The sequence below is a fragment of the Nitratireductor sp. StC3 genome (assembly GCF_003015025.1).
Lineage (GTDB): Bacteria > Pseudomonadota > Alphaproteobacteria > Rhizobiales > Rhizobiaceae > Mangrovimarina > Mangrovimarina alexandrii.
Genome location: NZ_PYBP01000012.1, coordinates 56600 through 114270, shown reverse-complemented (window position 1 = coordinate 114270; position 57671 = coordinate 56600). Strand labels below are relative to the sequence as shown.

Below are 57671 nucleotides of genomic sequence, written 5' to 3'. Positions count from 1 at the left end.
TGAGGGGATGATCGAAGGCCAGCGGCGCGGCGTTCTGCAATGTTTTCGCCTCATCAAGGCACTGCTCAAGCTTGGATATGGCGACAGGCCGCTGGGATGGACGGTGGTCACGACGCAATCCCTGCCGGTCGAGCGCGGCGAGGACCTGAACCCCACCCACGCCGGTGTGCACGGTCTGATAGGCTCGATGGCGAAGGAATATCCGACCTGGCGGGTTCGTCTTCTCGATATGCCCCGCGGCGAAGGCTGGCCTGTCGCCGATGTGTTCCGCTTGCCTGCGGACAGGCACGGCAACCCGTTGGGATACCGGCACGGCGAGTGGTATCGCCGCGTCCTCCTACCCACCCGGCTCGACGGTTCCGGCCCGAGCCCGTATCGGCGCGGTGGCGTCTATGTCGTGCTAGGGGGCGCCGGCGGCATCGGCGAGGTCTGGACCGAGTACATGATCCGCGCCTATCGGGCGCAGGTGGTGTGGATCGGCCGGCGCGCCAAGAATGCCGAAATCCAATCGAAGATCGATCGCCTTTCCGCGCTCGGTCCGGCACCGGACTATCATGTTGCCGACGCGTCGGACGAAGCGGCCCTCGCGCGGGTACGCGATTTGATCAGGCACGCGCACGGCCAGGTCCATGGCGTGGTCCATTCGGCGATCGTCCTCAACGATTCCAGCTTGGCCAGAATGGAGGAAGCGGCCTTCCTGGAGGCACTTTCGGTCAAGGTCGACGGTAGCGTACACCTGGCGCGGGTCTTCGGTCGCGACCCTCTCGACTTCGCCCTGTTCTTCTCGTCGATGCTGAGTTTCAAGGCTCCGCCGGGACAAAGCAACTACGCCGCCGGCTGCGCCTTCAAGGATGCGTTCGCGCATCGTCTGGCTCAAGATCTGCCATGCGCCGTCAAGGTGATGAACTGGGGGTATTGGGGGTCCGTAGGCATCGTCGCCTCACAGGCGTATCGCGAGCGCATGGCGCGGCTCGGGCAAGGCTCGCTGGAGCCCGAGGAAAGCATGGCCGGGCTGGAACTGCTTTTGCGTGCAGGGCAGGATCAGGTCGTGTTGCTGAAGCCGACACGGCCGTTCGCCGACGAAGATGGAGTCGCCTCGGACGAGGTGAGCGTCCATCCGGCACCGTATCCGTCGACGCTTGCGGGGCTGCAAGCCTCGGTCGCGACACGGGCGCAAGAGATGCGGCCAGAAAGGGCGGCGGGTTTTGAAGAGATCGAGCGGTTGCTGCGCCGGCTGCTCTGGGCCCAACTGTGCACGCTCGGATTTCCGGCCTCGCCCACGGACTTTGCCGGGATCAAGGCTGCCTTGGGACTTCGCGATCTTTACGACCGATGGCTGGCGGAGAGCCTGACCGCTCTCACCGACGCCAACTACCTTGCGTACGACGGGACGGTCTATTGGCGGCTGGCATGTCCCGAGGCAGACGAGGCGGCGGCCTGGCGGGAGTGGGAGGCGCGTCGGAGCCTCTGGCTGTCGGAACCGGCCCTGGCGGCCAATGTCACACTCCTCGACAAGACCATGCGCGCCCTGCCCGATATTCTGAGCGGAGCGACGCGGGCGACGGACATCCTCTTTCCGAACGCCTCGATGGCGCTGGTCGAGGGATTTTACAAGGACAATCCCGTCGCCGACTACTTCAACGAGATCGTCGCGACCACGGTCGTCGGCTTCATCGAGCAGCGGGCCGCGCAGGACCCGACGGCGCGCATCCGCATTCTGGAAGTCGGCGCCGGCACCGGCGGCACCAGCGCGCGTATCCTGGAGCGGCTGAAGGGGTATCGGGACCGTATCGACGACTATTGCTATACCGACCTTTCACGGGCCTTCCTCGTGCATGGCGAACGCGTTTTCGGGGCGGAGAACCCGTATTTTCGGACCCGGATCTTCGATGTCGAAAAGCCGATCGCCGATCAGGGCTTCGATGGCGGTCAGTACGATCTCGTCGTCGGGACCAACGTTCTGCACGCCACCCGCAACATCCGACGGACCTTGCGCAATGCCAAGGCCCTCCTGCGCGGCAACGGCCTGTTGTTGCTCAACGAGATCGTCGAGACATCGCTGTTCCTGCATCTCACCTTCGGCCTTCTCGAGGGTTGGTGGCTGTCGGAAGACAAGAGCGTAAGGCTGAAGGGCTCGCCCTGCCTGTCCGCGGATGCCTGGCGGCGCGTTCTCAAGGGCGAGGGCTTCAAGGCGGTGCTCTTTCCCGCATCGCAGGCGGTCGGGCTGGGGCAGCAAGTGGTGGTCGCTGAGAGCGATGGGCTTGTGCGCCAGCAGCGGCACGAGCCTGCCGGTGGCGCAGAGGTGGCGCCGGTCCCGCCGCCCTCGGCGTTCCGCCCGCCGCAGGAGAGACCGAACGAAAGCCATGTCCGCGAGATAGTGGTCGATAAGGTCGCGCAATCGCTGGGCATGGCGCGCGAGCGGATCGAGAGCGACCGGCCGTTTTCGGAATACGGGTTCGATTCGATCGTCTCCGTCGGATTGGTCAACGAGCTCAACCAGGCGCTCCATATCGATCTGCCGACGATCGCGATCTTCGATTTCAACACGGTCGATCGTTTGTGCGAGAAGATTTGCACCGACTTCGCCGACACACTCCGGCCCGCGACCGCGGCCGCCGAAGATCGGAGGCGCGCCGATCCTGAGGCAGCGATGCAGGACGCGGCAATCGGAATGCCGGCCGCTGCCCCGTCCGGAGCGGGCGGCGATATGCAGGCGGACCATGTCCGCGACGTGGTGCTCGACAAGGTCGCGCAATCGCTGGGCATGGCGCGCGAGCGCATCGAGAGCGACCGGCCGTTTTCGGAATACGGGTTCGATTCGATCGTTTCGGTGGGGCTGGTGAACGACATCAACCAGGCGCTGGGTATCGATCTGCCGACGATCGCGGTCTTCGATTTCAACACGGTCGACAGACTTTGCGCGAAAATCTGCGCGGATTTCGGTCAATCGATCGCGGTATCCGCCGGCGACGCCGCACCAGCGGCCAAGCCGGCGGCTCAAAATGTCCAGTCGTCCCCCAGCACCGTCGTCGAGTTGAAGAACATCCTCGCGCGTGGTCGCAAATCCAAACACGCCGACGCGCCGCGACCGGCGCTCTCCGTGGCGGTGAGCCTGCCGAAATTCCATCACGTCCTTCTGACGAATCCTGGTCGGATCGACGATATCCGCCTGGTCGAGGGCACCCTGCCGGACCTCGAGCCGGATCAGGTCCGGGTTGCCGTCCACGCATTTTCTTTGAATTTCGGAGACTTGCTGTGCGTCTCAGGCATGTACCCCACCATGCCCAGCTATCCCTTTACGCCCGGTTTCGAGGCGAGCGGTGTCGTCGCGTCGGTCGGCAGTGCGGTCACGGCGGTCGCGGCGGGCGACCCGGTGATCGCCGTGATGGGAGAACGGCTCGGCGGGCAGGGAAGCGTCGTCACCTGCCGCGAGACGCAACTGCTCCGCAAGCCGGACACGGTCAGCTTCGAGGAGGCCAGCGCGTTCCCGATCGTCACATCGACGATGGTCGGCGCTTTCAGCAAGGCGGAACTGCGCAAGGGGGAACGGATCCTGATCCAGTCCGCCGCCGGCGGGACCGGCCTCGTCGCCGTACAGATGGCGAAGCATCGAGACGCGGAGATATTCGCCACTGTCGGCTCCGACCGGAAGATCGCGTATCTGAAGGAACTCGGCGTCCATCACGTGTTCAACTATCGCGCCAACGATTTCGAGGACGAGATCGGGCGGCGCACCGCCGGCAGGGGGGTCGACGTGGTGATCAACACATTGCCGGCAGATGCCCTGAAAAAAGGCATCAGATGCCTGTCGCCCGGCGGGCGCTACGTCGAACTCGCCATGACGGCGCTGCGGTCGGCGAAGTCGGTGGACCTTTCCATCATGAACAACAATCAGAGCTTTCACAGTCTCGATTTGAGGCGCTTGCTGCTTGATAATCCGGCGGCTGCGATGGCCTATATGAAAGACGGTCTCGACCTGCTTGCGAACCGAACCGTGTCGCCAATGATCGGAAAAATCTTCGAGCTCGAGGAAATCGTCGCGGCCTACCGGCATCTGGCCTCGTGCGAAAGCGTCGGCAAGATCGTTGTCCGTGTCCCGGATTCTTATCGGCACGGCGAGCTCGGGCCGCACGGCGTTGCGATGTTCGACGCGGGCACCCGGTCCGCGTAACGGCGTTGACAAGCAGGCGTCGAGGCGAGGCCATCCTCCGGCCGCAGTGACGACGAGGGAGGCTTTCCGGGCGGCGGAGGAACCGGTTCGCCGTCCGGAAAACCTTCAAACCAATAAGCCGGAACCGATCCGCGCTTCGGTGAAATGCCGGCCGGCTCGAGGGCGGCCGGCACGGCGGTCAAGCGGTCAGTGCCCGCCGGTCCGCAGGCTCCGCCACCGGTCGGTTCTCTGTCGACCTGATATGTGCCGCAAGCTCGGCGACCGTCTGGTGCTTGAGCAGTTCCTTGGGCGACAACGATTTCGACAGACGCTGCTCGATGAGCATGATCAGCCGGACGGCCATGACGGAATCGAGCCCCACGGACGGCAGCGGCGTGCGCGGGTCAAGCTCGTCGAGCTTGAGAAGCTCGCGGACGATCGCAACCAGATCGCCTTCCAGTTCGTCGCCGCCCGAGGGGGCGTTGGCCGGTCGCAAATATGCCGCCAGCTCGGCGACCGTCTGGTGCTTGAGCAATTCCTTGGGCGACAGCGATTTCGACAGACGCTGCTCGATGAGCATGATCAGCCGGACGGCCATGACGGAATCGAGCCCCACGGACGGCAGCGGCGTGCGCGGGTCGAGCTCGTCGAGCTTGAGCAACTCCCGGACGATCGCGACGAGATCGCCTTCCAGGCCTTCATCTTGGCTTCGGCCAGGTGGCGTCGCAGGCTGACGATCCGGAGTTGCGGCAACCGCCTCGCCACCGGATCGGCTCGAAAGCAATCCGCTCACGAGATCGAGATGTTGCAAGATCCGGTTGCGGTCGCCGTGCATGGCCAGGATATCCGTGACGGGCTGGGCCATGACATTGCGCAAGGCGCGCACGCCGGTGTCCGCATCCATGAATTGGTAACCGAGCGACTGGAACCACGCGTCGACGGTTTCGGTGACGTATTTGTCCCATTTCCAGCGCGACCAGCTGACGGCGTAGCTGCGCCCGCGCCGGCGTCCGGCCGCGACCTCGCGATTGCGCCAGTTGGCGAAGGCATTCTGGAATGCGCATGCGTAGGCATAGTCCGCTCCCCCGGCAAAACCCAACGCGGCGAGCGAGGAGAAGGCGACGATAAAATCGAGGTCCAGTTCGGCGGTGGCCAGGTCCAGATTGACGCTGCCCACCACTTTGGACGCGATCACCGCGGAAAAATCCTCCCAGCGCTTGTTGTAGATGTAGGCGTCGTTGTGCGCGGTGACCAAATTGACGATGCCGTTCAAGCGTCCGTGGCGGCCGACGATGTCGGTTACCAACGCTTGCGTCTGCGCGAGGTCCGCTATGTCGCATGGGACATAGACCAGGCGGTCGGAGCGGCCTGCCTTGCGTGCCAGCGCGTCAACGCGATCCTTGACGACGCCGGCGAGCGGTGAACGGCCTGTGATGACGAAGGTCGCATCGACCTCGCGCAGCAGCCTCTCAACCAGCCGACAGCCCAGTTCGCCGGCACCGCCCGGGCAAAGATAGACGCCGTCGTCGCGGAACCACAGGCCGTCTTCCGGCCGTCGCTCGGGTACGGATGCGGGCTGAAGGCCGTAGACCTGGCGCACGCCGTCGAAGCGGACGGTCTGCGGCGACGCCGCAGGCACAGCAACGAGCTCGAGGGCGACGAGGCGCCGCCAGTCCTGTCCATTGAGATCGCCGAAATAGAGCGAATGGAGCTTCAGCCGTTCGTTTTCGAGGAAGGCGGACTTGGCGAGCGCGGGAAGAGCATCGTCCGCGGGATTGGCGCCGAAGTCGCGGCCGGCGACATGGAAGATGTCGATCTGTCGACCGAAGGAGCGTTCCATCAGCTCCTTCGTCAGTTCGAACAGGATATGAACCTCGTCGGCACGCGCTGCAACGTCCGCCGCTGCAGGCAGAAGCACGATCAGGTCCGGGGCGTTGTCCCCGGCGTTCCAGCTTTCGAGCGACGGTTGGGGCACGACCGCGCGCCCGTCGATCAGCGAGGTGATCAGTTTCGCCGTCGACGGAAGCACGCTGCGCAGAACCGGCGCGAACGTGGCGATCTGTTCGTTGTCGCGGCCGATCACCCAGATGGATTTTTCGTCGAGCCGCCGCGAAGGCCCCGCGGCCGCCTCGCGCCAGCCGGGCTGCAGGTAGATCATCCCGGCCGGTTCGTCGCTGTCGTCGTCGGCCGGCCGCGCTTCGAACCAACAGCTTCGCTCCGGCCATGGCGAAACCGGCAGCGGCAGCCGCCGCGCCTCGGGAATGTCCGGCCAGTCGGCGCTGCCGCCGTCCAGCCACTGCCCGACATGTGCCGGCCAGGTTCGGCATGCCGCCGAGCCCTTGATCGCGACGGTTGCGGGCAGCGGCTGGCCGGAGGCGATGGCCTCGAGCCCGCGCAGCAGTTCGGATCGTGACGACGCGCGCACGACGGCGCGGGCAGGGCGGGTTTCGTTTCTTTGCTGCAGGGTGAAGGCGACATCGCAGAGCTCGGCGTCCATGCCGCCCGCGTGCTCGGGCGCGCGAACGATCCGCGCCAATGCTGCGGCATAGGCCTTCAGGCGATCGGGGTCGGACGCCGCGACCGGAACGAAGACCTCTGCGGCAAGCTCCCGGTTTGGCGCGGGCGCGACATGCTGCTGCACGACGACGGAAGCATTCGCGCCGCCGAAGCCGAAGGAATTGACGATGGTGGCGCGGGCTCCGCCGGAGGCGTTTACGGGCCAGGGACCGGTTTCGGCCTGGAGAACGAAACCGTCGTCGAGCACGACGCGCGGATTGAGGCTGCGGAAGTTGGAAAGCCCGGGCAAAGCCCCGTGTTTCAGCGAAAGCAGCACGTTGATGACCCCGGCAATCCCCGCCGCTGGTTCCAGATGGCCGATATTCGTCTTCACCGAACCAACCGCGCAGGCAGACGGTTGCTGGTCGCGTTGTCTCCTCAAGCTGCGGAAAGCCTCCTTCACGCCCTCCATCTCGATCGGGTCGCCGAGTTCCGTGCCGGTTCCATGCATCTCGACATAGGATATGTCGTCCGGCGAGAGTTTTGCGTCGTTGAGTGCGCGCATGACGAGGTCGGCCTGCGCCGGACTGTTCGGAGCGGTGAGGGAAGCCGCCTTGCCGCCATGATTGACCGCCGTGCCTTTGACGACGCCGTAAATGTGGTCGCGGTCGCGCAACGCCGCCTCGAACGGCTTCAGCAGCACAACGCCGACGCCTTCCGCCCGCACGTAGCCATCCGCATCGGCATCGAAGGTGCGACATTGCCCGGTCGGAGACAACACGCCGAGCTGCCGGCCCATCACAAACAGATCCGGCGTCAGGAGGAGGTTGACGCCGCCGGCCAAGGCAAGGTCGCATTCGCCGTTGCGGATGGCCCGAACGGCATTGTGAAGCGCGACGAGGCTGCTCGAGCAGGCTGTATCGACCGCCTCGCTGGGACCATGCACGTCCAGGAGAAACGATACCCGGTTGGCAACCATTGCATGGGCGCTGCCGGTCAACACTTGTGCGCTCAAAATGCCCTTCTGGTCGAGAAGCTTCTGGTAGTCCTGGAACTGGACGCCGGCGAAAACGCCGACCGATCCGCCGGCCTGCCCATTCGGGTCGTAGCCCGCATCCCAGAGCGCCTCCCATGCCGTCTTCAGGAACAGGCGATGCTGCGGGTCCATGAGTTCGGCTTCATAGACCGAGATGCCAAAGAACTCGGGCGCGAAAAGGTCCTCGCCGTCGATGAAGCCGCCCCATCTGACGTCGGTGCGGCCGGGATCGCGCAGCGGATCGCCCGACAGGGCCCGCCAGTCCCAGCGCCGCTTCGGAACTTCGCGGATGCAATTCCTGGCGCCGAGCTGGTTGGCCCAGAACTCCTCCTTCGACGCCGCGCCCGGCAGCCGGCACGCCAGGCCGATAACGGCGATGTCGCGGCTGCGGTCGGTTTGCGGCGCGGCGGGCCCGGCGCTCGCTTGTACCGGCAATTCCAGGCTTTCCGAACGGGGCTCTTGTTCGGCGATATGCGCGCTCAGCGCCTGCAGCGTCGGGTGGGCAAAAAGCGACACGGCATCGATCCGCATGCCGAAGCGATCCGAAAGCCGCGCTGAAAACAGCTTGAGCGCGGCGGAATCGAAGCCGAGATTTCCGAGCGCCTCATCCGGGTCGAGATCGTCGGCCGATATGTCCAGTATCGCGGCCGCCACCGCTTTCACCGCTTCCAGATAGTCGCGACTTTCCCGGCCGGCGCCGTTTCCTTCCACTGCGTTCATTGCTTCGCCTCGTCATCGGTTTTCGAACCTATCGACCCCTGCCGCAGCCCTCGCCCGTCAAGCCACGGGCTGCAATCTCGAGCGGAACCAGATACGCGAGCGCGCGAAAGGATAGCCGGGTGCGGAGACACGCCGTCGCTGGCCGCGAGTGTAAAGGCTGGCGAAATCCACTTTTTCGCCATCCACCCACTGTTGAGCGAAGCGCACCGTCGATTCCGTGAGTTCGTCGCGCGGTGCGACGGCGGGCAGCGGAGCGCGCCCCTTGCGCAGGATGTCGGAATCCTCGTCGCCGGCCTCCAGCCGGGCGAGCAGGTCTTCAAGGCTTGGCCAGTCTTGCGCGACAAGCGCCAGCCGGACCGGGAACGGGGTGCGTCCGACTTGAAACGTGTAGACGAAATCGTCGAAGTGAGGCCTGCGGTCGCCTGTCTCGCCTCGGCTTTCGGCCAGCGATTTCACGAACCGGTGCAGCCTTTGCGCATAGCGGCGCAGGCCGGCCTCGTCCTTGGCCGACAGTGGCAGAACCGGGAGCGCGGACGAGACCTGATTGTCGGCGCCCGCGTTCGTTTGCCGGCGTTCCTCGAGCACCGCATGTCCCAGGGCTCCGCCGAAGCCAAAGGAATTGATTGCCGCGCGGCGGGGGACCGCGCTGCCGTCCGGGCCGCGCGGCGTCTGCCAGTCTTCGGTTTCGCGTACGAAGCGAAAGGGCGTGCCGTCGGTCTCGCACATCGGGTTGACGGTGGTCAGATGGGGATTGCCGGGGATCTTCCCGTGCTGCATCGCCAACAGCACCTTGATCACACCGGCCAGGCCGGAGGCCGTTTCCACGTGGCCGATATTGGCTTTGACCGAGCCGATACGGCAATGCGGCTGCCCGTCTTGCGCCTGGCCGGCGGTCAACGCGCCGTAAGCCTGGCTGATGGCATTGAACTCGATGGCATCGCCCAGGGGCGTGCCCGTGCCGTGCGCCTCGATGTAGCTCACCGAGCGCGGATCGACACCCGCGCGTCGCCAGGCCTTCACCATGAGCTGTTTTTGGGCGACTGCGTTCGGCGCCGTCAGCCAGTTGGCGCGGCCGCCATGGCTGATCGCAGAACCGATCAGCAGCCCGTAGATGTGGTCTCCGTCGGCTTCGGCGTCGTCGAGCCTTTTCAAAAGCAACGATGCCGCTCCCTCGCCGCGGGCATAGCCGTTGCCGGCCGCGTCGAAGCTTTTCGTGCGGCATTCGGGGCTCAGGGCGCCCTCTTCCTTGAGCGACAGCGACAGCGTGGAGTGAAGAATGAGATTCACCGCGCCGACGATCGCAGCCGTGCAATCGCCGTTGCGCAGCGCCTGCGCGGCCAGGTGCAGAGCCGCCAGCGACCCGGAACAGGCGGTGTCGACGGCGAGGCTGGGACCGGTCAGGCCGAGCGCGAAGGACACCCGGTTGGACACGATCGAGGTGGCGACGCCCGTCGCCAGTTTGGCGTGGGCGGCGGTTCCGTCACGGTAGAGAAGTTCCTCGTAGTCGGACTTGCCCGCCGCAAAGAACACGCCCGTTTCGTCGCGGCCCAGATCGGCCGCCCGGTAGCCGGCATCCTCGACGCAATGCCAGGCGGACTCCAGCGCCAGACGCTGGAGAGGGTCCATCAGCCTGGCTTCTTCCTCCTGGATGCCGAAAAATGCGGCGTCGAATGCATCGACGTCGCGGATGAAACCGCCTTCGCGAATGCCGGCCGCCTCCGCCTGCCCGGCCGCATTGGACGGCCAAAATCGGTCGTCGGGAGGCGGGCCGACGCAGTCGCGACAGTCGATCAGGTTTTGCCAGTATTCATCGAGCGTTTCGCAGGCGGATCCCGGAAAGCGTGCGTGGATGCCGACCACGGCGACCGGGTCGAGCCAATGCTGGTCCCTGTTCGGCGTCGGCACGCCATGATGCTGGCTGCCGGTTGCGAAGCCGCCGTCGGGTGCGGACCCCTTCACCCGTGCCGTCCCTTCGGACTTCCGCTCACCAGTGCCATGCGAAACACCTCGTCTCCAGATGGATGGGAACGCGCCAGCGGGCATGGCGCGATGCTGTACGTGCCGGTCGAGTGCCCCACGTCGGTCGGACCGGAAGGGGTCGGGCTCCGCGAGCGGCGACGCGTTGCGGAAACCCGGCGTCACGCGGGACATTTACCTGAATTACACTAATATAACAGGAGTGGTGATGTAAACCCGCCAATCGTCCACCGAGCGCTGGGTTGCGGCATCGTGGCGGGGAGGCGCCGGACGCGTCATCCGGGTCGGACAGCTCTCCACGGCGCCGCGGCGGGCTGAATTGGTTATGGCGAAGCGCTCCAGCAGAGCCTCGCGGTCCGCCGACGCGCGCGACGCCGTTTTCCGGCCGAAGGGCCCTATCGCGGCCCGCAAAACGCCGTGTGCAGCGCTTCCACGATCGCCAGCACCTCGGGGCGCGTGATGCGATAATGGACGGTCGTGCCGTCGCGCCTGGCCTCGACCAGCCCGGCCCCTCTCAGCCGCATCAGCTGTTGCGACATCGGCACCTGGGCGATGTCCAGTTCGGCGCGCAGTTGGGCGACGGATTTCTCCTCTGCGCCCAATGCGCAAAGCACCAGGAGCCGCTGAGGATGCGACAGGCTGCGCATGAGCTCTGCGGCGTCATGCGAGGCGGGGATCATTTCTTTTACATTCATAATCTTGAATTTATAATGTTTGAATGTTATATGCAAGCATGACGACGTCGTTCGTTCGGAGCGTTTGCCTCCGCGGACATGCCGGAGCCCCGGATGCTCGCGCAATGCGAGATTTGAGCCGGATCAAAGCACCGCCGTGTCACGGGTGGCAGACATAGCAAAATTTCGGCGCTTTCGCCTGGAGGAAGAGCTCATGTCGCATATCGTCATTCTCGGTGCCGGCCTGGGCGGCGTCATCATGGCCTATGAGATGAGGGAGAAGTTGGGGCCGTCGGACGAACTGACGGTTGTCAATCTCGGCGCTACCTATTCCTTCGTGCCTTCCAATCCCTGGGTGGCGGTCGGTTGGCGCAAGCCGGAAGAGATAACCGTCGCGTTGGAACCGATCTTCAAGCAGAAGGGGATCGTGCTCAAACCGCAGGGCGCCCGGCGCGTGCTTGCGCCCGAAAACCGGGTCGAGCTCAATGACGGCACTGTCGTCGACTACGACTATCTGATCATTGCCACCGGCCCCGATCTCGCCTTCGACGAGGTGCCGGGGCTGGGTCCCGACCACCATACCCAGTCCGTCTGCCAGACCGATCACGCGGTGGAGGCCAAGAAGGCCTTCGATGCGCTCGTGGCGCGGCCGGGGCCGATCGTGGTCGGCGCCGTGCAGGGCGCCTCCTGCTTCGGCCCGGCATACGAATTCGCGTTCATCCTGGACACCGCGCTTCGCCGGGCCAAAAAACGTGACCAGGTGCCGATCACCTTCGTCACGCCCGAGCCCTATATCGGCCATCTCGGGCTCGACGGGGTGGGCGATACGAAGGGCTTGCTCGAAAGCGCCATGCGCGAGCGCCACATCAAATGGATTACAAACGCCAAGGTGACCAGGGTTGAGTCGGATCGGATGTATGTCGAGGAGGTCGACGAGGCCGGCGCGACGCGGACGAAACACGAACTTCCCTTCGCCTTTTCGATGATGCTTCCCGCGTTTCGCGGCGTGCCCGCCGTTTACGGCATCGAAGGGCTCGTCAATGCGCGCGGCTTCGTCACCGTCGACAAATATCAGCGCAACGAGGCCTATCCCAACGTCTTTGCCATCGGCGTGGGCGTGGCGATCCCGCCGGTCGGCAAGACGCCGCTTCCCGTCGGCGTGCCCAAGACCGGCTTCATGATCGAATCCATGGTCACGGCGACGGCGGAAAACATCGCCGCGCTTGTCAGGGGAGAAAAGCCGAGTGCGGTCGCCTCCTGGAACGCGGTGTGTCTGGCTGATTTCGGCGACGAGGGCATTGCCTTCGTGGCGCAGCCGCAGCTTCCGCCGCGCAACGTCAACTGGTCCTCGCAGGACCGGTGGGTGCATGCGGCCAAGATCGGCTTCGAGAAATACTTCCTGCACAAGGTCCGGCAAGGCAAGGCGGAAACCCTTTACGAGAACCTTGCTCTGCACATGCTGGGCATCGACAAGCTCAAGGAAATCGAACTCGAGCCGGGCGAATGAACGCGCGGCCCAATCCAAGGAGAATGACTATGACCCTCGATCGTATCGTCATGATGTTTGCCGGCTTCATGGTGCTCGCCTCCCTGGCGCTCGGCTTTTATGTCTCGCCCTACTGGTATCTGCTGACCGCCTTCGTCGGCCTCAACCTGATGCAGGCGTCGCTCACTGGTTTCTGTCCGGCCGCCATGGTCTTCAAGAAACTCGGCGTGAAGCCGGGCGTGTCGTTCAAATAGGGCGGCATCCATGTCGCGATCCCGCCCTCCTGTCCTCGCCGTTTTGATGCTTTTCGTCGGCGCCACGACCGCTGCCGCCGACGAGTTCTCGGTCGAGACCCTGTCGATCCCGGAAATGAAGGCCGTGTTCGGCCAGGTAAAGAGCCGCACCGTGGTGCCGGCGCGGTCGCGGACCGGCGGCACGATCCGCGCGATCCATGTCACCGAGGGCAGCGAAGTCGAAGAGGGGCAGGTCGTCGCCATCGTCGTCGACGAAAAGATCACGCTCGAGCTCGACGCCGCCCAGGCAAGGATCAAGGAGGTCGCCTCGCAACTCGACAACGCCAGGACGGAGCTGGAGCGGGCCGAACAGCTCTTCGCCCGCGGCGTCGTCTCCCAGGGGCGTGTCGATTCGGCCAGGACGCAGTTCGACGTGGCGACCAATCAGTTGACGGCCGCCGAGGCGGCGCGGGCGGTCATCGAACAGCAGGCCCGCGAGGGAGAGGTGCTTGCGCCGGCAACCGGCCGCGTGCTCACCGTTCCGGTGACGTCGGGCTCGGTCGTGCTTCCGGGCGAGGCGGTCGCGCGCGTCGCCACCGGCCGCTACTACCTCCGGCTCTCCCTGCCGGAACGGCATGCCGCCACCATCGCGCAGGGCAGCACCGTCCTGCTCGGCCGGCGCGGCTTCGGCGATGCGTCCGAGGCGGAGGCGGAGAGGCAAGGCCGCATTGCCAAGGTCTATCCGGAAATATCGGAAGGCCGTGTCATCGCCGATGTCGAGGTCGAAGGCCTCGGCGACTATTTCGTCAACGAGCGCACGCTGGTGCGTATCCCGGTCGGCCGCCGCAGCGCCGTCGCCGTACCGCCGGCGGCGGTCACCACCCGCCACGGCATCGACTATGTCGCGCTTTCGACCGCCGACGGCGTCGTCGAGGTCGCCGTCATCCTCGGCGAGACCTTTTTGGGCGATGATGGACCGCGCGTGGAAATTCTCACAGGCCTGCGCGACGGCGACAAGGTGCTCCTCCCATGAAGCTCGGTATCGCCGGCTTGCTGACGCGGGCGTTCATCGCCTCGCCGCTCACGCCGCTCTTCCTCATCACCGCGTTTGCGCTCGGCCTCGTCGCCCTCTTCACGCTGCCGCGCGAGGAGGAGCCGCAAATCTCCGTGCCCATGGTCGACATCCATGTGGAAGCCAACGGGCTCAAGGCGGAAGATGCCGTCAAACTTGTCACCGAACCGCTGGAATCGATCGTCAAGAGCATCGACGGCGTCGAGCACGTCTACTCGCAGACCAGGGACGACGGTGCGGTCGTCACCGCCCGCTTTCTGGTCGGCACCAGCGCCGACGCGGCCATCCTGCGCGTTCACGACAGGGTGCGGGCAAACATAGACCGTATTCCCTACGGCATCCCCGAACCGCTGATCGTCGGCCGCGGCATCGATGATGTCGCGATCGTCGTCGTCACGCTGACGCCGACGCCCGAGGCTGCCGAACGCTGGACGACCAATGGGTTGTCGCGCCTTGCACGCGAACTCCAGGTGGAGGTCGCCAAGCTCCCGGACATCGGCCTCACCTATATTGTCGGTGAGCAGCCGGAGGAGGTCCGCGTCGAGGCGGACCCGGAAAAGCTCTCGCTCTACGGCGTCACGCTGCAACAGCTTGCGGGCAAGGTGGAGGGCGCCAACCGCTCGTTCCAGGCCGCCCTCGTGCGCGAGGATGGAAAGCAGCGCACGCTGCTCGCCGGCCAGACACTGCAGACACAAAGCGAAATCGGCAACCTGCTTCTCACCGCCCGCGATGGCCGGCCGGTCTATGTGCGCGACGTGGCCGACATCGTGCTCGCCACGGAGCCGAACGAAACCCGCGTGAGCGAGCTGCGTAAGACGGGAGAGGGGCTTCAGCGCCTGCCTGCCGTCTCGCTCGCCATCGCCAAAAGGCCGGGCACCAACGCGGTGACCATCGCCGAGAGCATCATCCATCGGCTGGAGCAGGTGCGCGGTCAGATCTTCCCCGACGACGTGGATATGACGATCACGCGCGACTATGGTGAGACGGCCAACGAGAAGGCCAACGAGCTTCTTTTCCACCTCGGGCTCGCCACGGTTTCCATCGTGCTCCTCGTCGCCTTCGCGATCGGCTGGCGCGAGGCGCTGGTGGTGGCGGTGGTAATCCCCACGACCATCCTGCTCACCCTCTTTGCCTCCAACGTCATGGGCTACACGCTCAACCGCGTGAGCCTGTTCGCGCTCATCTTTTCCATCGGCATCCTGGTGGACGACGCCATCGTGGTGATCGAGAACATCGCCCGCCACTGGGGCATGAACACCGGTCGCTCGCGCGCGCTCGATGCCATCCTCGCCGTGGCCGAGGTCGGCAACCCGACCATCGTCGCCACGCTTACGGTGGTGGCGGCGCTGTTGCCGATGCTGTTCGTTTCCGGCCTGATGGGCCCCTATATGAGCCCGATCCCGGCCAACGCCTCGGCCGCGATGGTCTTTTCCTTCTTCGTCGCCGTCATGCTGACGCCCTGGCTGATGCTGAAATTCGTGGGTCGGGCCGAAATCTCGGAACATGACGGCCAGGGCGGACGTCTGGGCCGGGCCTATGTCGCGGTGGCCCGGCCCATCCTGAAATCGCGCTTCCGAGCCTGGACCTTCATCATCATCGTGGGCATCGCCACGCTCGCCTCGCTCGGGCTCTTCTACACCAAGGACGTGACGGTGAAGCTGCTGCCCTTCGACAACAAGGCGGAGCTTCAGGTGGTCGTCGACCTGCCGGAGGGCGCCTCGGTGGAGGATACGGACCGCGTGCTCCAGCAGGTGGCGGTGAGGCTGGCCTCCATTCCGGAGGCCGTCTCGTTCCAGACCTATGCCGGTACCGCCGCTCCGTTCAACTTCAACGGGCTGGTGCGCCACTATTATCTGCGCGCCTCGCCGGAACTGGGCGACGTCCAGGTCAATCTGCTGCCCAAGGACAAGCGCGAACGGGAGAGCCACGCCATCGCGCTCGACATGCGCGCGCGTCTGGCGGGGCTCGACATGCCGCAGGGGACGGCGCTGAAGGTGGTCGAGCCGCCGCCCGGACCACCGGTGCTGGGCACGTTGCTGGCCGAGGTCTATGGCCCCGATCCCGAGGTGCGGCGGGCGGTCGCGGCCAAAGTGCGCGAGGCTTTCGAGAGCGTGCCCTTTATCGTCGATGTGGACGATTCCTATGGCGTTCGCCAGGAGCGCGTGCGGATATCGATCGACCAGGACAATCTCGAATATCACCGCGTCGAGCAGGCGGATGTCTATGACACGATCCGCTCGCTTTATGCGGGCTCGACCGTCGGCTATTCGCATCGCGGCGGCGGGCGGTCGCCGATCCCCATCAAGGTGGCGCTCGCCAAGGGCGACAGGATCGTGAACGAGCGGGCGCTCGCCACGCCGGTGCCCGCCAATGCCCTGCCTGGCGAGCGCGGCGTCATCGAGCTCGGCGACGTGGTGACGGTGACACGCGAGCCCGCCTCCTATCCCATCTTCCGCCACAACGGGCGGGCGGCCGAAATGGTGACGGCGGAACTGGCCGGTGCCTTCGAGGCGCCGGTCTATGGCATGATGGCCGTCGGCGAGGCGATCGAACAGGCCGATTGGGGCGACGTGCCGAAGCCGGTGATCGCTCTCAACGGCCAGCCCGACGACGAGGCGCATCCCACACTGTTGTGGGACGGCGAGTGGGAAGTCACCTGGGTCACCTTCCGCGACATGGGCGCGGCCTTCATGGTGGCGATCCTCGGCATCTATATTCTCGTGGTCGCCCAGTTCGGCTCCTTCAAGTTGCCGCTGGTCATCCTGACGCCGATCCCGCTCACCTTTATCGGCATTATGGTGGGGCACTGGCTGTTCGGCGCGCCGTTCTCGGCCACCTCGATGATCGGCTTCATCGCCCTCGCCGGCATCATCGTGCGCAACTCCATCCTGCTGGTCGATTTCATCCGCCATGCCCGCGCGCCCGAGCGGCCCCTGCTCGACGTGCTTCTGGAAGCCGGCGCCATCCGCTTCAAGCCGATCCTGCTGACCGCCATCGCCGCGATGATCGGCGCGGCGGTCATCCTCGCCGATCCGATCTTCCAGGGGCTCGCCATTTCCCTGCTTTTCGGGCTTGCCTCCTCGACCGCGCTCACCCTGCTCGTCATCCCGGCGATCTATGTGGCGCTCAGGGGCGGGCAGAAAGGCGAGTCCGCACGGCAAGACGCAAGCTCAGCCGGAGATCTTCCGCCCACCGGCCAAGAGGCCTCCGAGCCGGCCTGAAACCTATACCGGCATGAGGCGATAGACGCCGTAACCCACCACCAAGGCCAGGAGGGTAAAGCCGGCGAGGGCAAGGGAGAAGCGGGGCGGCGCGACTGCGGCTGCCAGTGCCACGCGGGTAATGGCATTGGCTGCCAGCGCAGCCAACACCGCCTGTCCCGCAACCGTGGCGTCGATCGAACCTCCCACCAGGCGGATCGCGCCGAGTACGGCCACGTCGACGTCAAGCGCGCCGGAAAGCGAGGAGGTGGCAACGAGACCGCTGATGCCGGAAATTTTGGAGAGAGCCGCGCCCGCGGTCGCCACCATTCCGAAGAACAGGGCAAACAGCAACAGCGGCGCCAGGTCGAATGGATTGCGTGCCGGCGCATCGCCCATCTTGCCGCCTTTGCGGAACAGCAGCATGCCGCAGGCGCCGAAGCTCAGCGCCGCCGCCAGCGCCGGTGCGGCGACTGTCGGAAAGACGCTGGGCTCGATCAGCGTGATCACCAGCGCCACGCGCAGGATGGAAACCATCGCCGCGAGCGAGGCGGCACCGGCCAGCGGCATCGGCCTGGCGCCGTCCTTGGCCGCGCTGCGTGCGATTGCGACCGTCATTGCCGTGGAGGAAACGACCGCGCCGGCCAGTGTGCTGACGAGAAGGCCGCGGGCTTCGCCGAACAGGCGTATGGCGATGTAGCCGAGGAAGGAAATAGCCGCGACAAGGACGGTGAAGAGCCAGATTTCCCAAAGGTTCAGACCGCCCCACGGATCGATCGTCCTGTTGGGAAGAAGCGGCAGGACGACCGCCGTCATGACCGCGAGGATGAGCGCGGAGCGCAGTTCGATCCAGGTCAGTCGCCGCAAGAGCCCGTGCAGCACCTCACGGCTGGCAAGCACGCCGGCAAGCGCCGCGCCGCCCGCCGCCGCGGCGCGATAATCGCCCGCAACCGCAAGGGCCCCCAGGGCGAAGACGCCGAGCCCGGCGACGACACTGGTGACGCTGTAGTCCTCGTCGTGAACCGATTCGCGGGCCTTGTACCATGCAAGGATGAAGGCAAAGCCGACGAAGCCGGCGACGAGGACGGCGTTCGAGCCCGACGCCGCGGACAAGGCGGCGAAGACGCCGCCCAAGAGGCCGAAAATCCCGAAAGTGCGGATTCCCGCGGTGCGGCTGTGGTCCGGCGCGTCGCGTTCCCGCCAGCCCCGTTCCAGCCCGACCAGAAGGCCGATGGCAAGGGCCAGTCCAAATTTCGCGATCAGGGGATCCATCGAACCGCTCAGGCGGCCGGCGACAGCCGGTCGTGGACCCAGCGCACGATCTGGGCGGTGGACATGGCGCCGGAGGTGCGGGCCACTTCCCGCCCGCCGCGGAACAGGATCATGGTGGGAATGCCGCGGATGCCGAGTTTCGCCGCCACCGCCTGCTCCGCGTCGGAATTAAGCTTGATCAGCCGCACCCGCGGCTCCAGCTCGGACGCGGCCGCCTCATAGGCGGGCGCCATCATCTTGCACGGTCCGCACCAGGGCGCCCAGACGTCGACCAGCACGGGGATGGTGCCGCGGGTGAGCTGGCGCTCGAAGACATCTGCGCTCACGTCCATCGGACGGGCAGTGAAAAGCCTTGTCCCGCACTTGCCGCATTTCGCTTCAAGCGCCGGTCGCGAACCGGGCACGCGGTTCACCCCGCCGCATTCGCTGCACACGACGAGTTTCTCGCTCATTGCGAGGCTCCTCCTCTGCCTGAGATGAGTGACGCAAACCCATCATAACGGGCGCTGGTCGTCTTGGCGCCGAACTGCGCGGCAACGCCGCCGGGTTCGCGGGCGGCATCGTCGACAACGGCGAATGATACCCCGTCGTGCCCTGACATGGTTTGATCCTGGTCAACGGCAGCGTATCAAAGCGCTACGGCAGGTGTCTCTCCGCTCCGCTCGGGCAGGTCCGTGACGGGATGCCGGGGCTGAACTCGGCGCGAGAGTGCGGTAGACACGCAAATCCGACGCGGCGTGAGCCGTCGTTGGGCCGAAGCGTTCGCGCAGAGGCTTGCGTTCGCCGGTCCGCGCCGCGCGCGGCAGCGGTCGGGAAAACCGGGCGTTCCCGCAGCGTATGTTTGAGGCTATCGATGGCCGCGGCCTTGTCGTGGCGCTCCGTCTCCGGTGTATCCAAAAAACTATGCGTTCAGAAACAGGTCTTTTTCGAACATGAGGATTTTGCACACTGCCGACCTGCATCTCGGGCGCCAGTTCAACGGGATCGCGCTCGATACCGATTGCGCGGCCGTCCTCGACCAGATCGTGTCGGCGGTCATTGCCCGTCAAGCCGATGTGCTTGTTATCGCGGGCGATATCTTCGATCGTGCGTCCCCGCCCGCGTCGGCGGTTCGTCAGCTTAACGGGTTCCTGTCCCGCGTCGCCTCCGAGACCGAGGCGGCCGTTGTCATGATCGCCGGCAACCACGATTCGGGGGATCGGATCGCGGCGATGTCGATCATGACCGACACCCGGCGAGCCCTGATACGCGGGCCGATCAGTTCGGACGAAAGACCGCTCGTGCTGGCGGACGCGCACGGTCCCGTGGCCTTTTCCGCTTTGCCCTTCGCCCATGAATACGCGGCGCGCGCATGTTTTGCCGACGAGAGCCTGCAGTCGCCTCAGGATGTCCTCGCCGCCCAGCTCGCCTGCGCGCGGCGGCATCTTCCCGATGGCGCGCGCTGGGTGGTCGTTGCCCATGCCTTCGTTGCCGGCGCATGGGGGAGCGACAGCGAACGGCCTTTGACGCGGGTCGGCGGGATCGAGACCGTCGATCCCGGAATTTTCGAGGGCGCCCACTACGTGGCGCTCGGGCATCTGCATCGACCGCAGGCGGTCGGCGCGCCCCACATACGCTATTCGGGCGCGCCGCTCGCCTTCGGGTTCGACGAAACCGATTGCGCCAAGTCGATGAGCCTGGTCGAGCTCGATGCGGCGGGCCGGGCGACAGTCGAGGTGATCCCGTTCGAACCGCGGCGTCGTGTGCGCGTTCTGCGGGGAAAACACGCCGAACTCCTCCAGGCGGAACCGTCGGAGGATTTCGTCAAGCTCGTGCTCACCGATGACGTGCCGGTTATCGACGCGATGAAACGCATTCGCCAGGTATTTCCCAACGCCTGCGAACTCGCCTACGAGCACCGGCAGCGCGCACCGGAGCTGAAATCGCTCGCGGGACGCTCTGTCGCGGTTGCGGATCCGGTCGACATCATCGGCGATTTTCTCGAACACGTCCGGGATGACCGGCTGTCGAAGCGCGAACGGGAGGTCGTGGCCTCGGCTCTCGGCCGGCTTGGCGAAAAGGAGCAGCGCGAATGAGACCGGTCCGGCTCACCCTGCAGGCGTTCGGCCCCTATCCGCAGCGGGTCGTCATCGATTTCCGTGATGCGGTCGAGGCCGGACTGTTCGGCATTTACGGCCAGACCGGATCGGGAAAATCGACCATTTTCAGCGCCATGACCTTCGCGCTCTTCGGGGAACCGGCGAACGCCGAGCAGGACGCCCCGTCGCTGCGCTCGGATCATGCCGATCCCGATGTTCAGACCGAGGTCGAATTCGTGTTCGACGTCGGCGATCGGCGCTACGTCGTTGTACGGCGCCCGGACCAGATGCGCCCCAAGGCGCGCGGCGACGGCGAGACGCGCAGCGCGCACGAGGCCTATCTTTTCGATGCGACCGGGATGGCGCCCGACGCGATAACCGACGCGCAACGCGGCAGGATCGTCGCCGAAAAGAAGGTGCGCGAGGTTGATACCGCGATCGCGGAGATGCTCGGCTACGGGGCGCAGCAATTCCGGCAGATCGTCCTTTTGCCGCAGGGACGTTTCGAGAAATTCCTGTCGGCCAAAACGAGGGAGCGCCTGGAGATCCTGCGCGAGCTTTTCGACGTCTCGCGCTACGAGGCGCTGATGGCCGATCTCAAATTCGAGGCCGACGCGGCCGAACGGCATGTTCAGGAGGAACGCGCCTTGTGTGCCCGGCAGTTGTCGGCGGAGGGGTTCGAGAGCGCCGATGCGCTGATTGCCGGCATCGCGGCGGCGGAAACACGCTTAGCCGAGTTCCTGCAAGCCGAAAAGATCGCGCAATCCAGGGCGCAGGCGGCCGAGAAGGCGGTGCGGCAGGCCGAGACCGTCGAGGAGAAGTTCGTGGCGGCCGAAAAGACCCGGCGGCAGCTTGCGGAACTGGAGACGCGCAGGCAGGACATCGAAGCCCGTGCCGAGCAAGTTCGGCAAGCCGAACGCGCGCGTTCGCTGCTCGACGCGGAAGCCCGCGTCAGCGAGGCCGCCTGCGAGGTCGGCGACGCCGAAGCGGCGGTTGAAAAGGCGCGCGCGGCGGCCGAGCAGGCCACACAGAGCGCCGAGGCTGCCGCCACGACGCTGCGGAAAGAGGAAGAACGTGCCACCGAACAAGACGCCCTGCGCCGGAAGAAGGACGAACTGGAACGGTTCGGACAGGTCTTCGAAGCGGCCGCAGGTATCGAGCAGGCGGTCGAGACTGCGCTGGCGGCGCAGCGCGCGGCCGGTGCCGCGTTCGAGGATGCCAATGCGCGGCTGACGGAAGCGCGCGCAATCCGCGCTGCCAAAGGCGAAGCCCTGAAAGCCGCGCGCGAAGCGGAGGCGCGGCGTGCCGACATCGCCGGCCGGCGCGCAACCCTGGCCGCGCGGCACGTCCTCGCCGAGACCTGGGCGAAGGCCAAGCAGGATGTTCATGTGGCACAGGCCGAGCTCGAACGGCAGACGCGCGTTGCGGATGCGGCTTGCGAACGCGCCGGGAACGCGCGTTCGCTTTTGGAGGCGGCCGAGCAAAACCTTGCTGCCGCGCAGGCGCTGCACCTGGCCACCAAGCTGAAGGCCGGGTCGCCCTGTCCGGTGTGCGGGGCGCGCGAGCATCCCAACCCCGCGACAGGCGATCTCGACAATGCGGGTCGCGACACGAGGTTCCGGGAGGCCAGGAATGCCTGGCAGGCGGCCGATCTGGAGTCCCGCCAGACGGCCGAAACGCTGGCCGGACTGCAGGCCAGGCTCGCCGACCGCACGCAGCGGCTGTCCGGTCTGGCCCGGCCCGAGGAGACCGCAGAAGCCCTGGGCGCGACGATCGCGGGTCAGGACAAGGCCCTCGCGGCGCTGGGTCCGCAAATCGATATCGTCGCGGCAGAGGCGGAAATCGAAGGCTTGGATGTGCGGATCGCCAAACTGGAACGGGACCGAGACCAGTCGCGCGATCGCTTCGAGGAATGCCGCAACGAAGCGACACAGGCCACGACCGCGCGTGCTGCCAAGCTGGCGGAAGTGCCGGAGGACCTGAGAAACACCGCGGCACTCGCTGCCGCTCTGACGACGATATCGCGGTTGCTGGAGGAGCGCGTCGCGGCCAAGGCCGCGGCGGATCAGGCGTTGAGAACCGCGCGCGAAACGGCTCTCGGCGCCGCCAAGGACCGCGAGAACGCCGACAAGGCTCTCGCGGCCTGCCGGGAACGCCATCGGAACGCGAAGCAAACGTTCCACACCCGCCTTCGCGGGCTCGGCCTTGGCGAGGAAGCCTTCCAGGCTCTCAAGCCGGCCATCGAGACGCTGGAGTCGGACCGGGAGGCCGTCGAGGTGTTTTGGCGCGCGCACAAGAGCGCCGAGGACGCGGCGAGGACGGCAGCGTCCGCCGTTGCGGGCACGGCCCGACCTGACCTGGAGGCGCTGCGGCAAGCGCATGCCGCCATGCTGGAGGCGCTGGGCCGGGCGACGGAGGAGCGCGTCGGAGCGAAAAACCGTGTCGAGCATCTGACGAGGCTCAAGACCGGGCTGGACGATACGCTGCGCCGGCTCGACGAGGCCGAGGCCGCCTCCGGTCCCCTGCGCGGACTGGCTGCGCTCGTGAACGGGCACAACACGCAGCGATTGACCCTGGAGACCTTCGCGATCGGCGCCATGTTCGATCAGGTGCTGGAAGCGGCCAATCTGCGGCTCGGCCCGATGACCGCCGGCCGCTACCGGATGGAACGCGATCTGGTCGGGACGGGCCGCGGCAGTCGCGGCCTGGGTATCCAGGTGTTCGATATTCACACCGGCAAGTCGCGGGCCACGAACACGTTGTCGGGCGGCGAGACGTTCATCGCGGCGCTTGCGCTTGCGCTGGGGCTTGCCGACGTGGTTGAAGGCGCCAGCGGAAAGGTGCGGCTCGACACGATCTTCATCGACGAGGGGTTCGGAAGCCTGGACACGGAGAACGGGTCGGGCACGCTCGACCAGGTTCTTCATGTCCTGAACGCCCTTGTCCGACAGAACCGCGCCGTGGGACTGATCTCCCATGTGCCGCTCGTTCAAGAAGCGATCCCCAACGGGTTCTATGTCCGCAAAGGCCTTGCGGGTAGCCGCGTGGAAGAACGACAGCCGACCTGAGCGCGCCGCGCCGGCTCGCACGGCGCGCGAAAAATGGTCCGTCGCCCCTTCACCGCCCTGTCGCTCTGCCGACAATCGTGGAACGCTTGATCAGGAGGTGTTGGTATAAACTAATGGTAATGTTTTCCTCCGTTTAATGTAAGTTGACTTATTCCTTGATCAGCCTATCAATTTTGTAAGCGCACCAAGAAGAGGGCGCAGCGGGATCACAACCCGATCTGGGGTCGGCATTCCACGGCGACGATAGCAACCAGATTTCCTGGACGAAGGGCTTGGCGCTTCCGTCGAGGCGGCTGGTCGAAAAGAGTGAGCAGAATGCCCGCAAAGAACATTCTTTTCGTGATGTACGATCAGTTGCGCTTCGACTATCTGGGCTGCGCAGGCCATCCCCACCTGAAAACGCCGAACTTCGATCGCGTCGCCCGAAAAGGTGTCCGGTTCACGCATGCCTATGCCCAGTCGACGATCTGCGGCAGTTCGCGCATGTCCTTTTATACCGGGCGTTATGTGCATTCGCATGGCGCTGCCTGGAACGAATTTCCGCTGCGTGTGGGCGAGATGACGCTGGGGGATCATCTGCGCAAGCAGGGAATGGAATGCTGGCTGATCGGCAAGACCCACATGCGCCCGGACAGCGAGGGGCTTGCGCGGCTGGGGATCGAGGTCGACAGCGTGATCGGCGCCCGTCAGGCCGAATGCGGGTTCGATGTTTTCGTGCGCGAAGACGGCCTCATCGCGCAGGGGCCGGAGGGCTTCTACAGCGACCAGCAGCCCTATAACGACTATCTTCGCGCCAAAGGCTACGAGGGCGAAAACCCTTGGGCCGATTTTGCCAATGCGGGTTTCGAGGATGGCATGACGGCCAGCGGCTGGTTCATGCGCAACGCCGCCAAGCCGGCAAATATCAAAGAAAAGGACAGCGAGACCCCTTGGCTGACGCGAGAAGCGATCGCCTTCATGGAGGGCGCGCGCCAAAAGGGCGGCAAGCCGTGGTGCGCGCATCTTTCCTACATCAAGCCGCACTGGCCCTATATCGTTCCGGCGCCCTATCACGACCTCTACGGCCCCGAACACGTCGTTGATCCGGTGCGCTCGGAGGCGGAGCGCGACAATCCCCATCCGCTTTTCAAGGCCTTCCAGCAGCAAGGATTTTCGCAGGCGTTCTCGCGCGACGAAGTTCGCCAGGCGGTCGTGCCCGCCTATATGGGGCTGATTGCGCAATGCGACACCGAGCTGGGGCGCATACTCGACTATCTCGCCGAAACCGGACAGGACCGCGACACGGTCATCGTCCTGACGTCCGACCATGGCGATTATCTGGGCGACCACTGGCTCGGCGAAAAGGACATGTTCCACGACTGCTCCGTTCGGATTCCGATGATCGTCTACGACCCGTCGCCGGAGGCGGATGCGACGCGCGGGACGAGCTGCGATGCGTTGATCGAGGCGATCGATCTCGTCGCCACCTTCATCGAGATCGCCGGCGGAAAGGTCCCGGCGCATATCGTCGAGGGGCGTTCCTTGCTGCCCTTGCTTCACGGTGAAATCCCCGACGACTGGCGCCGGTTCGCCATCAGCGAATACAACTACGCACAGCAGCCCGTGCGCACGCGTCTGGGGGTAAGCCAGAAAGATGCGCATATGTTCATGGTGGTCGACCATGACTGGAAACTGATCCACGCCGAGGGCGGTTTCCGCCCGATGCTCTTCGATCTCAAAAACGACCCGGGCGAGCTTGTCGATCTGGGCGCCGACCCGGACAAGGCCGACATCGTCGCCATGATGTATGAGCGGCTCGCGCGGTGGGCGCGACGCGACGCGCAGCGCGTCACGATGCCGGACGATCTGGTCGAGGCGCGTTTCGCCGAAGGGCCGCGGAAAAAGGGCATCCTGCTCGGACTCTTCGACGAAGACGAGGCGCCGGAGGAATACCGATCCTTCTACGTCAAGCCGATTTCGGCCAAGGCGGGCTGAGTTGTCCGCCGCATCGCCCGTCGAAACCCGGTTCTAGGCCATCGACACCAACCCCAAAACCAAAAGAAAGGGAACGAAAGATGATCGGGGAGAAACTCAAGACGTCACTTGCGGTCTTCACATTGGCAATGGCCACTTTGAATGTGTCGGCGGCGGCCGCGGAAACGAAGTTGTTGTTCTCGACCTTTTTTCCGATGACCCATCCGCTGGTCGCCGACGTTCTCAAGCCCTGGGCCGATGCGGTGGAGGAGGAGACCAAGGGCGAGGTCGTCATCGAATTTTCCGCTGCAAGTCTCGCGCCGCCTCCCGAGCAGTTGGATATGGTGCAGAACGGGGTCGCCGACATTACGGTGCAATATTCGTCCGTGGTGCCCAACCGGCTCACCTCGCTGATGATGACGGAGTTGCCGAACCCGCACAAGACGACGGACGCGACGTCGGTGGCGCTGTGGCGAACCTACGAGAAGTACTTTTCCGCGGCCGACGAGATGAAGGGCGTGAAGCTGCTGTCGCTGTTCACGCTCGCGCCGCAGGCGTTGTTCAGCCTGAGCGAAACGCCGCCGCAGAGCGTGGAAGAACTCAAGGCGCTGAAACTCGCCACGACGCCCGGCATGGCGGCGACCGCCTGGGGCTCGATCACGCCCGGTGTCGTGGCCGGGCCTGCGTTCAGATATTTCGAAGTCGTGTCCAAGGGCATGGTGGATGCCTATGTGGCCTTCACCCCGATCGAGGTCATCAGCTTCAACCTGTCGCGCTATACGAAATCGATCGCGGGGCTGGGCGAACTGACGACGGCCGGCAGCTTCGCACTGGTGATGAATGAACGCGCCTGGCGCCGCCTGTCCGAGGAAAATCGTGCCGCGCTCGAATCGCTGTCGGGCGAGGCGTTTTCGCGCAGGCTCGCAGCCGTGGAAGCGGCAAACAACCGGGTGATCGAGGACCTGAAGAAGGACGGGGTGGTCTTTTCGACGATTTCCGACGAGTTCTCGGCCGATCTCGGCGAAGCGTTCCAGTTTCTCCAGGAGGACTGGATCCAGAAGGTTTCGGACAAGGGCATCGATGGCGCTGCGGCGATCGAATATTATCGCGATCTCCTGAAGTCCCTGTGACCGGCCGTTGACATCCAGCGGTCTCGATGGAGGGGCAGACCGATCGCGCCCCTCCTGCGGTGGTCGTCGACCTCCGATTGGCCGCCTGAACGCAACGCACTCCGTCAAGCATGTCCCCTCAACGCTAAGGCGACGTCATGTCTCTACCTCTCGATCCTCGATGCGATATCTTCCGGCACTATCGCGGCCGGCGCGCACGGCCCGGGATGCCGGCGGGATGCGCGGTGTCATGAGTTCGCCGATGCCGTTTTCCTTCGCGCGCAAGGCACAGAGCCTGGCGCGTCTGCTCCTGATCGGTTCGGGTGGATGCCTGCTGATCATGATCGCCATTACCGTGATCGATGTGATCGGGCGTTATGTCTTCCACCGGTCCTTGCCGGGAGCGGTGGAGCTGGTCAGTTTTTTGCTCGCCGTCGCCGTGTCGCTGTCGCTTCCCGCAGTGACCCTGCGCCGTGGCCATATCATGCTGACCCTGTTCGAAGGGCCGCCGACCAGCCTGCGCGAACGGATCAGGATGGTCGTCGTTTCGCTGGTGTCGGCCGTGGTGGCGGGCGTGCTGGCGGTGTTGATGTGGCGACACGCGACGGAGGCGGCCGAATTCGAGGATGTGATCGGCTATCTCGAACTCCCGGTCGCGCCGATCGTCTATGTCTTCTCCCTCACGAGCGGTGCCATGGCCGCAATCTTCCTGGCAGCGACGCTGCGCGCCTTGGGCAACGGTGAGGCCGTCGACGCCGAGGCCGAACCTGCCGGGGAGACGCCGGCATGACCGCTTCCCTCATCGGGTTCGCAGCCCTTTTTGTACTCAGTTTCATCGGCGTTCCCCTTGCCGTCGCGCTGTTGCTCGTAGGAACGGTCGGATTTGCCTATTTTCGCGGCTGGGAGGCCTCCAGCGCCGTCGTCGGCACGCAGCTCACCGACGCGATTTCGAGCTACGGCTTTTCGGTCATTCCGTTGTTTGTGCTGATGGGCGCCTTCATCTATCGCGCCGGGCTGGCGGGTGATCTTTTCGCGGCGGCGCGCGCGTGGCTCGGACATTATCGCGGAGGGATCGCCCACGCCACGATCGGCGCCAGCGGTGCGTTCTCGGCCGTCTCGGGCAGCTCGGTCGCCACCGCCGCCACGATCTCGCGCGTGTCGCTGCCCGAACTCAAGCGCTACGGCTATCGCGACAGCTTTGCCTGCGCAGCGGTCGCGGCGGGCGGTACGCTGGGTATCCTGATTCCGCCGAGCGTGCCGCTGGTCCTGTACGGGATCATCACCGAAAACGACATCGCCGCGCTTTTCATGGCGGCTTTGGTCCCTGGCCTCATGCTGGCGCTGCTTTACATGCTCGCCGCCTGGCTGATGGTATATTTCCGTCCCGACATGGGCCGCCCGGCGGAAGCCTTGCCGATGCGCGACAAGGCCCGGAGCCTGAAAAAGACCTGGATGGTCGCCGCACTGTTCCTGCTTGTGCTGGGGGGCATGTATTCCGGCGTCTTCACACCCACCGAAGCCGCAGGCTGCGGCGCGGCGGGCGCGCTGGTGATGATGGCGATCCGCGGTTGCGCAAACCGCACCCAGATTGGAGAGGCGCTGGTCGACACGATGATGACCACCGGCTCGCTGCTTCTGGTCATGGGGGCCGCGCTTGTCTTCAACAATTTCCTCACCATCGCCGGGCTGACGGCGCAACTCGTGCAATGGATCCAGGCGCTGAACGTTCCGCCGGTCGGCGTGATCGTCGGCATCTGCGTGATCTATATCCTGCTCGGCTGCGTTTTCGACAGTCTTGCCGCGATGGTGCTGACGGTTCCGGTGTTCACGCCGCTGGTGGTGGGGCTCGGCTACGATCCCATCTGGTTCGGCGTGATCGTCGCGCTGGTGGTGGAACTCGGCCTGATCACGCCGCCACTGGGCATGAACGTGTTCATCGTCCAACGTCTGGCGCCCGGCCGGGTGACGATCTGGCAGGTCTTCGGGGCGATGACGATTTTCGTGGCGGCGAACTTGGTTGCCGTCGTCTTGCTGATATTGTTCCCGCCGCTGGCGACGTTCTTGCCGGATATCCTGAACTGAACCGGCACGGCGGTCGGCCGTTGCAAAAACGGCCCCGCCGGCCGGTCAATCCCGGCGCGGCTCGACGTTGGCGCCACGCCGCGTCGGCGCGAATTCCTCGCCCACCTGCCTGGTATGGGCACCCAGGGCCGGCACGGGCCCGAAATAGGGCACCTTCCCGTCGACGACGGCGCCCGGCGCCAGAAGACGGACCGGGCCGGTGGGGGTTTCGGCCTCGACGTAGCGGTTCTGCGGATGCCGGACCAGGTCTTCCATCGCGTTGACCAGGCCGCTGGCAATGCCGGCCTGGCGCAGCAGGTCCGAAAGCGCGTGCGCGCCATGACGGGAGAAAACGCCTTCGATGATCTCGTTCAAGGCGGCCCGGTTGGCGACCCGGTTGGAATTGGTGTCGAAACGAGGGTCGATGGCCAGTTCCGGCCACTCCAGCACGGTTTCGCAGAACTTCGCCCATTCGCGCTCGTTCTGGATCGAGAACAGGACTTCCTTCCCGTCGACGCCGGCATAGGCGCCGTAAGGTGCGATCGTGGGATGGTTCAGGCCGTTTCTGTCCGGCGATTTGCCGCCATAGGCATATTGCAGGTAAGGCACGTTCATCCAGTCGGCCAGGGCGTGGAACAGGCTGACGGAGATGTGGCGTCCCTTGCCGGTGCGGTGGCGGGCGATCAGCGCCTGCAGCACCGCCTGGTGCGCCGTCATCCCGCAGGCAATGTCACAGACCGAAACGCCGACCCTGGCCGGGCCCGCCTGGTTGCCGGTAATCGACGAAAGTCCGCTTTCGGCCTGAACCAGGAGGTCGTAGGCCTTGCGCTGCCTGTAGGGGCCTTCTTCGCCGTAACCGGAAATGGAGACGGTGATCAGGCGCGGGTTTTCGGCCCGCAGCCGTTCGGGCGCGAAACCCAGACGGTCGATCGCCCCCGGCGCCAGGTTCTGTATGAAGACGTCCGCTTTTTGCACCACGGCTTCCAGAACGGCCTTGTCCGCCTCGTTGCGCAGGTCGAGGCAAACCGATTCCTTGCCCCTGTTGAGCCAGACGAAATAGGCGCTTTCGCCATGGACGAGATGGTCGTACTCGCGCGCGAAATCACCCTCGGGACGTTCGACCTTGATCACTCTCGCGCCGGCTTCGGCCAAACGGCCCGACAGGTACGGCGCCGCGACGGCTTGCTCGATTGAGACGACCAGAAGGCCCTCCAGATCACCCGACATGGCAAGGCTCCCGTTTTGTTCGATGTGTCGGGCTTTCTGACACGGCGCGGGCCGAACCGGGATATAGGTTTAAACGGGCGCGACCATCGAAAAAACCTATGCCGTCGCGCGAATGAGAACATGGCCGTGGGCACGACCCGGCCGTCAGAGCGGCGGCTATTTGAGGTGTCTCAGGCGAAGTGGAAGCCGGTTCGCCGTTCAAAGGCGCTTTGGAAGATTGAATCACTGCCGGTCCGCGAAACCGTGAAAAAGCAAAAACGGCGTCCAAAGGCTGCGCGCGCTGCGGGCTCAGCCCGTGTCCCCGACAAGTTCGCCTTCCCAGATATCGCGCCGGACCATCTCGCGGGCGACATCGAGCGTAAGCGCCTCGACGGACGCGCATGCGCGGGTTTGTATCCGGGCCGGATTGCGGACCAGATAGACGGGGCGCGCGATGACGGGTCTCACGATCGGCGCCTTCAGCAGGCGGCCGGCTTCGACGAAGTCTTGACAGGCGGCCGGGGCGAAGATCGAGTAGCCGGAGCCGCGCGCGACCAGTTCCTTGATCTGCGTCATCGCGTCCAGCTCCGTCATGATGCACAGCGAGACGCCACTTTCGGCCGCCGCGTCCTCGACGACGCTGCGCAGGCCGTGTGGCTCTCCGGGTAGGACGAGCTCAATTCTCTCGAGATCGCGCAAGCGCACCGGTGTTCCGGGCGCCGTCTTGAGCGGCCAGGCATCCGGCGCGGAAAAGAAATAAAGTCGCTCGTCGAGGACGTGCGTGGCGCTGAAATGGTCGACCCCGTTTAGGTCGTAGAGAAAGCCGATATCGACCGTCTCGTCGTCGATCCATGTCTTGATGAAGCCGCTCATCGCCTCGCTGACCCGGAGCCTGACGTCGGGAAGCTCGACGCGTATCGTTTCAGCCAGCGGCACCGACATCACCATCGACACCGAGGACGGCATGCCGAAACGCACATGGCCGCGTATATGGGTGGACAGTTCGCGCATCTCGAAGACGCAGCGCTCGAGCCTGCTGCAGATTTCCGATGCGTGGCGCAGCAGCACCTCTCCTTCGGGCGTCAAAACGGATCCGCGCGACGAGCGTTCGACCAGCCTGACATCCAACTCCCGCTCCATGTTGAGCAGATGTTGGGACAGCGAGGGTTGCGCGATGCGCAGTCTTTGCGCCGCGGCCGACAGGGACCGGGCCTCGGCGATCGCCATGAAATATCGAAGCTGACGAATGTCCATCATGGCATGTCCGGGCTTGGCCGGGCGCGCGGACCTACCCGCCCGTCTGCCGCGTCGATCGCAACGGAGAACCTTGCGGCGGGTGACGGCCGTTCAGCCACCGGTCGCGTTCCGGCCGGATCGGGGGGCCGGGCCGAGGCCACGGCATACCTCCCGCAATATTTCGAGGACGAGCTGATGGGATTCCGAATAGCGGCGATCGGCAAGCCATATCAGGCCCAGGCGCAATTGAACGTCGGGAACCGGGATGGGCAGGATGGTGACGACTCCCAGCCGCTCGAAATACTGCCCCAGGGAATTGGAAACGAAACCGATCGAGTCCGTATGCTGGATCGCTCCGACGACCACCATCGTGGAAACGGTCTCCACCCGCCGTGCCTCGATAGTCACGTCCTCGGCGGCGAGAAAGGCGTCGATCGGCAAGCGGGTGGTCGCCGAGGACGGGGGTAGGATCAGGGGAAACTGCGCCACGTCCTCCCACGATAGTCTTTTGACGCGTTCCAGGGGATGTCCCCTGCGGACAGCGACGGCGAGCGGATCCTCGATCAGGAGTTCGCTGCGAAATTCGGCCGACATCGGCGCGTTCGGCAGCAGGCCCAGAACGAAATCAGCATCCCCCGCGCGAAGCGACGGCAACAGGCGGTCCATCGTCCCTTCCGTGATGCGGATATTGGTGGAGGAGGCGATGCTTTCCAGCCGGGCGATGAATTGGGGAATGATCACGACGGAGGCGGTGGGCAGGACGCCGAGGGAGATGCGGCTGACGCGGTTCTCGGCGATCTCGCGGAGTTGGGTCTGCGCTTCGCTCAGTTGCCCGAGAATGTCGCGCGCGTGGCGGATCAGGCTCGCTCCCAGCATCGTCGGTTCCATGCCGCGGTTCGTGCGGTGGAACAGTTTGAGGCCGAGGCCGGCTTCCAGGCCCGACAGTGTCTTCGATACCGCAGGCTGGGTCACGTTGAGATAGGCCGCGACGCGCTTGACGTTGCGATAATCGTCCAGGGCCACGAGGATGCGCATGTGGCGGAAGTTCATGTGATCGCGAAAGAATCGCTCGATTGCCAGCATTTAAGGTCCTCCCAGTCCCCGGCCATACTGATATGAGATATTCGTAATGTTATTCCGATTTTAATGTCAATTGACTTATCCCTATCGCTGTCGAAAAATCTCTCATCAATAGTGATGAGGGGGAGACGACATATGACTTTATCGATGGCACTTCGCGCAGGCCTGCTTGCTCCGATGATCGCGGTCGCGGGGCCGGCTCTTGCCGAGGCCGACTGGTATCCGCTTGCGGTGGACGCGACCGATCGCGACGGAAATACCGAGCGCGTCGATTATGTGCCGCTCAGCGCCTCCGAGACCGCAAGCCGCCCCTGGCAGCTTTGCGTGTCGGTTCCGCACATGAAGGATGCCTTCTTCGTCGCCGCCAATTACGGCATGGTGGAAGAGGCCAAGCTGCTGGGCGTCAACGTCCAGACGATGGATGCCGGCGGTTATACGCGGCTCGCCAATCAGATCAGCCAGATTGAGAACTGCGTCGCCGGCGGCGCGGATGCGGTACTGATGGTGGCGATCGCCGCGGAGGGCGTGAACAATCTGCTCGCCACGCTCGAGCAGAGGGGCATTCCCGTCATCGACATCGTGAACGGTGTCGACAGCGACAAGGTCGCGGCGCGGGTGCTGACCAGTCCCTATGCCGAGGGGCTGCGCGCGGGCCAGTATCTGGCCGAAAAACATCCCGCCGGCGGCGAGCCGGCCAAGATCGCCTGGCTGCCCGGTCCGGCTGGCGCGGGTTTCGTCACCGCCTTCGACACCGGTTTCAAGAAGGGAATAGAGGGCAGCGCCGTCGAGATCGTCGAAACCAAGCACGGCGACGTCGGCAAGGAGGTTCAGGCGCGGCTGGTCGAAGACATTCTGCAGACCCATGACGACGTCGACTACATCGTCGGGACGGCTGTCATGGCCGAAGCGGCGGTTCCTCTGTTGAAGGCGCGAGGCATCGCCGACACGGTGAAGCTGGTCTCGGTTTATATGCTGCCCGGCGTGTACGAATATCTCAAGACGGGCGACGTCGAGGCGGCCGGCGTGGCGCCGATCACGCTGACGGGCCGCATCATGCTGGACCAGGCCGTTCGCGTGCTGGAAGGCAAGCAGGAGCATTTCAACATCGGGACGCTCGGCGCTGTCTACACCAAGGAGAGCGTCGACGAGATGAACCGCGATGAGGTGATGGCGCCGCGCGGCTACCGGCCAGTCTTCAATCTGTCCCAGTAACGGCATCCCGGAAGCGAGATTCGGGAGGCGTGGGAATGAGTATCGCGTTGCAGGAGCCGATTGCCCCGGCCGCCTCGGTTCAGGCGGGGCCCGCGGTGATTGGCGTCCGTGAAATCACGAGACGGTACGGGCGCAACGTCGCGCTCGCTCCGGTCACGCTCGATTTCCGGGCCGGCGAAGCGCATGTTCTGTTCGGCGAGAACGGCGCGGGCAAGTCGACGCTGATCTCGCTGCTGGCGGGCGCGAATGCGCCCAGCGGCGGCGAGATCGTCGTCCGCGGCAAGGTCGCCCGGTTCGGTTCCGTCGCCGAGGCCCGCGCCCACGGCGTGCGTGCGGTGTTCCAGGAGTTTTCGCTCATTCCGCACCAGACGGTGGCCGAGAACATCATCCTGGGGGAGGAGCCGACCAACCGTTTCGGCCTGCTGGCCAAGCAGGCCGCCGTCGAGGAAGCGCAGGCCCTGATCGACAGTCTGGGCTTCGACCTGAACCCCAGGTCGCGCGTCGTTTCGCTGACACGTGGCAAGCAGCAGATGGTGGAGATATGCAAGGCGCTGAGACGGCCGCCCGAACTGCTGATCCTCGATGAACCGACGGCATCGTTGTCGGAGCATGATGCGCAGGCGCTGCTCAAGCTGGTCCTGCGCCTGAAGGCCGAAGGCACCGCCATCATCTACGTCACCCACCGCATCCACGAAATACCGATCGTCGGCGATCGGGTCACGGTCCTGCGCGACGGCAGGCACATCGACACGGTTCCGGCGGATACGTGCGAAGACGACCTCATCGGGCTGATGACCGGCCGACAGATGGCGAAGATCTATCCGACGCCACGAGCCGATCTCGGCGCGGTGCGCCTGAGCCTCGATGCCGTTACCACTGTCCCGAGGCGAGGCCAGGTCCAGGTTCAGGATGCGGGGCTTGAGGTGCGAGCCGGCGAGATCGTGGGCGTTGCCGGGCTGGTGGGGTGCGGCAAGGGGGAGCTTGCACAAGCGTGTTTCGGCCTCCATCGCTTGCGCTCGGGGACGATAACCGTCGATGGCCGGCCCGTGAAACAGGGCGATCCTGCGGATGCGATCCGCAACGGGCTCTGGATGACGCCCTCGGACCGGCGCCATGACGGTTTGTCGATGGGACGCAGCGCCCGCGAGAACATATCGCTGTCATCCTACAGTTTCGGGCCTCTGCGCGGCCGCTGGATCAAGACCGACCAGGAGAACCGTCTCCTGACGGAGATCTCCCGGCTGGTCGATTTCGAACCCGCCAAGCTTGATGACCCCGTCGAGAGCCTGTCGGGCGGTAACCAGCAGAAGGTGCTGCTGGCCAAGGCCATGGTGCAAGACATTTCCGTCTACGTCTTCGACGAACCCACTGTCGGCGTGGACATCGGTGCGTGCCTGTCGATCTACAACGCGCTTTCCAAGCTGAGCGAGCGCGGCGCCGCCATCCTGATCGCGTCGTCGAACCTTCCCGAACTGATGGGCTTGGCGCATCGGATCAAGGTCATGAGCAATGGCCGCTTCGTCGCGGAATTCGCGCGGGACGAATACGACGAACACAAGATTCTGGAACAATTCTTTTGAAGGCGGGGTAGACGTGAACACTTTGGATGTACCGAACGACGCCGGCTCCCGTCCGGCAACAAGCGCTGCACTTGCCTGGCTCGTGCAGAACCGGCAATCCGCCACCTTGCCGGTCATGTTTCTGCTCGTTTTCGTGATCTTTTCGCTGCAGGCGCCGAACTTTCTGACCGTCGACAATCTGACAAATGTGGCGCGACAGTCGGTCTATCTGCTGATCGTGTCGCTCGGACAGTTCATCGTCATCGTCAATGGCGGGCTGGACCTGTCGGTCGGCAGCACCGTGTCTCTGACGTCTGTCGTGGGGGCGCTGGTGATGGCGGCGGTCTATGCCGCCTTTCCCGAATTCCAGCTTTTGGCGTTGCTGGCCGGTGTCGGCACCGCGGTGGCGATCGGCGTGGGGGCCGGCCTTGTCAACGGTCTGGGCATCAGCGTGCTGCGCATTCCTCCCTTCATGATGACGCTCGGCATGGGCTCGGTTTTGTTCGGCGTCACCCTTTTGGTTTCCGGCGGCATGCCGATCTACGGGCTCCCGCCGATGCTTGGAGAGTGGTTCGGGTTCGGCCGTGTGCTGGGATTCCCGATCGCCGCCGTCGTGGCGCTGGTTCTGGTGGCGCTCGTCTACGTGCTGATGGAGTGGACGCGTTTCGGCCGCCAGCTCTACGCGGCCGGGGGCAACGCGAAGGCCGCCGCCTTGTCGGGGGTGAACACGGTTCGCGTCACGATCGCCGCCTTTACGCTGGCAAGTCTGCTGGCGGCCCTGTCGGGGCTGTTGCTGACGGCCCGGCTTGGCACCGGCGAGGCCAATGTGGGCACCTCGCTGCCGCTTGAATCGATCGCGGCCTGCGTGATTTCGGGCGTCGCCCTGGCCGGTGGGCGCGGCCGCACGCTGGCCGTGCTCCTGGGAACGCTGCTTATCATGCTTGTGCAGAACGGGCTGAACCTTATGCAGGTCGGGGCCTATGCCCAAACGATGGCGACGGGCGCCATCCTGATATTCGCCATGGCTATCGCCAGACATTGAGCGAAGACCGCTACGGGCGAACCGGCGGTGCCGAGCAAAAAGATTGAAGGAGGACCGAATGAACGTGCAAGCCAGCCATATCCGAACCGAATTCCTGCCGATGACCGGCAAGGAGTATTTGGAAAGCCTGAATGACGGTCGGGAGGTTTGGATCTACGGCAAGAAGATCAAGAATATCGCCGAGCATCCTGCGTTTCGCAACGCCGCGCGCATGATCGCGCGCTTCTACGATGCCTTGCACGACGACAAGCGTCGGGACATCCTGACCTGTCCGACCGAGTGGGGTGGGCGTACGCATCGCTATTTCCGCGCTCCGAAATCCGTTGGCGAGCAGATTGCGGCGCGCGACGCCGTGGCCGAGACGCAGCGCATCTCCTATGGCTGGATGGGGCGCTCGCCCGACTACAAGGGCTCCTTTCTCGCCACGCTCGGCGCCAATTTCCAGTACTACAAGGGCTATGAAAACAACGCGCTGCGCTGGTACCGCAAGGCGCAGGAGCGCACCTGGTACATCAACCACGCGATCATGAATCCGCCGGTCGACCGCAACGCAAAAAGCGCCGACCAGTCGGATGTGTATGTGCGGGTCGAAAAGGAGACCGACGCGGGCCTGTATGTCAGCGGGGCCAAGGTCGTGGCGACGGCCTCCGCCCTGACCAACTACACTTTCGTGGCGCATGCCGGGCAGATTCCGATCAAGGACGCCGCGTTCACGCCGGTGTTCATCGTTCCTACAGGCGCGCCGGGCGTCAAGATGGTGTCCCGGGCTTCGAACGAACATCGCGCCGCCGTGCTGGGCAGCCCGTTCGACTATCCGCTTTCCAGCCGCATGGACGAGAACGACGCGATCCTCATCCTGGATAACGTCTTCGTGCCCTGGGAAGACGTCTTCATGTACGGCGATCCGGAGCTGTCCAACGACTTTGCCCCGGGTTCCGGTTTCAACGCGCGGGCGGCGATGCACGGCTGCACCCGGCTCGGGGTCAAGCTCGACTTCATCACCGGCGCGCTGAAGAAGGCGCTGGACATCAACGGCACCTCCGCCTTCCACGGGATCCAGTCGCGTCTGGGCGAGGTCATCGCGTGGCGCAACACGATGTGGGGCCTGAGCGATGCCATGGCCAAGTCCAACGTCGAGTGGAACGGGATGGTGCAGCCGGATTCGCGCTTCGGAACCGCGTATCGCACGATCAGCCAGATTGCCTATCCGGCGATCAAGAACATCATCGAGGCGAGCGTGGCGTCGGGCCTGATCTATCTCAACAGCCATGCCGACGACTTCAAGAGCGAGGAGCTGCGGCCGCATCTGGACCGCTATCTGCGCGGTACCGGGGGCGTCGAGGCGATTGAGCGCATCAAGCTCATGAAGCTGTTGTGGGACTGCGTCGGCACCGAATTCGGCGGCCGCAGCGAACTCTACGAGATCAACTATCTCGGGTCGAACGATCTGACGCGCCTGCAGAACTATTGGGAAAGCCTGAGCCTCGGCGAAATGGAGAAGATGACCTCGATGGTCGACGAGTGCATGTCCGAATACGACCTCGACGGCTGGACGGTGCCCGATCTGATCAACAACGACGATGTCAGCGTCCTGAAGTGAGTGCCGGGGGCGAAGCGCCCCGAACCCAAATCAAGAGGAGAGAAGCAATGCCCAGAGCAGTCGATCTGGCCTATGTGCGATACCAGGTCCCCGACCTCGACAAGATGCAGACCTTCATGGAGGATTTCGGTCTGATCACGGCCAAGCGGACGGACGACGTCCTGCTCATGCGTGGCGGCGGTGTGGCCCCGGTCGTGCACATTACCTACAAGGGCGACAAGAAGTTCCTCGGCGGCGCGCTCATCATGAGCAGCAAGGAGGATCTCGAGGAACTGGCCAAGCTCGAGGGCTCCGGACCGGTGGAAGAGATCACCGATCTGCCGGGCGGCGGCTGGCGTGTCCGCATGCAGCACCCCGACGGGCTGGAGATCGACGGCGTGTGGGGTCAGGAGCCGGTCGAGCCGATCGAGCATCGTTCCTCCCACCACTTCAACTGGGGCGACCGCAAGGAACGCGTGAACCAGTCGCTGCGGCCGCAGCGCGAGCCCGGGCTTGCGCTGAAGCTGGGCCATTTCGTGCTGAAGGTGCGCGATCACGACCAGACGCTGGCCTGGATGCGGGAGCGTTTCGCGATGTTGGACAGCGACAAGATGATCGTTCCCAGCGTGAACAAGGCCGTCGGCACCTTTATCCGCTTCGATCTCGGCAGCGAACTCGTCGATCACCATTCGATCCTGATCAACGAGGCCTCGGAGGTCGGCTGCCACCACTGCGCCTTCGAAATGCAGGACTTCGACGCCGTCATGGGCGCGCACGACTACCTGGTCAGCAAGGGCTACCACCTCGATATCGGCGTGGGGCGCCATCTGATCGGCAGCCAGATCTTCGATTATTGGACGGACCCGTTCGGCAATCGCATCGAGCACTACACCGACGGCGACGCCAACACCGCCGAATACAAAGGCAAGGACTACTACCTCGACGACGAAGGGCCGACTAAGTCGCAATGGGGCATGGATCCGACGCCCGAATTCTTCCGCTGAACCGCGCGGTCGATCAATCCAGCAAGAAAAGGAGCTGAACATGACGGCACTAAAGGAAATGAAGATGTCGAATGACAACGCCACCCCTTTGAAGAAGCAGCGCTTTATCACCGACAAGGTCGCCGAGTACCCCGAGGGCCACTGGTCGAACACGATCAGCGTCGGCGACCATATCTTCCTGTCGGGGTTCACTTCGCGTGCGAACGATCTCAAGAAGATCCAGGGCGTCGGAAGCGCCTACGAGCAGGCGAAGGTGATTTTCCAGAAGATCAAGGACTGCCTGGAAGGCGCCGGATCGTCGATGGCCGACGTCGTGACCATGACGATCTACGTCACGAACATGGCCGACAACAAAGGCATCTGGGAAGCGCGCAAGGAGTTCTTCGAGGGCGATTTCCCGTGTTCCACGCTGGTGCAGGTCGCGGGACTGGCCGATCCGGACATCCTACTCGAGATCACCGCGCAGGCCTATCGGGGCAGCGGCAGTGACTGAGGCGTCCGCATCGCGACAGAAGGGCGCCGGTAGCAATACCGGCGACTTCATGCCCTTCACCGGCCAGGAATATCTCGACAGTCTCAAGGACGGTCGCGAGGTCTGGATCTATGGCGAGCGGGTGAAGGACGTCACCACCCATCCGGCGTTCCGCAACGCGGCCCGGATGATCGCGCGGATGTACGACAAGCTGCACAATCCGGAATTTCGCGACGTTCTGACCGTGCCGACCGAATGGGGCGGCAGGACCCATCGCTTTTTCCGCGCGCCCAAGGATGCTGTGGAACAGCTTGCCCAGCGTGATGCGATTGCCGAATGGCAACGCACCTCTTGGGGCTGGATGGGACGTTCGCCCGACTACAAGGGCGCCTTCCTGGGCACGCTCGGCGCCAATGCCGACTTCTACAAAGGCTACGAAGCCAACGCGCTGCGCTGGTACCGCAAGGCGCAGGAACGGACCTGGTACGTAAACCACGCCATCATGCATCCGCCGGTGGATCGCGACCTGCCCACGGCGGACGGCTCCGACGTGTTCGTGAAAGTGGTGAAGGAAGACGATGCCGGCATCTATGTCTCCGGCGCCAAGGTCGTGGCGACGAATTCGGCCCTGACGCATTTCACCTTCGTGGCACATGTCGCCCAGGTGCCGATCGCGGATCCGAAATTCGCGCCGGTCTTCATGGTTCCGACCGGCGCTCCAGGCGTGAAGCTGCTGTGCCGTGTCTCGAACGAATACCGGGCCGCGGCGATGGGCTCGCCCTTCGACTATCCGCTGAGTTCGCGACTGGACGAGAATGACGCCATCCTGGTGCTCGACAATGTCTTCGTGCCCTGGGAGGACGTGTTCATGCATGGCGATCTCGAGGTCGCCAACCGGTTCAATACCGGCTCCGGCTTTCTCGAGCGCGCCTCCTTGCACGGTTGCACGCGGTTCGCCGTCAAGCTGGACTTCATCGTCGGCCTGTTGACCCGCGCGCTCGAAATCACCGGCGCCAAGGGGTTCCACGGGGTGCAGGCGCAACTGGGCGAGGTGATCGCCTGGCGCAACAATTTCTGGGCGCTTTCCGACGCGATGGCCAAGAGTGCGGCGCCCTGGAACGAGATGGTCCGCCCCGACAGCGGCTTTGCCGGCGCCTATCGCGTGCTCAACCAGCACGCCATGCCGAAAATCAAGAACATCATAGAACAGATCGTCGCTTCGGGTCTGATTTACCTGAATTCGCACACCGCCGATTTCAAGGCGCCGGAAATCCGCGGTTATCTGGATCGCTATCTCAGAGGGTCGGGCGGTGCCGACGCCGTCGAGCGCGTCAAGGTGATGAAGATGTTGTGGGACGCCATCGGCACCGAGTTTGGCGCCCGGCACGAGCTCTATGAGATCAACTATATCGGCAGCAACGACATCACCCGGCTGACCAATCTGTGGAACGCCCAGGCCAACCGAGACCTCGATCGGTTCAAGGCCTTCGCGCAGTCGGCGATGGACGAATACGACCTCGATGGATGGACGGTGCCGGATCTGGTCGACCCGCAAGACGTCAACCTGTTCGGCAAACGCTGAGCCCGAGGCATTTCGAAAGCAAGAAGGAGGCTGCTTTGGCCAAGGCGGAACATGTCCCTCAAGCTCCTGAAGCGCAGAACTTCTCGCAGCGCGATTTCCGCGCTGCGATGGGGCAGTTCGCCTCCGGTGTCGTCGTGATCTCGACAGGCCGGGACGCCGAAATCCACGCCATGACGGCCAATGCGTTCATGTCGGGATCGCTGGCGCCCGTTCTCGTCCTGGTCTCGGTCGCCAAGACGGCGCGCATGCACGGCCGGATTGTCAGCACCCGCCAGTATGGCGTCAGCGTCCTGTCGCAGAGCCAGCAATGGGTATCGAACCATTTTGCGGGCAAGGCCGTTCCGGACCGCGTCCCGGCCTTCGATCAACTCGCCGATATTCCGGTCGTGCACGGCGCGATGGTGCGGCTGGCGGCGGATTTGGCGCACGAGTACGACTGCGGCGACCACACGCTGTTCGTTGGCGAGGTGCGGGCGCTGGAACTGCACCACGACCACCAGAAGCCGCTGCTCTACTACGGCGGCAGCTACCGCAACTTGGCCCCCCCGGATTGGAGCGTCGAGTCGGTGCCGGAGATCCTCTGGCAGGATCAGGGCTTTAGCTATTGAGCCCGCGAATAGTGAAGCAGTGAGACGACCAAGCCGGTGCAGGACAGGATGAACAAAATCGTAAACGAGATGCCCGCTGGAACTGTGGTGACGCCGTCGCGACAGTTGAACCATAACGGCATCGGCGCGCCGGTTCGGCGCCGCGAGGATCCGCGCCTGCTGACGGGAAAGGGGCGTTTCGCCGACAACATCACCATGACGCGGCAACTGCGCGGCTACGTTCTGCGCTCGCCCGTGGCCCATGCCAAGATCAAGCGGATCGACGTCTCGCCCGCGCTGGACGTGCCCGGCTTGGTCGCCATCTTGACTGGCGAAGACTACGCGGCCGACAGTTGGGGAGACATTCCCTGCGTCAGCATCCCGCCGAACATAACGGGCGGAGGTTACCATGCCACGCCGTTCCCGCCACTGGCCACCGATCGCGTGCTTGCGGTCGGCACGGGGGTTGCCTTCATCGTCGCCGAAACCCTGGCGGCCGCGATCGACGTGGCCGAGCGCATCGAGGTCGAATACGACGAATTGCCGGTGGTGCCGACGCTCGAAGCGGCGCTGGCCGACAACGCGCCGCTCGTGTGGCCGCAGGCCAAGGGCAATCGTTGCTTCACGCACGAACTGGGCGATGCGGCGGCGGCCGATGCGGCGTTCGAGCGCGCCGAGCATGTCGTCCGCGCCAGGATCCGCAATCAGCGCGTGGCCGGCAATCCGATGGAGCCGCGCACCTGTATCGGCGCTTGGGATCCCGGCGACATGCGCTGGCAGCTCACCAGCTCCACCGCCAATCCGCACCGCATCAGGCTGATCCTGGCCGACCAGATCCTCGGCGTTCCCGCCCATCGCGTCCATGTCGTCGCCGGCGACGTCGGCGGCGGTTTCGGCACCAAGGGCGGCATCTATCCCGAGGAAATCCTGGTGCTGTGGGCGGCACAGCGCACCGGGCGTCCGGTCAAGTGGGTCAGCGACCGGTCGGAGGCCTTTCTGTCCGACTTCAACGGACGCGACCAGATCGCCGATGCCGAGTTCGCCTTCAACAAGGACGGCACGGTGCTGGGCGCCCGGATCGTCGTCAATCACAATCTCGGTTGCCAGCTCGGCCCGTCGACCGCGCATCCGCCGCTGGTCGGCACGCGGATGCTGTCGGGCGTCTACGCGATCCCGGCCATGCATGTGACGGTCAACGGCATCTTCACCAACAGCCGAACCCTGACCACCTATCGCGGTGCCGGGCGGCCCGAGGCGACCCTGGTCGTCGAGCGCATGATGGATCTGGCAGCCGAGGAATTGGGGCTGGCTCCCGACGAGATCAGACGCCGCAACTTCATCAGGCCGAACCAGATGCCCTACACGACCTGCATCGGCGAGACCTACGATTGCGGCGAGTTCGAAGCCATCATGGATGAAGCGCTTCGGCTTGCCGACTGGGAGGATTTCGCGGCGCGCCGCGCGGACAGCGAAGCCCGGGGGCGGCTGCGCGGGCGCGGACTGGCGGTATATATCGAGGTCTGCGCCACGATCAGCGAACGCATGGAGGTCCGCTTCGACAGCGCGGGCGGGGTGACCATCCTTGCCGGCACGTTCAGCTACGGCCAGGGCCACGAAACCAGCTTCGTGCAGATGGCGCATGAATGGCTCGGCGTTCCGATCGAAAAGATCCGTCTGCTGCAGGGCGATACCGACAAGATCGCGACGGGCCGCGGCAGTTTCGGCTCGCGTAGCATGACCGTGGGCGGCTCCGCGCTCAAGCAGGCTTGCGAAAGCGTGATCGACAAGGGTACCCGGCTGGCCGCGATCATGCTTGAGGTCGATCCGGTTGAGATCGTGTTCGAGAGTGGCCTTTATCTGTGGAAGGCAGGCGATCAGCGCTCCGTGACGATCGACGAGGTGGCGAAGGCCAGCTTTGCCTGGAAGGGCGTGACCACCTATGCGTCCGGAGCGCTGAAATCGATCCCGGCGGATCTGTGGTCCGGGCTCGAAGGTATCGGCCATTTCTCGGCAAATCCGCAGAACTATCCCAATGGCTGCTACATCGCCGAGGTCGAGGTCGAGCCGGAGACCGGACAGGTTCACCTTGTCGGCGTGACCGCGGTCGACGATGTCGGCAATGTGGTCAATCCCCTTCTTTTGGAAGGGCAGATCATGGGCGCCATCGCGCAGGCCGCGGGCCAGGCCCTGAAGGAGAAGGTGGTGCACGATGAGACCGGCCAGCTTCTGACGGGTGCATACACCGACTACGCCATGCCCCAGGCCGGAGATTTCCCGCGCTTCAAGCTGGGCCTGCGCTCCGTCCCCACGGCGACGAATCCGCTGGGGGTCAAGGGCGGCGCTGAAGCCGGCACCGTCGGCTTGCCGCCCGCCATCGTGTCGGCCGTCGTCGATGCCCTGCGTCCCTACGGGGTGCGCGACTTGCAGATGCCGCTGACGCCGATGTCGGTCTGGGAGGCGATGAACCCCGAAGGAGAAGAGGAATGACGCTTTATTCCGTGTATCGGATCGACCGCAGCGACGGTCGTGCCGCGGAGGTCCGGGCGGCGACGCGGCCGGCGCATCGCGAATACATGAGCCGGTTCGCCGGCCGCGTTCGTTGCGGCGGCCCGCTGCTCGACGAAAACGGAGACGCCTGCGGCGGGCTGATGCTGATCGAGGCCGATTCCGAGGCCCAGGTGCGGGAAATCCTCGCAAACGACCCGTTCGAAATCGCCGGATTGTCGGAGCGCATCGAGGTGCTGGCCTTCCGCTGGCAGACCAATCGTCCTTCCGACATGCCTCCGCTTTGACCCGCGAAACGGCGATGCCCGCGATATCAGAAGATCGGATAGTGACATGCAATTGACTGGAAGCCAGGACATCGAAGCCCCGCGCGAACGCGTATGGGACGGGCTGTTGGACCCCCGATTCTTGAAGGCTGCGATTCCCGGCTGCGAGTCCTTTACCCTCGACGACGACGGCGCCTATTCGGCGGTCGTTCTGGCTTCGCTCGGCCCGGTGCGCGCCCGTTTCCGTGGACGGCTGTGGCAGGAGGACCTGCATCCGCCGGCACGTTGCACCCTGCGCTTCGAGGGCGAAGGCGGCATTGCCGGCTTTGCCAAGGGCAGTGCGCAGGTCGTGCTTGAAGACATCGACGGCGACACGGCGCGCACCCGTCTCAGCTATAGCGCGGATGTGGCGATGGGCGGCCGGCTGGCGCAGATCGGATCGAGGCTGATCGACGCGACGGCCAAGCGCATGGCGGGGCAGTTTTTCGACAAGTTCGAAGCGCTGCTGAAGGACCCGTCGGCCCTGGCGGAGGGATCGGGGGAGGCCGCGGCCCCTGCTGCTTCCGGTGGCCAGGAGGCGTCCGGGGCTGACCGCGAGCCAGCGGCGGCCATGCCTGGAAAAGCGGCGCTGGTCGCGGCCGCGCCCGCCGTTTCGCCGGCCGGCCAGTTCACGTTGCAGATGCCTGGCTGGGCCTGGGCCTTCACGGTTGCCGTTCTTGCCGCGGCCGCCGCCTGGCTTGGCACGCATTGAGAGGCGACGGTCATGAACGAAGTCACGATCACCGTTAACGGGGTTCCTGAAACCCATCAGGTCGAGCCGCGCATGTTGCTCGTCCATTTCCTGCGCGAACTCTGCGGGCTGACCGGCACCAATGTCGGGTGCGACACCACGCAATGCGGATGCTGCACCGTTCACCTGGACGGGCGGGCGGTCAAATCCTGCACGCTCCTGGCCGTGCAGGCGGACGGTTCGGAGGTGGCCACGATCGAGGGGCTGGGAACCTCCGACAGGCTGCATCCCATGCAGGAATCGTTCAGGGAGCATCATGCGCTGCAGTGCGGCTACTGCACGTCCGGCATGGTGATGCAGGGGATCGACGTCGTGCGCAGCGGCATCGGCCATGACGAAAGGGCGGTCCGCGAGGCCCTGGAGGGCAATCTGTGCCGCTGCACCGGATATCAGAACATCGTCGATGCGATCATGGACGTTGCCCGCAACGCACCGGACTCATGCGGCGACGGTAGCGTGCGATGAACCTTCCCGATTTCAAATACGAACGCCCGCAAAACCTGGACGCGGCTCTCGAGCTTCTGCGCGGCAACCCGCAAGCGCGCGTGCTGGCGGGAGGCCAGACGCTGATCCCCGCCCTCAAGCAGCGGTTGGACCGGCCGAGCGTGCTGATCGACCTGCGCGCGATCGCGGAGCTGCGCGGGATCGAGGTCTCCTCCACCCATGTGAGCGTGGGCGCGATGACGCGCCATGCCGAAATCGCCGCCCATGCCGATATCGGCATGGCGATCCCCGCGCTGCGGCATCTGGCTTCGGGCATCGCCCATCCGCAGGTGCGCAACATGGGAACCATCGGCGGTTCGATCGCAAACAATGATCCGGCGGCGGACTATCCCGCCGCCGTCGTCGGCCTCGACGCGACGGTTGAGACCACGAAGCGGCGCATCCCCGCCGACGCCTTCTTCACCGGACTGTTCGAGACGGCGCTCGAGCCGGAAGAGCTCGTCCTGCGGGTGCATTTCCGGGTGCCGCGCCGCGCGGGCTATCACAAGATCGCCAACCAGGCATCGGGCTACGTCACGGTGGGGTGTTTCATCGCCGCGTTTGACGGGCAGATCAGGGTTGCCGTCAACGGCGCCGGCCCTTGCGTGTTCCGGCAGGCGGATTTCGAGGCCGCGCTGCGCGCAAACTGGTCACCGGACGCGATCAGGGACCTCAAACAGGATCCCGCGACGATGAACGAGGACATGCATGCCAGCAAGCGCTACCGCGCGCATCTGGTCGCAGTGGCCGCCGCCCGCGCGCTGAACATGGCGGCCGGCGGATTGGAAATGGAGAAAGCCTGATGAAGTTGATGTCTTACGTGACGCCGTCCCGAGCCAGTTTCGGAGTGGCGGACGGCGAGCGGGTGTACGATCTTGGTTGCCGGCTCGGTGGCGATCTGGTCGCGTTGCTGCGCGACGGGGGGCTGGAACGTGCCGCCGCTGTCGTCAAGGGCGCGAGCGCCGACTTTCATCTGGACGATTTGTGCTTTTTGCCGGTCGTGCCCAATCCGGGCAAGATCGTCTGCGTCGGGCTGAACTACAAGGCCCACCGCGCCGAGGGCAACCACGACACCGAAAAGCCGGCCGCGCCGTCGCTGTTTCTGCGTACCGCGGAATCGCAGACCGGCCATGGGCGGGCGCTCGTGATCCCGCGCGAAAGCGATCAGTTCGACTTCGAGGCGGAGATGGCCGTGGTGATCGGCAGGGCCGGCAGGCGCATCCCCAGGGCCAGGGCGCTGGAGCACGTGGCGGGCATATCCTGCTACAATGACGGGTCGGTCCGCGACTGGCAATTGGCCGTCAACCAGTGGACCGCCGGCAAGAACTTCCCCGCGACCGGTTCGTTCGGCCCATGGATGGTGACTGCCGACGAGATCGCGCCCGATAGCAGCCTGGCCTTGAAATGCCGCCTGAACGGCCAGGTCATGCAGGACACGACCACCGATCTGATGATGTTCGACCTCGCCGAGCAGATCGAACACGTCTCGACCTTCATGACACTCAATCCCGGCGACGTGATCGTCACCGGCACGCCGGGCGGCGTCGGGCTTCGCCGGGATCCGCCGGTCTGGATGAAGCACGGCGACACGGTCGAAGTCGAACTCGAAGGCGTCGGCATCCTGCGCAATACGGTCGTCAAGGAGCCCGCAGCGTGACGCAGACCGCGCCCATTTCCGACGCGCTGCGCCGGACGCTCGAGACATGCGATCCCGCCAGCTTGGCCAATGCGCTCCTGAAACGGGGGCTGCGCAACAGCTTCATGGTCGGCCTGTCGCCGGTGGCGGAGAACCAGCCGCGACTCGTCGGGCCAGCCTTCACCTTGCGCTTCATTCCCGCGCGCGAGGATCTGGACACGATGGCGCTCTACGCCACCGAGGAGAGCCTGCACCGGCGCGCTATCGAAGAATGTCCTCCGGGTGCGGTCCTGGTCATGTCGACCGGGGGCGACCGGCGCGCATCGTGCATGGGCGACATGATGGCGCTCCGCCTTAAGACGCGCGGCGTCGCCGGGGTGGTGACCGATGGCGGCTATCGCGACAGCCCCGGTGTGGCGGAGACCGGCCTGCCGTGTTTTCAGGCGGGGCCGTCGGGACCGGCCACGCCGATCGCGTTGAGTCCGGTGGCGTTCAACGATCCGATCGGCTGCGCGGGCGTGCCGGTCTATGCCGGCGACATCGTCGTCGCCGACAAGAGCGGGGTCGTGGTGCTGCCGCGCCATCTGGCCCAGGAGGTCGCCGACGAGGTCGCCGCCGCCGGCGATTACGAAACGTTCGTCGCCGCGCATATACGGCGCGGCCGCTCGATATTCGGCCTGTTCCCGGCCACGCCCGACAGCCGGAAGGAATACGAAGCCTGGGTGGCCGCCGGCCGCCCCAACCTGGAGGAAGATGCATGAACGCGGAACAAAAGGCTGCGTTGGCGCAGTCGCTCGAAGTGTTGATCGACCGCGACGCGCTGGATGCGGACAAGTGGCTGGACTTCCCCGATTACGGTCTGCGCCAGTATTTTCTTTGGAAGAACCCGGACACCGGCGCCTCGATCGCGATCCTGGAGTTCGAAAAGGGCGGGCATATTCCCGTCAAGCACATCCATGCCTCGAACCAGTTCATGTACTGCCTTGAGGGCGACTACGAATATACCGATGTCGGGCTGCGGCTGAAACCCGGCAGCTTCTACATGAACCCGAAGGACAACCCGCACGGGCCGACGCTGGCGCACGAGAAAAGCGTCCTGATCGAGATCTATGACGGGCCGCATTATTACGAAAAGCCGGTGTTCCACACCGATGAGACCATCGGGGATTTTCTGCACAAGGGCGACTGAACGCCCGCCGCGCCCAGCAAGGGGCGATGAAGTGCCGCGGCGCCGTTTTCCTTGGCGCGAACGGCCTCGCTTCAACCACCGGGGCACCCTGATGAGACTCGTCCGATCCTTTCAAGAACTTGCCGACGGCGACCGGCGCGCCTGCGCCGCGATCGGCAATTTCGATGGCGTGCACTTCGGTCATCGCGCCATCATCGACACGGCACGCAAGCAGGCCCTGCGACACGGCGGCCCGCTGGGAGTGGTGACCTTCGAGCCGCATCCGCGGGCGTTTTTTTCGCCCCATGCTGCGCCGTTTCGGCTTACCGATTGCCGGACCAGGGCCGAGCGCCTTGAAAGGCTCGGTGTCGACTGCCTGTTTGAACTGGAGTTCGACCGCGAGATGGCCGGCCTGTCGCCGGAAGACTTCGCGCGCCTGGTTATCTGCGACGGGCTCGATCTTCGGCATGTGGTGGTCGGTGAAAATTTCCGCTTCGGCAAGGCCCGTGCCGGCACCACGGACACCTTGCTTGAACTGGGTCGCACGCTCGGCTTCGGCGTCACGGTCTTACCGCTGCTGCGCGCTTCGACACAGCAGATCTCCTCCACCGCGATACGCAACGCGCTGCTGGCCGGCCAGCCGCGCGTCGCCGCGCGCGGCATGGGCGAGTTCCATCGCATCGCGGGAAGGCTGCGCCATGTCCAAAGCAACCGATTCAGGCTGACGGCGATGGAAGGAGGCCGCGTGCGCACCGACCTCATGGAGCCGCGAGCGGGCCTCTACTCCGTCGGAATCCAGCGTGAGGGCGGCGCGCGCCTGGCCGGCACCGCTGCGATCGGCCATCGCCTGCCGCCCTACGACAAGCCGCTGGAAATCGACCTGCGGGTCTTCGGCGGCGATGCCTCGCTTCACGTGGAGGAGGCCTGCGTGGTCCTGCTGGACTATCACGGCTGCCCGGTCTGACGGGGCGGAAACGACGGACCGGCCTGCCGCCTGGCGCAGCCCGGCCACCCAACAATCGGGGAGAGACGAGCGACACCATGACGAACAGCGACGCGACGCAAGCCATCGACGGTGCTCTCACCGGCCTCAGAGTGATCGAGATGGGCAGTTTCATCGCCGGGCCCTTCTGCGGTCAGGTCCTGGCCGACCTCGGCGCCGAGGTCATCAAGATCGAACCGCCGAGGCGTGGCGATGCCATGCGGCAATGGGGCGTGGAAACGCTCAATGGCCGCAGCCTGTGGTGGCCGGTCATCGCCCGCAACAAGAAATCGCTCACTCTCGACCTTCGCGCGAACGCGGGGCGCGAGATCGCGCGCAAGCTGATCGGCCAGGCGGACGTTCTGGTCGAAAACTTCCGTCCGGGCACGCTCGAGAAGTGGGATCTGGCTCCCGCGCGCCTGATGGAGGCCAATCCCAAACTCGTCATCGGCCGGGTGTCGGGGTTCGGCCAGACCGGGCCCTATTCGAACCGCACCGGTTTCGGGGCGATCGCCGAGGCGATGTCGGGCGTCCGCGCTCTGTGCGGCTTTCCCGATCGGCCGCCGCCGCGCATGGGCCTGTCGGTGGGCGACAGCGTGGCCGGGCTTTTCACTTGTATCGGCATCCTCTCGGCGCTTCACGGCCGCGCCCTTACCGGCAAGGGGCAGGTGGTGGATGTCGGCATTACCGATGCAATGCTTGCCATGTGCGAGAGCGTGCTGTCGGAGCATGGCGCGACCGGGGCCGTGCGCGAACGCGCGGGCACCGGCCTGCCGCGGATCGCGCCGTCGAACCTCTATCCGACCGTGGACGGCAAGTGGCTGCTGATCGCCGCCAATGGCGATGCGATTTTCGAACGGCTGACCCAGGCCATGGCACGCCCGGAACTGGCCGGGGATCCGCGCTTTGCCGATCATCGCAGCCGCGGCCAGCATCAGGCCTTGCTCGACGACATCGTCGCGGAATGGACGAAAACCCTGACACGGGATGCGCTTTTGGCCCGCCTGAACGATTGCGGCGTGCCGGCGGGACCGATCAACGACGCGGCCGACGTGTGCGCGGACCCGCATTTTCGTGAGCGCGGCGCCGTCATCGAAGTGGCGAGCGAGACCTATGGTCCGGTTGTGATGCAGGGCGTTGTGCCGCGGCTGTCGGCCAATCCGGGACGCGTGCGCTGGGTGGGGCCCGAGCTTGGCGAGCACAATGTCGAGATACTCACGCAAGCGCTCGGCCTTTCCCCGGACGAGGTCGAGGCTCTGGGCAAGCGCGGCGTGGTTTGAGCTATGGTCATCCATTCAGGCGACAACCGGGCCGGTTCGCCCTTGCGCTGCGCGCAGTCCGTGTCGATCACCGAGGTCGGTCCGCGCGACGGGCTGCAGAACGAAACCCGGCTGATGCCGAGCGACGAAAAGACGGAGCTGATCGAGCGGCTGGCGGGTGCCGGCTGCACCGAAATCGAGATCACCTCGTTCACGCATCCCAAATGGATTCCGGCGCTGGCGGATGCCGAGGAGGTGGCGCGGGCTACCGGACGACTGGGCATTACGCGCTTCGGGCTGGTGCCGAACCGCCGCGGCCTCGAACGGGCACTGGCGGCAGGCGTGGAAGGCGTGACGCTGGTAATGTCGGCCAGCGAGGGGCACAATCGCGCCAATCTGAACCGTTCGGTCCAGGCGTCATTGAACGATTTGTCCGCGCTTCACGAGGAGGCCCGGGCTGCGGGGCTCGTGACCAGGGTGTCGCTGTCGGTCGTGTTCGGCTGCCCGTTCGACGGTGCCGCGGATCTCGACAAGGTCGTCCGGCTGGCCACGCGGCTTGCCAAAGCCGGCGCCGACAGGATCGGGCTGTGCGACACGGTGGGCATGGCGAACCCGTTGCAGGTCGAGGCTTTTTGCCGGCGCTTGATGGAGGAGCTGCCCGAGGTCGATTTCGAGCTGCATCTGCATGACACGCGCGGCTTGGCCCTGGCGAACGCCTATGCCGGATGGCGGGTGGGGATTCGGCGGTTCGACGGGGCGGTCGGCGGGCTGGGAGGCTGCCCGTTCGCGCCCGGCGCGAGCGGCAATGTGGCGACCGAAGCCCTGGATGCGATGTTCGCCGCCATGGGCGTCGACACGGGACTGTCTGCGCAGGCGCTAGGTCCTATCGGCGCCGATCTGGTCCGATGGCGCGATTGCGCGCCGCCGCAAGGCCTCGACGCGAGCGCCTGAAGTCCCTGTCGCCCGCGCCGTCACAGCACCCCCTTGTTGGCGGCGCGCAGGGCCGACAGCAAGCCTGGGTCCTGATAGCGGCGCAGGGAAAAGCCGTCCGCATAATCGGGAAGCGCGCTGCCGGCCATCCAGGCGGCGCAGAGTTCGCCGGCCGCGCAGGCCGCCATCGTCCCGAATCCCGACAGAGCGCAGTTCATGAACGCGCCGTCCGGCCCCATCGGGCCGATCAGCGGCCAGTTCTCGCCGGTCATGGTGTACCAGCCGCCATAATGATGAATGCTGCGCGGCAGCCGGCCATAATAGGCCTTGAGCGCCGGGGACAGGCGCGCCGCGCCACGCAGCACGATTTCGGGAAAATTGTCGTGACGCTGCTGTTCCCAGGTGGCCTGGGCCGGGGTCTCGTTATAGGCCCAGCCGAGCTTGACCCATTTGCCGCCGTCGCCGCCGTCGGGGCGGCAATGGATCGCGCCGGGCATGGGGTGTGCCAGCCAGGCAAAATCCGGATCCTCCAGCAGCATCGCCCGTTCTTCTTCGGACCAGTCGATCGTCTGGGCATCGAGATCGATCGAAAACGGGAGCGTGCGCGGCACGGCGCCCAGATGGTCCTCGAATGCGACCTTTTGCTGGAACGTGCTGTGGACGGGCAGGTCCACGCCCAGCATGGCGGCGATCTTGTCGGCGAACGGACCGGCCGCGTTCACGATCCTGTCGGCCTCGAGATGCCGGATCCCGTCCGGCGTCGCGACCTCGACGCGGAATCCGTCTCCGGTCGCGATGTCGCGCACTTCGCCGAGCAGGCGCTCGGCGCCGGCCTCGCGCAAATAGTCCAGCATGTACATGCCGAGCTGCTGGCCGCTGATGTCGCCGCCGCGGCGGATGTGAATGACGGTCTCGACCTGCGGGTCGTAGCTCGGGAAGCGGTCGCGAATGAGCGCGCGGTTTTGCAGGATGTCGACGCCGTCGGGAACGCCTTGCCAGTCGGGCTTGTCGAACGATGCGTAGGTCGGGGCGACGTCCTTGGTGTGATAGCGCACCAGGCGGTCGGCCTCGTCGCCGAGCCCGTCGTGCAACTGCGCGACGATCGCGTCGATGTCGCTGCCGCGCGTGGCCAGGGCGTAGCCGCGCCTGTTCATGTTGATCCGGTTGCCGCTGTCGCGGGCGATGTCTTCCATCAGGTCGATGCTGCGATTGGTGAAGGCCACCATTGCGGGGTGCGGCCACCAGTTGCGATAGTTCTCGCCCGACTGGGCCGATGTGAACGCCATCGGCTGATCCCGGTCCACCAGCACGATCTTCGGCTGGTTCCGGGATCGGGCGAGATAATAGGCCGTCGCAATGCCGATAATGCCGGTTCCGATCACGATCGTTGTGGGCGAGGACATGGCTGGCGGCTCCTGCTGTGCAATTCGGGACGCGCGAGACGATCTTTGCGCCGGTGTTCGTATTCTCCATTGACAAAATAGTATACGATTTGCAAGGATCAAATCCGAAATGGCAAACGTAAACCACACTCAGGCCGGCGCAAAGCGCGCGACCAGCGCCTCGGATCCGATTTACGCGGACATCAAGGCGCGGATCCTTTCCGGCCGGCTGCCTCCAGCGACCCCGCTGCGCCAGGACGAAATCGCGCGCAGCCATGGCGTCAGCAAAATTCCCGTGCGCGAGGCGTTGCGCCGCCTGGAAGTCGAAAACCTGGTCGTGTTTGAAAAGAACAAGGGGGCCACCGTCCGCTTCTACACCGAAACGGAGATCCTCCAGCTTCTCGACATCCGCATCGCGCTTGAATGCCGGGCGCTGGAACTGGCGGTGCCGAACATGATCGCCGCCGATTTTCGCGAGACGCAGGCGCTGCTGCGGGACTACGCGCAGAAGGTCGAGGTGAGCGAGTGGAGCCGGCTCAACGTGCAGTTCCATCAAATGCTCTACGAGCCATGCGGCAATCGGCAGTTGCTGGCGATGATCGACGATCTCCAGCAGAAGCTGGGCCAGTATTTGCGGCTGCTCGTCACCGAGGCCACCGGCCTCGAGCGGCCGATGCGCGAGCACCAGGACATACTCTCCGCCTGCATGGCGGGCGACGTGGACGCCGCCGTCGCGGCGCTGCGCGCGCATATCGAGGCGACCAAGAAAGAAGTCGCGGCCTTCTTGAGAAGAGGTGCCTGAAAAAAATGCAAACCGGATCAAGCAATCGGCAAGAGGAAGCCAGATGAATATAGTTTTTAAGATCGCACTTGCTGCCGGCGTAGCCGCGCTCACGGCCTCTGGAGCGGCCGCGCAGGAACGCCAGTTCGTCAATATCGGCACGGCTGGTATCGGCGGCGGCTATTATCCCACCGGCGGTTTCATCTGCAATGTGCTCAACAAGAGCCGTGAGGCGCAGGGCCACAATATACGCTGCACGGTCGAATCTACGGGCGGGTCGGTGGCCAATCTGCGTTCGATGGCGGCAGGCGACCTGAATGTCGCCATCGTCCAGTCGGACTGGCAATACCATGCCTTTAACGGCTCCTCCGTCTTCGACGCCAATGGCGCGAACGAGGATCTGCGCTTCTTGTTTTCTCTGCATATCGACACGTCCCATCTCGTCGGACGGGCGGATATGGAGTTGGAAAATTTCTCCGACCTGAAAGACAAGATCGTCAATATCGGCAATGCCGGCTCCGGTCAGGAGGCGAGCATGGTCGCGGCGCTGGCGCGTTACGGCACCGATCCGGATTCCTATTTCGGTCAGGCCACGCGGCTGACGTCGCGCGAACAGGCACAGGCGCTGTGCGACGGCAAGATCGACGCCTTTTTCTACACCACCGGTATAACGGCTTCGTCGATCACCGAGGCGACCAACACCTGCGACACCACGGTCATCAACTGGTACGACGACACGATCGCGGCGATGATCGAGGAACTGCCCTATTTCTCGAAATCCGTGATCCCGGCGGGCACCTATAAGGGCCAGGACAAGGAGGTGACGACCTGGGGGCTTACCGCGACCCTGATTGCGACCGCCGATACCGACGAGGAGGTCGTCTACAATCTGGTCAAGGCGGTGTTCGACAATTTCGAAGACTTCAAGGCCCAGTCGACGCTCTATGCCCATGTGAACCGTGACGGCGCGGTCGCAAATGGCCGCTCGGTCCCCTACCACCCGGGCGCCGAACGATATTTCCGCGAAGTCGGCCTGCTGAAATAACAAGGGCGGCAGATCAGGAAGAAGACGAACGGGTGCTCTCAGTGGCACCCGTTCTCGTCAGCGCGGGAGACATCGGATGAACGCGAAGACCCAGCAGGACGATCTTGACGACCTGATTGCGGAAAACGACACCGGTGCGCGCGCCCCGTCCGGCACTGCGCGCGCGATCCTGTTCGTGGTCGCGCTGTTCTGGCCGCTCTATCAGCTTTACGTGGCCTCTCCTCTGCCCTTCGTCACCGGGATCGGCCTGATCGACGACAGCCAGCAGCGCGCACTGCATCTGGCTTTCGCGCTTTTTCTGGGGTTTCTGACCTTTCCCGCCTTTCGCTACTCGTCGCGGACCAGAATTCCCGCGCATGACTGGCTTTTGGCCGCGCTCGCGGCCGGATGCTGCCTCTACATTTTGCTCTTTTACCGCGACGTGGTCCAAAATGCCGGCGGTGTGCGCACCACCGCCGAAACGACCGTATCGATACTCGGCATTCTCCTGGTGCTGGAGGTTACCCGCCGGGTGCTCGGCCTGTCGCTGGTCATCGTGGCCGCGGTGTTTTCGGTCTATGTTTTCCTGGGGCCGCTGCTTCCCGACCTGATCTCGCATCGCGGGTTTTCCCTGAACCGCTACGTGGATCATATGTGGCTGACGACCGAGGGTGTCTTCGGTCTGCCGCTCGGGGTGTCGAACAGCTTCATCTTTCTGTTCGTCCTGTTCGGCGCCCTGCTCGACAAGGGCGGCGCCGGCAATTTCTTCATCAAGCTGGCCTTCTCGATGCTCGGCCATTTGCGCGGAGGGCCGGCGAAGGCCGCCATCGTCTCGTCCGGCCTCACCGGGCTGATCTCCGGCTCGGCCATCGCCAATGTCGTAACCACCGGCACCTTCACCATTCCCCTTATGAAACGGATCGGCTTTTCGCGCGAAAAGGCCGGCGCGATCGAGGTCTCGGCTTCGATCAACGGGCAAATCATGCCGCCGGTGATGGGGGCGGCCGCGTTTTTGATGACCGAGTTCGTCGGCATCACCTATTACGAGGTCGTCGTGCACGCGTTCGTGCCCGCGATCGTCAGCTATATCGGCCTGTTCTACATCGTGCATCTCGAGGCGGTGAAGGCCAACATGCCGGTGCTGGCCAGGGTCCGCGAAAGCTCGCTGCTGCGCCAGATCTGGAGCTTCCTGTTCGGGTTCGGCCTGGTGGCGCTGGTCGCCGGGCTGGTTTACGTGGCCGCCAACGGGATCGAGCTTTTCGCCGGCGACTACGCCACGCCCGTCGCCGGCCTGGTGATGGCCGCGCTTTACCTCTGGCTGCTCAAGGTCGCGTCCGGATATCCGCAGTTGGAGATCGACGATCCGAACGCGCCGCTGGTGACGATCCCCGAGCTGAAACCGACGCTGATGGCGGGGCTTCACTTCGTGCTGCCGATCGGTGTTTTGGTGTGGTGCTTGATGGTCGAACGCCTGTCGCCGGGGCTCGCCGTCTCCTGGGCGATTGTCGTGATGGTGGCGATCATGCTGACGCAAAAGCCGATCACGGCCTATTTCCGCGGCCGGAAAAGCGAGGCGTTGGGCCCGTGCCTGCGGGAAGGCGGGGCGGACCTCGTCGAGGGTCTGATCTCGGGATCGCGCAACATGGTGGGCATCGCGGTGGCGATGGGCGCGGCCGGCATCATCGTCGGGGTCGTCTCGCTGACCGGCCTCGGCCTGTTGATGACGGAAATCATCAACGCGGTTTCCGGCGGCAACGTCATGATCATGCTGCTGTTCACGGCCATAATGTGCGTGGTTCTGGGCATGGGGCTGCCGACGACGGCAAACTATATCGTGGTCGCCAGCGTCATGGCGCAGCCCCTGGTCACGCTCGCGGCCCAGAACGGGGTGGTGATCCCGCTGTTTGCGGTGCATCTGTTCGTCTTCTATTTCGGGCTGATGTCCGGCACCACGCCGCCCGTTGCCGTCGACAGTTTCGCCGGCGCGGCCGTGGCCCGCTCGGACCCGATGAAGACCAGCGTGCAGGCCTTCTACTACAGCCTTCGCACCGCCATCCTGCCATTCATCTTCGTCTTCAACCCGCAATTGCTCTTGATGAATATCGCAAGCTGGTGGGGCGCCGTGCTGGTCATCGTTTCGTCGACGATCGCTATGTGCGCGTTCGGCGCGGCCACCCAGGGTTATTTTCTCGTCAAGAGCCGGCTTTGGGAGAGCGCCGTGTTGCTGGTGGTCGCCTTGTCGCTTCTGCGGCCGGGCTTCTGGCTGGACCTGGTGCAACCGCCCTTCGAGGCGGCCGAGCCGGCCTCGATCCACGAGATCGTCGCCGACGCCGAAGACGACGCCCAGCTGCGTCTGCTGATGGAAGGGGAGAATTTCAGCGGCGACATGATCCAGCGCGTGATCGCGATTCCGCTCGGCCGGGCCGGCGCATCCGGCCAGGATCGCCTGCGTGAGGCGACTGGCATGGAGATGCGCATCGGCGATGACGGGGTTTATGTCGACAATGTCGACTTCAACAGTCCCGCGCAGCAATGGGGCGTCGATTTCGGCTGGAAGGTGCTGGAGGTGGAGCGCCCGTCCGCCCGCGTGGCGAAAGAATGGTTCTACGGCCCCGCCTATGCCGTGCTCGGGCTGATCGTGCTCCTGCAAATGGGGCGGCGGAACAAACGCAAGGCGTTGCCCGATGTTTGACAATATCCTCGTCCCGGTCGACCTCGACCATCCGCGCGTCAACGACAAGGCCATGAAATCGGCTCGGCAGATCGCTCTCGATTACGACGCCGTGCTGCATGTGTTGAACGTCGTTGCGCCGCTGGACAGTTTCGCCTCGACCTTTTTTCCGAAGGATTTTTCGAAAAGGCTGACCGAGGCGGCACGGGCGCGTTTGCACGACTATACCGGGCAGGCCGGCCTTGAAGGCCTGCAGGTGCATCACATCGTGGCCCATGGCGCGATCTACGATCAGATCCGGTCAATGGCCGAGACGGTGAACGCGGATCTGATCGTGATGGCCTCGCACCGTCCCGAGCTCGGCGACTATCTGCTCGGACCCAATGCGGCCAGGGTTGTGCGACACGCGACATGTTCGGTCATGGTCGTGCGCGAGTAGCCGGCCTGGCGCCGCGAAGGGAAGAATTCGAAACTGTCGAGACAAATGTGATGAAAACGGACGTTGCAATCATCGGCGGCGGAGCGATCGGCGCGGCCGCGGCCTATTTTTTGAAGACGCTCTCGCCCGCGCTCGACGTCACGGTGATCGAGCGCGACCCGGGTTATGGACAGGCATCGACGCCGCGTGCTTCGGGAGGTGTGCGGCGGCT

44 protein-coding genes (2 of these 44 running past the window's edge) are annotated in these 57671 nt (G+C 64.8%); 35 read left to right on the top strand and 9 right to left on the bottom strand.

What is annotated here, in order from left to right; translation table 11 throughout:
• Window positions 1–4171: the end of an SDR family NAD(P)-dependent oxidoreductase gene (locus tag C7T96_RS20525; protein WP_146149216.1), read on the top strand. It extends 4820 nt beyond the left edge of the window; 4171 of the gene's 8991 nt are visible here — the last part of the coding sequence; its start codon lies off the left edge, out of view; it ends in the stop codon at window positions 4169–4171.
• 178 nt (window positions 4172–4349) lie between these two features.
• On the opposite strand, the gene C7T96_RS20520 is transcribed toward C7T96_RS20525, so the two are convergent.
• From C7T96_RS20520 to C7T96_RS20510, 3 genes are all read right to left on the bottom strand, one after another.
• Window positions 4350–8402, bottom strand: a complete 4053-nt coding sequence (locus C7T96_RS20520; protein ID WP_106573131.1) for an SDR family oxidoreductase — start codon at window positions 8400–8402, stop codon at window positions 4350–4352.
• Between the two features lie 57 nt (window positions 8403–8459).
• Window positions 8460–10544 (bottom strand): polyketide synthase, encoded by a 2085-nt coding sequence (locus C7T96_RS20515; RefSeq protein WP_158264434.1) that lies wholly within the window; start codon window positions 10542–10544, stop codon window positions 8460–8462.
• Between the two features lie 230 nt (window positions 10545–10774).
• Window positions 10775–11074 (bottom strand): metalloregulator ArsR/SmtB family transcription factor, encoded by a 300-nt coding sequence (locus C7T96_RS20510; RefSeq protein ID WP_106573166.1) that lies wholly within the window; start codon window positions 11072–11074, stop codon window positions 10775–10777.
• 193 nt (window positions 11075–11267) lie between these two features.
• Here C7T96_RS20510 and C7T96_RS20505 point away from each other — a divergent pair, with 193 nt between their 5' ends.
• Genes C7T96_RS20505 through C7T96_RS20490 form a run of 4 tightly spaced genes read left to right on the top strand, consistent with a single transcriptional unit; the run spans window position 11268 to window position 17065 of the window.
• Window positions 11268–12560, top strand: a complete 1293-nt coding sequence (locus C7T96_RS20505) for an FAD/NAD(P)-binding oxidoreductase (RefSeq protein WP_106573129.1) — start codon at window positions 11268–11270, stop codon at window positions 12558–12560.
• A 29-nt stretch (window positions 12561–12589) separates the two neighbouring features.
• Window positions 12590–12793: a DUF2892 domain-containing protein gene (locus tag C7T96_RS20500; RefSeq protein ID WP_106573128.1), complete on the top strand. Its 204-nt coding sequence runs from the start codon at window positions 12590–12592 to the stop codon at window positions 12791–12793.
• 10 nt (window positions 12794–12803) lie between these two features.
• Window positions 12804–13805: an efflux RND transporter periplasmic adaptor subunit gene (locus C7T96_RS20495; protein WP_106573127.1), complete on the top strand. Its 1002-nt coding sequence runs from the start codon at window positions 12804–12806 to the stop codon at window positions 13803–13805.
• On the top strand, window positions 13802–17065 hold the full coding sequence (locus C7T96_RS20490) for an efflux RND transporter permease subunit (RefSeq protein WP_106573126.1): 3264 nt from the start codon (window positions 13802–13804) through the stop codon (window positions 17063–17065). Before C7T96_RS20495 ends, C7T96_RS20490 begins: the two co-directional genes overlap by 4 nt.
• A gap of 3 nt (window positions 17066–17068) precedes the next feature.
• Here the strand turns inward: C7T96_RS20490 and C7T96_RS20485 are convergent, their stop codons facing one another.
• Both C7T96_RS20485 and trxC read right to left on the bottom strand, forming a co-directional pair.
• Entirely contained in the window at window positions 17069–18316 is a 1248-nt protein-coding gene (locus C7T96_RS20485) for an MgtC/SapB family protein (protein WP_106573125.1), read from the bottom strand.
• 8 nt (window positions 18317–18324) lie between these two features.
• A complete protein-coding gene (trxC, locus tag C7T96_RS20480; protein ID WP_106573124.1) occupies window positions 18325–18768 on the bottom strand; it encodes a thioredoxin TrxC in 444 nt (147 codons plus the stop codon).
• A 480-nt stretch (window positions 18769–19248) separates the two neighbouring features.
• Here trxC and C7T96_RS20475 point away from each other — a divergent pair, with 480 nt between their 5' ends.
• The 6 genes from C7T96_RS20475 (at window position 19249) to C7T96_RS20450 (ending at window position 28606) form a co-directional block, all read left to right on the top strand.
• Window positions 19249–20391, top strand: coding sequence for an exonuclease SbcCD subunit D (locus C7T96_RS20475; protein ID WP_106573123.1), 1143 nt, complete (start codon window positions 19249–19251; stop codon window positions 20389–20391).
• 590 nt (window positions 20392–20981) lie between these two features.
• On the top strand, window positions 20982–23462 hold the full coding sequence (locus C7T96_RS20470) for an SMC family ATPase (RefSeq protein ID WP_348627265.1): 2481 nt from the start codon (window positions 20982–20984) through the stop codon (window positions 23460–23462).
• A 315-nt stretch (window positions 23463–23777) separates the two neighbouring features.
• Window positions 23778–25436 carry a sulfatase-like hydrolase/transferase gene (locus tag C7T96_RS20465; RefSeq protein WP_106573121.1) on the top strand — a complete coding sequence of 553 codons (1659 nt, stop codon included), beginning with the start codon at window positions 23778–23780 and terminating at the stop codon, window positions 25434–25436.
• Window positions 25437–25516: 80 nt separating this feature from the next.
• Window positions 25517–26545 (top strand): TRAP transporter substrate-binding protein DctP, encoded by a 1029-nt coding sequence (gene dctP, locus C7T96_RS20460; protein ID WP_106573120.1) that lies wholly within the window; start codon window positions 25517–25519, stop codon window positions 26543–26545.
• Between the two features lie 229 nt (window positions 26546–26774).
• Window positions 26775–27314, top strand: coding sequence for a TRAP transporter small permease (locus tag C7T96_RS20455; RefSeq protein ID WP_158264433.1), 540 nt, complete (start codon window positions 26775–26777; stop codon window positions 27312–27314).
• Window positions 27311–28606, top strand: a complete 1296-nt coding sequence (locus C7T96_RS20450; protein ID WP_106573118.1) for a TRAP transporter large permease — start codon at window positions 27311–27313, stop codon at window positions 28604–28606. The genes C7T96_RS20455 and C7T96_RS20450 overlap by 4 nt, the downstream gene beginning before the upstream one ends.
• Window positions 28607–28651: 45 nt before the next feature.
• Here the strand turns inward: C7T96_RS20450 and C7T96_RS20445 are convergent, their stop codons facing one another.
• The 3 genes from C7T96_RS20445 to C7T96_RS20435 all read right to left on the bottom strand — a co-directional run bounded on the left by C7T96_RS20445 (window position 28652) and on the right by C7T96_RS20435 (window position 32110).
• On the bottom strand, window positions 28652–29812 hold the full coding sequence (locus C7T96_RS20445) for a CaiB/BaiF CoA-transferase family protein (protein ID WP_106573117.1): 1161 nt from the start codon (window positions 29810–29812) through the stop codon (window positions 28652–28654).
• 288 nt (window positions 29813–30100) lie between these two features.
• Window positions 30101–31048, bottom strand: coding sequence for a LysR family transcriptional regulator (locus tag C7T96_RS20440; RefSeq protein ID WP_245414192.1), 948 nt, complete (start codon window positions 31046–31048; stop codon window positions 30101–30103).
• 90 nt (window positions 31049–31138) lie between these two features.
• On the bottom strand, window positions 31139–32110 hold the full coding sequence (locus tag C7T96_RS20435; protein ID WP_106573116.1) for a LysR substrate-binding domain-containing protein: 972 nt from the start codon (window positions 32108–32110) through the stop codon (window positions 31139–31141).
• 144 nt (window positions 32111–32254) lie between these two features.
• Between C7T96_RS20435 and torT the strand changes: the two genes are divergently transcribed.
• The 19 genes from torT to C7T96_RS20340 all read left to right on the top strand — a co-directional run bounded on the left by torT (window position 32255) and on the right by C7T96_RS20340 (window position 51184).
• Entirely contained in the window at window positions 32255–33319 is a 1065-nt protein-coding gene (torT, locus tag C7T96_RS20430; protein ID WP_106573115.1) for a TMAO reductase system periplasmic protein TorT, read from the top strand.
• Between the two features lie 35 nt (window positions 33320–33354).
• Complete coding sequence (locus C7T96_RS20425; RefSeq protein ID WP_106573114.1) at window positions 33355–34899, top strand: sugar ABC transporter ATP-binding protein; 1545 nt, start codon at window positions 33355–33357, stop codon at window positions 34897–34899.
• Between the two features lie 13 nt (window positions 34900–34912).
• On the top strand, window positions 34913–35920 hold the full coding sequence (locus C7T96_RS20420) for an ABC transporter permease (RefSeq protein ID WP_158264432.1): 1008 nt from the start codon (window positions 34913–34915) through the stop codon (window positions 35918–35920).
• A gap of 58 nt (window positions 35921–35978) precedes the next feature.
• On the top strand, window positions 35979–37520 hold the full coding sequence (locus C7T96_RS20415) for a 4-hydroxyphenylacetate 3-hydroxylase N-terminal domain-containing protein (protein WP_199190532.1): 1542 nt from the start codon (window positions 35979–35981) through the stop codon (window positions 37518–37520).
• A 47-nt stretch (window positions 37521–37567) separates the two neighbouring features.
• Complete coding sequence (locus tag C7T96_RS20410; protein WP_106573112.1) at window positions 37568–38503, top strand: VOC family protein; 936 nt, start codon at window positions 37568–37570, stop codon at window positions 38501–38503.
• 40 nt (window positions 38504–38543) lie between these two features.
• Window positions 38544–38996 (top strand): RidA family protein, encoded by a 453-nt coding sequence (locus C7T96_RS20405; RefSeq protein ID WP_238719961.1) that lies wholly within the window; start codon window positions 38544–38546, stop codon window positions 38994–38996.
• Complete coding sequence (locus C7T96_RS20400; protein ID WP_245414191.1) at window positions 38989–40557, top strand: 4-hydroxyphenylacetate 3-hydroxylase family protein; 1569 nt, start codon at window positions 38989–38991, stop codon at window positions 40555–40557. The genes C7T96_RS20405 and C7T96_RS20400 overlap by 8 nt, the downstream gene beginning before the upstream one ends.
• A 35-nt stretch (window positions 40558–40592) precedes the next feature.
• Window positions 40593–41165 carry a flavin reductase family protein gene (locus C7T96_RS20395; protein ID WP_199190531.1) on the top strand — a complete coding sequence of 191 codons (573 nt, stop codon included), beginning with the start codon at window positions 40593–40595 and terminating at the stop codon, window positions 41163–41165.
• A 48-nt stretch (window positions 41166–41213) separates the two neighbouring features.
• Window positions 41214–43631, top strand: coding sequence for a xanthine dehydrogenase family protein molybdopterin-binding subunit (locus C7T96_RS20390; protein ID WP_106573108.1), 2418 nt, complete (start codon window positions 41214–41216; stop codon window positions 43629–43631).
• Window positions 43628–43936 (top strand): YciI family protein, encoded by a 309-nt coding sequence (locus tag C7T96_RS20385; protein ID WP_106573107.1) that lies wholly within the window; start codon window positions 43628–43630, stop codon window positions 43934–43936. Before C7T96_RS20390 ends, C7T96_RS20385 begins: the two co-directional genes overlap by 4 nt.
• Before the next feature lie 46 nt (window positions 43937–43982).
• Complete coding sequence (locus C7T96_RS20380) at window positions 43983–44666, top strand: carbon monoxide dehydrogenase subunit G (protein WP_106573106.1); 684 nt, start codon at window positions 43983–43985, stop codon at window positions 44664–44666.
• Between the two features lie 12 nt (window positions 44667–44678).
• A complete protein-coding gene (locus tag C7T96_RS20375; RefSeq protein WP_106573105.1) occupies window positions 44679–45170 on the top strand; it encodes a (2Fe-2S)-binding protein in 492 nt (163 codons plus the stop codon).
• The gene (locus tag C7T96_RS20370) at window positions 45167–45991 is read left to right on the top strand and encodes a xanthine dehydrogenase family protein subunit M (RefSeq protein WP_106573104.1); all 825 of its coding nucleotides are present in this window, start codon (window positions 45167–45169) and stop codon (window positions 45989–45991) included. The genes C7T96_RS20375 and C7T96_RS20370 overlap by 4 nt, the downstream gene beginning before the upstream one ends.
• Window positions 45991–46845, top strand: a complete 855-nt coding sequence (locus C7T96_RS20365) for a fumarylacetoacetate hydrolase family protein (protein WP_106573103.1) — start codon at window positions 45991–45993, stop codon at window positions 46843–46845. The genes C7T96_RS20370 and C7T96_RS20365 overlap by 1 nt, the downstream gene beginning before the upstream one ends.
• On the top strand, window positions 46842–47585 hold the full coding sequence (locus C7T96_RS20360; protein WP_199190530.1) for a ribonuclease activity regulator RraA: 744 nt from the start codon (window positions 46842–46844) through the stop codon (window positions 47583–47585). The genes C7T96_RS20365 and C7T96_RS20360 overlap by 4 nt, the downstream gene beginning before the upstream one ends.
• A complete protein-coding gene (locus C7T96_RS20355; protein WP_106573102.1) occupies window positions 47582–48013 on the top strand; it encodes a cupin domain-containing protein in 432 nt (143 codons plus the stop codon). Before C7T96_RS20360 ends, C7T96_RS20355 begins: the two co-directional genes overlap by 4 nt.
• A gap of 31 nt (window positions 48014–48044) precedes the next feature.
• Complete coding sequence (locus C7T96_RS20350; RefSeq protein ID WP_158264430.1) at window positions 48045–48956, top strand: FAD synthetase family protein; 912 nt, start codon at window positions 48045–48047, stop codon at window positions 48954–48956.
• Window positions 48957–49033: 77 nt separating this feature from the next.
• Complete coding sequence (locus tag C7T96_RS20345; protein WP_106573100.1) at window positions 49034–50254, top strand: CoA transferase; 1221 nt, start codon at window positions 49034–49036, stop codon at window positions 50252–50254.
• Between the two features lie 3 nt (window positions 50255–50257).
• Window positions 50258–51184 (top strand): hydroxymethylglutaryl-CoA lyase, encoded by a 927-nt coding sequence (locus C7T96_RS20340; RefSeq protein WP_106573099.1) that lies wholly within the window; start codon window positions 50258–50260, stop codon window positions 51182–51184.
• A 20-nt stretch (window positions 51185–51204) separates the two neighbouring features.
• Here the strand turns inward: C7T96_RS20340 and C7T96_RS20335 are convergent, their stop codons facing one another.
• Window positions 51205–52566, bottom strand: a complete 1362-nt coding sequence (locus tag C7T96_RS20335; RefSeq protein WP_106573098.1) for an FAD-binding oxidoreductase — start codon at window positions 52564–52566, stop codon at window positions 51205–51207.
• Window positions 52567–52675: 109 nt separating this feature from the next.
• Here C7T96_RS20335 and C7T96_RS20330 point away from each other — a divergent pair, with 109 nt between their 5' ends.
• From C7T96_RS20330 to C7T96_RS20310, 5 genes are all read left to right on the top strand, one after another.
• Window positions 52676–53347 (top strand): GntR family transcriptional regulator, encoded by a 672-nt coding sequence (locus tag C7T96_RS20330; RefSeq protein ID WP_106573097.1) that lies wholly within the window; start codon window positions 52676–52678, stop codon window positions 53345–53347.
• A 43-nt stretch (window positions 53348–53390) separates the two neighbouring features.
• On the top strand, window positions 53391–54371 hold the full coding sequence (locus C7T96_RS20325; RefSeq protein WP_106573096.1) for a TAXI family TRAP transporter solute-binding subunit: 981 nt from the start codon (window positions 53391–53393) through the stop codon (window positions 54369–54371).
• Window positions 54372–54447: 76 nt separating this feature from the next.
• Window positions 54448–57042, top strand: coding sequence for a TRAP transporter permease (locus C7T96_RS20320; protein ID WP_106573095.1), 2595 nt, complete (start codon window positions 54448–54450; stop codon window positions 57040–57042).
• Complete coding sequence (locus C7T96_RS20315) at window positions 57035–57460, top strand: universal stress protein (protein ID WP_106573094.1); 426 nt, start codon at window positions 57035–57037, stop codon at window positions 57458–57460. Before C7T96_RS20320 ends, C7T96_RS20315 begins: the two co-directional genes overlap by 8 nt.
• A gap of 50 nt (window positions 57461–57510) precedes the next feature.
• A protein-coding gene (locus tag C7T96_RS20310; protein ID WP_106573093.1) for an FAD-dependent oxidoreductase crosses the window boundary here: on the top strand, window positions 57511–57671 show its 5' portion. It continues 1003 nt past the right edge of the window; the window shows 161 of its 1164 coding nt (coding positions 1–161); the start codon lies at window positions 57511–57513; its stop codon lies beyond the right edge, outside the window.

What these genes read in the sequence shown, in the direction of transcription:
- C7T96_RS20520 (WP_106573131.1), bottom strand. Translation starts at nt 8,402, where the DNA reads ATGAACGCAGTGGAAGGAAACGGCGCCGGCCGGGAAAGTCGCGACTAT.
- C7T96_RS20510 (WP_106573166.1), bottom strand. Translation starts at nt 11,074, where the DNA reads ATGAATGTAAAAGAAATGATCCCCGCCTCGCATGACGCCGCAGAGCTC.
- C7T96_RS20505 (WP_106573129.1), top strand. Translation starts at nt 11,268, where the DNA reads ATGTCGCATATCGTCATTCTCGGTGCCGGCCTGGGCGGCGTCATCATG.
- C7T96_RS20500 (WP_106573128.1), top strand. Translation starts at nt 12,590, where the DNA reads ATGACCCTCGATCGTATCGTCATGATGTTTGCCGGCTTCATGGTGCTC.
- C7T96_RS20495 (WP_106573127.1), top strand. Translation starts at nt 12,804, where the DNA reads ATGTCGCGATCCCGCCCTCCTGTCCTCGCCGTTTTGATGCTTTTCGTC.
- C7T96_RS20490 (WP_106573126.1), top strand. Translation starts at nt 13,802, where the DNA reads ATGAAGCTCGGTATCGCCGGCTTGCTGACGCGGGCGTTCATCGCCTCG.
- C7T96_RS20485 (WP_106573125.1), bottom strand. Translation starts at nt 18,316, where the DNA reads ATGGATCCCCTGATCGCGAAATTTGGACTGGCCCTTGCCATCGGCCTT.
- trxC (WP_106573124.1), bottom strand. Translation starts at nt 18,768, where the DNA reads ATGAGCGAGAAACTCGTCGTGTGCAGCGAATGCGGCGGGGTGAACCGC.
- C7T96_RS20475 (WP_106573123.1), top strand. Translation starts at nt 19,249, where the DNA reads ATGAGGATTTTGCACACTGCCGACCTGCATCTCGGGCGCCAGTTCAAC.
- C7T96_RS20470 (WP_348627265.1), top strand. Translation starts at nt 20,982, where the DNA reads ATGGCCGATCTCAAATTCGAGGCCGACGCGGCCGAACGGCATGTTCAG.
- C7T96_RS20465 (WP_106573121.1), top strand. Translation starts at nt 23,778, where the DNA reads ATGCCCGCAAAGAACATTCTTTTCGTGATGTACGATCAGTTGCGCTTC.
- dctP (WP_106573120.1), top strand. Translation starts at nt 25,517, where the DNA reads ATGATCGGGGAGAAACTCAAGACGTCACTTGCGGTCTTCACATTGGCA.
- C7T96_RS20455 (WP_158264433.1), top strand. Translation starts at nt 26,775, where the DNA reads ATGAGTTCGCCGATGCCGTTTTCCTTCGCGCGCAAGGCACAGAGCCTG.
- C7T96_RS20450 (WP_106573118.1), top strand. Translation starts at nt 27,311, where the DNA reads ATGACCGCTTCCCTCATCGGGTTCGCAGCCCTTTTTGTACTCAGTTTC.
- C7T96_RS20445 (WP_106573117.1), bottom strand. Translation starts at nt 29,812, where the DNA reads ATGTCGGGTGATCTGGAGGGCCTTCTGGTCGTCTCAATCGAGCAAGCC.
- C7T96_RS20440 (WP_245414192.1), bottom strand. Translation starts at nt 31,048, where the DNA reads ATGATGGACATTCGTCAGCTTCGATATTTCATGGCGATCGCCGAGGCC.
- C7T96_RS20435 (WP_106573116.1), bottom strand. Translation starts at nt 32,110, where the DNA reads ATGCTGGCAATCGAGCGATTCTTTCGCGATCACATGAACTTCCGCCAC.
- torT (WP_106573115.1), top strand. Translation starts at nt 32,255, where the DNA reads ATGGCACTTCGCGCAGGCCTGCTTGCTCCGATGATCGCGGTCGCGGGG.
- C7T96_RS20425 (WP_106573114.1), top strand. Translation starts at nt 33,355, where the DNA reads ATGAGTATCGCGTTGCAGGAGCCGATTGCCCCGGCCGCCTCGGTTCAG.
- C7T96_RS20415 (WP_199190532.1), top strand. Translation starts at nt 35,979, where the DNA reads ATGAACGTGCAAGCCAGCCATATCCGAACCGAATTCCTGCCGATGACC.
- C7T96_RS20410 (WP_106573112.1), top strand. Translation starts at nt 37,568, where the DNA reads ATGCCCAGAGCAGTCGATCTGGCCTATGTGCGATACCAGGTCCCCGAC.
- C7T96_RS20405 (WP_238719961.1), top strand. Translation starts at nt 38,544, where the DNA reads ATGACGGCACTAAAGGAAATGAAGATGTCGAATGACAACGCCACCCCT.
- C7T96_RS20390 (WP_106573108.1), top strand. Translation starts at nt 41,214, where the DNA reads ATGAACAAAATCGTAAACGAGATGCCCGCTGGAACTGTGGTGACGCCG.
- C7T96_RS20385 (WP_106573107.1), top strand. Translation starts at nt 43,628, where the DNA reads ATGACGCTTTATTCCGTGTATCGGATCGACCGCAGCGACGGTCGTGCC.
- C7T96_RS20380 (WP_106573106.1), top strand. Translation starts at nt 43,983, where the DNA reads ATGCAATTGACTGGAAGCCAGGACATCGAAGCCCCGCGCGAACGCGTA.
- C7T96_RS20375 (WP_106573105.1), top strand. Translation starts at nt 44,679, where the DNA reads ATGAACGAAGTCACGATCACCGTTAACGGGGTTCCTGAAACCCATCAG.
- C7T96_RS20370 (WP_106573104.1), top strand. Translation starts at nt 45,167, where the DNA reads ATGAACCTTCCCGATTTCAAATACGAACGCCCGCAAAACCTGGACGCG.
- C7T96_RS20365 (WP_106573103.1), top strand. Translation starts at nt 45,991, where the DNA reads ATGAAGTTGATGTCTTACGTGACGCCGTCCCGAGCCAGTTTCGGAGTG.
- C7T96_RS20355 (WP_106573102.1), top strand. Translation starts at nt 47,582, where the DNA reads ATGAACGCGGAACAAAAGGCTGCGTTGGCGCAGTCGCTCGAAGTGTTG.
- C7T96_RS20345 (WP_106573100.1), top strand. Translation starts at nt 49,034, where the DNA reads ATGACGAACAGCGACGCGACGCAAGCCATCGACGGTGCTCTCACCGGC.
- C7T96_RS20340 (WP_106573099.1), top strand. Translation starts at nt 50,258, where the DNA reads ATGGTCATCCATTCAGGCGACAACCGGGCCGGTTCGCCCTTGCGCTGC.
- C7T96_RS20335 (WP_106573098.1), bottom strand. Translation starts at nt 52,566, where the DNA reads ATGTCCTCGCCCACAACGATCGTGATCGGAACCGGCATTATCGGCATT.
- C7T96_RS20330 (WP_106573097.1), top strand. Translation starts at nt 52,676, where the DNA reads ATGGCAAACGTAAACCACACTCAGGCCGGCGCAAAGCGCGCGACCAGC.
- C7T96_RS20325 (WP_106573096.1), top strand. Translation starts at nt 53,391, where the DNA reads ATGAATATAGTTTTTAAGATCGCACTTGCTGCCGGCGTAGCCGCGCTC.
- C7T96_RS20320 (WP_106573095.1), top strand. Translation starts at nt 54,448, where the DNA reads ATGAACGCGAAGACCCAGCAGGACGATCTTGACGACCTGATTGCGGAA.
- C7T96_RS20315 (WP_106573094.1), top strand. Translation starts at nt 57,035, where the DNA reads ATGTTTGACAATATCCTCGTCCCGGTCGACCTCGACCATCCGCGCGTC.